The 56,519-nt window shown below is 74.6% G+C and carries 57 protein-coding genes (2 of these 57 running past the window's edge); 15 read left to right on the top strand and 42 right to left on the bottom strand.

The genetic code is table 11. From position 1 onward, the window contains the following. Positions 1-1,836, bottom strand: partial view of a hypothetical protein gene (locus AC3WT4_RS14300; RefSeq protein ID WP_492315741.1) — the 5' portion only. 624 nt of this gene lie to the left of the window's left edge; 1,836 of the gene's 2,460 nt are visible here — the first part of the coding sequence; its start codon is at positions 1,834-1,836; its stop codon lies off the left edge, out of view. A 207-nt stretch (positions 1,837-2,043) separates the two neighbouring features. Between AC3WT4_RS14300 and disA the strand changes: the two genes are divergently transcribed. Next, complete coding sequence (gene disA, locus AC3WT4_RS14295) at positions 2,044-3,129, top strand: DNA integrity scanning diadenylate cyclase DisA (protein WP_108048290.1); 1,086 nt, start codon at positions 2,044-2,046, stop codon at positions 3,127-3,129. Positions 3,130-3,166: 37 nt separating this feature from the next. Beyond that, entirely contained in the window at positions 3,167-3,889 is a 723-nt protein-coding gene (locus AC3WT4_RS14290; protein WP_108048288.1) for a class I SAM-dependent methyltransferase, read from the top strand. Between the two features lie 36 nt (positions 3,890-3,925). On the opposite strand, the gene AC3WT4_RS14285 is transcribed toward AC3WT4_RS14290, so the two are convergent. The 5 genes from AC3WT4_RS14285 to AC3WT4_RS14265 form a co-directional block, all read right to left on the bottom strand. Further along, a complete protein-coding gene (locus tag AC3WT4_RS14285; RefSeq protein ID WP_108048286.1) occupies positions 3,926-4,690 on the bottom strand; it encodes an iron ABC transporter ATP-binding protein in 765 nt (254 codons plus the stop codon). Then, complete coding sequence (locus AC3WT4_RS14280; RefSeq protein ID WP_286185812.1) at positions 4,687-5,733, bottom strand: iron chelate uptake ABC transporter family permease subunit; 1,047 nt, start codon at positions 5,731-5,733, stop codon at positions 4,687-4,689. Before AC3WT4_RS14280 ends, AC3WT4_RS14285 begins: the two co-directional genes overlap by 4 nt. After that, the gene (locus AC3WT4_RS14275) at positions 5,726-6,733 is read right to left on the bottom strand and encodes an ABC transporter permease (RefSeq protein WP_492315740.1); all 1,008 of its coding nucleotides are present in this window, start codon (positions 6,731-6,733) and stop codon (positions 5,726-5,728) included. Before AC3WT4_RS14275 ends, AC3WT4_RS14280 begins: the two co-directional genes overlap by 8 nt. 16 nt (positions 6,734-6,749) lie before the next feature. After that, positions 6,750-7,763: a siderophore ABC transporter substrate-binding protein gene (locus AC3WT4_RS14270; protein ID WP_492315739.1), complete on the bottom strand. Its 1,014-nt coding sequence runs from the start codon at positions 7,761-7,763 to the stop codon at positions 6,750-6,752. Between the two features lie 255 nt (positions 7,764-8,018). Then, a complete protein-coding gene (locus AC3WT4_RS14265; protein ID WP_492315738.1) occupies positions 8,019-8,864 on the bottom strand; it encodes a hypothetical protein in 846 nt (281 codons plus the stop codon). A gap of 143 nt (positions 8,865-9,007) precedes the next feature. Here AC3WT4_RS14265 and AC3WT4_RS14260 point away from each other — a divergent pair, with 143 nt between their 5' ends. Next, entirely contained in the window at positions 9,008-9,967 is a 960-nt protein-coding gene (locus AC3WT4_RS14260; protein ID WP_108049119.1) for an HhH-GPD family protein, read from the top strand. A 16-nt stretch (positions 9,968-9,983) separates the two neighbouring features. Here the strand turns inward: AC3WT4_RS14260 and AC3WT4_RS14255 are convergent, their stop codons facing one another. Continuing rightward, positions 9,984-10,574 carry an amino-acid N-acetyltransferase gene (locus AC3WT4_RS14255; RefSeq protein ID WP_108049121.1) on the bottom strand — a complete coding sequence of 197 codons (591 nt, stop codon included), beginning with the start codon at positions 10,572-10,574 and terminating at the stop codon, positions 9,984-9,986. Positions 10,575-10,645: 71 nt separating this feature from the next. Then, complete coding sequence (locus AC3WT4_RS14250) at positions 10,646-11,596, bottom strand: sugar-binding transcriptional regulator (protein ID WP_074808708.1); 951 nt, start codon at positions 11,594-11,596, stop codon at positions 10,646-10,648. 230 nt (positions 11,597-11,826) lie between these two features. Here AC3WT4_RS14250 and AC3WT4_RS14245 point away from each other — a divergent pair, with 230 nt between their 5' ends. The 5 genes from AC3WT4_RS14245 to AC3WT4_RS14225 all read left to right on the top strand — a co-directional run bounded on the left by AC3WT4_RS14245 (position 11,827) and on the right by AC3WT4_RS14225 (position 18,191). Then, entirely contained in the window at positions 11,827-13,575 is a 1,749-nt protein-coding gene (locus tag AC3WT4_RS14245) for a glycerol-3-phosphate dehydrogenase/oxidase (protein WP_074808706.1), read from the top strand. A gap of 191 nt (positions 13,576-13,766) precedes the next feature. Further along, entirely contained in the window at positions 13,767-14,513 is a 747-nt protein-coding gene (locus AC3WT4_RS14240; protein WP_400110987.1) for an MIP/aquaporin family protein, read from the top strand. Between the two features lie 135 nt (positions 14,514-14,648). Continuing rightward, the gene (gene glpK / locus AC3WT4_RS14235; protein WP_108049123.1) at positions 14,649-16,166 is read left to right on the top strand and encodes a glycerol kinase GlpK; all 1,518 of its coding nucleotides are present in this window, start codon (positions 14,649-14,651) and stop codon (positions 16,164-16,166) included. Between the two features lie 154 nt (positions 16,167-16,320). Continuing rightward, the gene (locus tag AC3WT4_RS14230; RefSeq protein ID WP_074808698.1) at positions 16,321-16,830 is read left to right on the top strand and encodes a pyridoxamine 5'-phosphate oxidase family protein; all 510 of its coding nucleotides are present in this window, start codon (positions 16,321-16,323) and stop codon (positions 16,828-16,830) included. Positions 16,831-16,883: 53 nt separating this feature from the next. Further along, positions 16,884-18,191: an alpha/beta fold hydrolase gene (locus tag AC3WT4_RS14225; protein ID WP_492315737.1), complete on the top strand. Its 1,308-nt coding sequence runs from the start codon at positions 16,884-16,886 to the stop codon at positions 18,189-18,191. 12 nt (positions 18,192-18,203) lie between these two features. Here the strand turns inward: AC3WT4_RS14225 and AC3WT4_RS14220 are convergent, their stop codons facing one another. Next, a complete protein-coding gene (locus AC3WT4_RS14220) occupies positions 18,204-19,745 on the bottom strand; it encodes a hypothetical protein (protein WP_492315736.1) in 1,542 nt (513 codons plus the stop codon). A 300-nt stretch (positions 19,746-20,045) separates the two neighbouring features. Between AC3WT4_RS14220 and AC3WT4_RS14215 the strand changes: the two genes are divergently transcribed. Then, positions 20,046-22,673 (top strand): LuxR C-terminal-related transcriptional regulator, encoded by a 2,628-nt coding sequence (locus tag AC3WT4_RS14215; RefSeq protein ID WP_400110993.1) that lies wholly within the window; start codon positions 20,046-20,048, stop codon positions 22,671-22,673. A 12-nt stretch (positions 22,674-22,685) separates the two neighbouring features. Here the strand turns inward: AC3WT4_RS14215 and AC3WT4_RS14210 are convergent, their stop codons facing one another. Next, positions 22,686-23,300: a hypothetical protein gene (locus AC3WT4_RS14210; RefSeq protein ID WP_074808686.1), complete on the bottom strand. Its 615-nt coding sequence runs from the start codon at positions 23,298-23,300 to the stop codon at positions 22,686-22,688. Positions 23,301-23,583: 283 nt separating this feature from the next. Between AC3WT4_RS14210 and AC3WT4_RS14205 the strand changes: the two genes are divergently transcribed. Together AC3WT4_RS14205 and AC3WT4_RS14200 are read left to right on the top strand one after the other, a co-directional pair. Next, positions 23,584-24,534: a hypothetical protein gene (locus AC3WT4_RS14205; protein WP_257416684.1), complete on the top strand. Its 951-nt coding sequence runs from the start codon at positions 23,584-23,586 to the stop codon at positions 24,532-24,534. A 235-nt stretch (positions 24,535-24,769) separates the two neighbouring features. Beyond that, positions 24,770-26,044: a hypothetical protein gene (locus AC3WT4_RS14200; RefSeq protein WP_492315735.1), complete on the top strand. Its 1,275-nt coding sequence runs from the start codon at positions 24,770-24,772 to the stop codon at positions 26,042-26,044. Between the two features lie 94 nt (positions 26,045-26,138). Here the strand turns inward: AC3WT4_RS14200 and csrA are convergent, their stop codons facing one another. The 32 genes from csrA to AC3WT4_RS14040 all read right to left on the bottom strand — a co-directional run bounded on the left by csrA (position 26,139) and on the right by AC3WT4_RS14040 (position 53,432). Continuing rightward, on the bottom strand, positions 26,139-26,378 hold the full coding sequence (csrA, locus tag AC3WT4_RS14195; RefSeq protein ID WP_074808677.1) for a carbon storage regulator CsrA: 240 nt from the start codon (positions 26,376-26,378) through the stop codon (positions 26,139-26,141). Between the two features lie 68 nt (positions 26,379-26,446). Continuing rightward, positions 26,447-27,298 carry a hypothetical protein gene (locus AC3WT4_RS14190; RefSeq protein ID WP_492315734.1) on the bottom strand — a complete coding sequence of 284 codons (852 nt, stop codon included), beginning with the start codon at positions 27,296-27,298 and terminating at the stop codon, positions 26,447-26,449. Continuing rightward, positions 27,270-29,315: a flagellar biosynthesis protein FlhA gene (locus AC3WT4_RS14185; RefSeq protein ID WP_400111092.1), complete on the bottom strand. Its 2,046-nt coding sequence runs from the start codon at positions 29,313-29,315 to the stop codon at positions 27,270-27,272. Before AC3WT4_RS14185 ends, AC3WT4_RS14190 begins: the two co-directional genes overlap by 29 nt. A gap of 127 nt (positions 29,316-29,442) precedes the next feature. Beyond that, the gene (locus AC3WT4_RS14180) at positions 29,443-30,576 is read right to left on the bottom strand and encodes an EscU/YscU/HrcU family type III secretion system export apparatus switch protein (protein WP_257418827.1); all 1,134 of its coding nucleotides are present in this window, start codon (positions 30,574-30,576) and stop codon (positions 29,443-29,445) included. Continuing rightward, positions 30,576-31,328, bottom strand: coding sequence for a flagellar biosynthetic protein FliR (locus AC3WT4_RS14175; protein ID WP_074808668.1), 753 nt, complete (start codon positions 31,326-31,328; stop codon positions 30,576-30,578). Before AC3WT4_RS14175 ends, AC3WT4_RS14180 begins: the two co-directional genes overlap by 1 nt. 6 nt (positions 31,329-31,334) lie before the next feature. After that, positions 31,335-31,610 carry a flagellar biosynthesis protein FliQ gene (fliQ, locus tag AC3WT4_RS14170; protein ID WP_021482560.1) on the bottom strand — a complete coding sequence of 92 codons (276 nt, stop codon included), beginning with the start codon at positions 31,608-31,610 and terminating at the stop codon, positions 31,335-31,337. Between the two features lie 2 nt (positions 31,611-31,612). Beyond that, positions 31,613-32,455: a flagellar type III secretion system pore protein FliP gene (fliP, locus tag AC3WT4_RS14165; RefSeq protein WP_074808666.1), complete on the bottom strand. Its 843-nt coding sequence runs from the start codon at positions 32,453-32,455 to the stop codon at positions 31,613-31,615. Beyond that, positions 32,452-33,072 (bottom strand): FliO/MopB family protein, encoded by a 621-nt coding sequence (locus AC3WT4_RS14160; protein ID WP_492315733.1) that lies wholly within the window; start codon positions 33,070-33,072, stop codon positions 32,452-32,454. The genes fliP and AC3WT4_RS14160 overlap by 4 nt, the downstream gene beginning before the upstream one ends. 5 nt (positions 33,073-33,077) lie before the next feature. Beyond that, positions 33,078-33,782, bottom strand: coding sequence for a flagellar motor switch protein FliN (gene fliN / locus AC3WT4_RS14155; protein WP_108049141.1), 705 nt, complete (start codon positions 33,780-33,782; stop codon positions 33,078-33,080). Between the two features lie 3 nt (positions 33,783-33,785). Continuing rightward, positions 33,786-34,685 (bottom strand): flagellar motor switch protein FliM, encoded by a 900-nt coding sequence (locus AC3WT4_RS14150; protein ID WP_074808657.1) that lies wholly within the window; start codon positions 34,683-34,685, stop codon positions 33,786-33,788. Positions 34,686-34,751: 66 nt separating this feature from the next. Next, positions 34,752-35,648, bottom strand: coding sequence for an OmpA/MotB family protein (locus tag AC3WT4_RS14145; protein ID WP_492315732.1), 897 nt, complete (start codon positions 35,646-35,648; stop codon positions 34,752-34,754). Next, positions 35,648-36,421, bottom strand: coding sequence for a motility protein A (locus AC3WT4_RS14140; protein WP_074808651.1), 774 nt, complete (start codon positions 36,419-36,421; stop codon positions 35,648-35,650). The genes AC3WT4_RS14145 and AC3WT4_RS14140 overlap by 1 nt, the downstream gene beginning before the upstream one ends. A gap of 3 nt (positions 36,422-36,424) precedes the next feature. Then, on the bottom strand, positions 36,425-36,736 hold the full coding sequence (locus AC3WT4_RS14135; RefSeq protein WP_074808648.1) for a flagellar FlbD family protein: 312 nt from the start codon (positions 36,734-36,736) through the stop codon (positions 36,425-36,427). 152 nt (positions 36,737-36,888) lie between these two features. Further along, complete coding sequence (locus AC3WT4_RS14130; protein ID WP_108049143.1) at positions 36,889-38,070, bottom strand: flagellar hook protein FlgE; 1,182 nt, start codon at positions 38,068-38,070, stop codon at positions 36,889-36,891. A 15-nt stretch (positions 38,071-38,085) separates the two neighbouring features. Further along, positions 38,086-38,574, bottom strand: a complete 489-nt coding sequence (locus AC3WT4_RS14125) for a flagellar hook capping FlgD N-terminal domain-containing protein (protein ID WP_074808642.1) — start codon at positions 38,572-38,574, stop codon at positions 38,086-38,088. Between the two features lie 13 nt (positions 38,575-38,587). Beyond that, positions 38,588-40,084, bottom strand: a complete 1,497-nt coding sequence (locus AC3WT4_RS14120; protein WP_492315731.1) for a flagellar hook-length control protein FliK — start codon at positions 40,082-40,084, stop codon at positions 38,588-38,590. A gap of 11 nt (positions 40,085-40,095) precedes the next feature. Further along, positions 40,096-40,815, bottom strand: coding sequence for a C40 family peptidase (locus AC3WT4_RS14115; protein WP_400111094.1), 720 nt, complete (start codon positions 40,813-40,815; stop codon positions 40,096-40,098). Positions 40,816-40,817: 2 nt separating this feature from the next. Then, on the bottom strand, positions 40,818-41,252 hold the full coding sequence (locus tag AC3WT4_RS14110) for a flagellar FliJ family protein (protein WP_257418832.1): 435 nt from the start codon (positions 41,250-41,252) through the stop codon (positions 40,818-40,820). Next, positions 41,252-42,535: a FliI/YscN family ATPase gene (locus AC3WT4_RS14105; RefSeq protein ID WP_492315746.1), complete on the bottom strand. Its 1,284-nt coding sequence runs from the start codon at positions 42,533-42,535 to the stop codon at positions 41,252-41,254. Before AC3WT4_RS14105 ends, AC3WT4_RS14110 begins: the two co-directional genes overlap by 1 nt. Positions 42,536-42,630: 95 nt before the next feature. After that, positions 42,631-43,269 carry a FliH/SctL family protein gene (locus AC3WT4_RS14100; protein ID WP_143031180.1) on the bottom strand — a complete coding sequence of 213 codons (639 nt, stop codon included), beginning with the start codon at positions 43,267-43,269 and terminating at the stop codon, positions 42,631-42,633. After that, a complete protein-coding gene (gene fliG / locus AC3WT4_RS14095; protein WP_492315730.1) occupies positions 43,259-44,380 on the bottom strand; it encodes a flagellar motor switch protein FliG in 1,122 nt (373 codons plus the stop codon). The genes AC3WT4_RS14100 and fliG overlap by 11 nt, the downstream gene beginning before the upstream one ends. Beyond that, positions 44,377-46,005 (bottom strand): flagellar basal-body MS-ring/collar protein FliF, encoded by a 1,629-nt coding sequence (fliF, locus tag AC3WT4_RS14090; RefSeq protein ID WP_492315729.1) that lies wholly within the window; start codon positions 46,003-46,005, stop codon positions 44,377-44,379. The genes fliG and fliF overlap by 4 nt, the downstream gene beginning before the upstream one ends. A gap of 2 nt (positions 46,006-46,007) precedes the next feature. Next, complete coding sequence (gene fliE / locus AC3WT4_RS14085) at positions 46,008-46,337, bottom strand: flagellar hook-basal body complex protein FliE (protein ID WP_492315728.1); 330 nt, start codon at positions 46,335-46,337, stop codon at positions 46,008-46,010. Positions 46,338-46,342: 5 nt separating this feature from the next. Then, complete coding sequence (locus AC3WT4_RS14080; RefSeq protein WP_074808623.1) at positions 46,343-46,735, bottom strand: flagellar basal body rod protein FlgC; 393 nt, start codon at positions 46,733-46,735, stop codon at positions 46,343-46,345. Position 46,736: 1 nt separating this feature from the next. Further along, a complete protein-coding gene (locus AC3WT4_RS14075) occupies positions 46,737-47,081 on the bottom strand; it encodes a flagellar basal body rod protein FlgB (protein ID WP_074808619.1) in 345 nt (114 codons plus the stop codon). A gap of 228 nt (positions 47,082-47,309) precedes the next feature. Next, entirely contained in the window at positions 47,310-47,612 is a 303-nt protein-coding gene (locus tag AC3WT4_RS14070) for a hypothetical protein (RefSeq protein ID WP_108049154.1), read from the bottom strand. A 4-nt stretch (positions 47,613-47,616) separates the two neighbouring features. Continuing rightward, positions 47,617-48,039, bottom strand: coding sequence for a flagellar export chaperone FliS (fliS, locus tag AC3WT4_RS14065; protein ID WP_074808613.1), 423 nt, complete (start codon positions 48,037-48,039; stop codon positions 47,617-47,619). Positions 48,040-48,065: 26 nt separating this feature from the next. Further along, positions 48,066-49,442, bottom strand: coding sequence for a flagellar filament capping protein FliD (gene fliD, locus AC3WT4_RS14060; protein ID WP_492315727.1), 1,377 nt, complete (start codon positions 49,440-49,442; stop codon positions 48,066-48,068). Positions 49,443-49,553: 111 nt separating this feature from the next. Beyond that, positions 49,554-50,408, bottom strand: coding sequence for a flagellin N-terminal helical domain-containing protein (locus AC3WT4_RS14055; protein ID WP_400111017.1), 855 nt, complete (start codon positions 50,406-50,408; stop codon positions 49,554-49,556). Between the two features lie 232 nt (positions 50,409-50,640). Then, positions 50,641-51,498: a flagellin N-terminal helical domain-containing protein gene (locus tag AC3WT4_RS14050; RefSeq protein WP_400111019.1), complete on the bottom strand. Its 858-nt coding sequence runs from the start codon at positions 51,496-51,498 to the stop codon at positions 50,641-50,643. A gap of 122 nt (positions 51,499-51,620) precedes the next feature. After that, positions 51,621-52,484 (bottom strand): flagellin N-terminal helical domain-containing protein, encoded by an 864-nt coding sequence (locus AC3WT4_RS14045; RefSeq protein WP_492315726.1) that lies wholly within the window; start codon positions 52,482-52,484, stop codon positions 51,621-51,623. A 147-nt stretch (positions 52,485-52,631) separates the two neighbouring features. Beyond that, positions 52,632-53,432, bottom strand: coding sequence for a sigma-70 family RNA polymerase sigma factor (locus tag AC3WT4_RS14040; protein WP_492315725.1), 801 nt, complete (start codon positions 53,430-53,432; stop codon positions 52,632-52,634). 206 nt (positions 53,433-53,638) lie between these two features. Here AC3WT4_RS14040 and AC3WT4_RS14035 point away from each other — a divergent pair, with 206 nt between their 5' ends. The 4 genes in view from AC3WT4_RS14035 to fliW are tightly spaced (at most 29 nt apart) and all read left to right on the top strand, a layout consistent with a single transcriptional unit that may run on beyond the window. Continuing rightward, positions 53,639-54,127 (top strand): flagellar protein FlgN, encoded by a 489-nt coding sequence (locus AC3WT4_RS14035; protein ID WP_021483253.1) that lies wholly within the window; start codon positions 53,639-53,641, stop codon positions 54,125-54,127. 12 nt (positions 54,128-54,139) lie between these two features. Continuing rightward, positions 54,140-55,561 carry a flagellar hook-associated protein FlgK gene (gene flgK / locus AC3WT4_RS14030; RefSeq protein ID WP_492315724.1) on the top strand — a complete coding sequence of 474 codons (1,422 nt, stop codon included), beginning with the start codon at positions 54,140-54,142 and terminating at the stop codon, positions 55,559-55,561. 29 nt (positions 55,562-55,590) lie between these two features. After that, positions 55,591-56,466 (top strand): flagellar hook-associated protein FlgL, encoded by an 876-nt coding sequence (flgL, locus tag AC3WT4_RS14025; RefSeq protein ID WP_257416467.1) that lies wholly within the window; start codon positions 55,591-55,593, stop codon positions 56,464-56,466. Beyond that, positions 56,466-56,519, top strand: the 5' portion of a protein-coding gene (gene fliW / locus AC3WT4_RS14020) for a flagellar assembly protein FliW (protein WP_074808602.1). It continues 312 nt past the right edge of the window; only the first 54 of its 366 coding nucleotides appear in the window; the start codon lies at positions 56,466-56,468; the stop codon falls past the right edge of the window. The genes flgL and fliW overlap by 1 nt, the downstream gene beginning before the upstream one ends.

Here is a 56,519-nt window from a genome sequence, read left to right as displayed (position 1 = left end):
ACCGGTGAGGACGCAGCCCGCGGGGAGGGTCGTCGTCTCGTCCACGACGACCTCTTGCGCGCCCGCGTACCCTCCCCGCTCGGTGCCCCACGGCTGGGCGCTCGGCCCGGCTCCGTCGGGCCCGGTGAGCGTGAGCGCGGCCTCCAGGCCGTCCGGCTGCTCGCCCTCGGCGTAGACCTCGCCGCGCACGACCCACGTCTTGTCGACGACGACCGCGGACTGCGGCCGGTTGCGGATCGTGCAGCTCACGAACCCCGACGGCGGGAGGTCGACCGTGAAGCCGGTGGCCCCGGAGCTCTCGACCGCGACCGGCGCGTCCTGCGCGAGCTTGTCGACGCACACGGCGTTCGCGCCGGCGGCGGTGACGAGGTCGTAGCCGTCCTGCTGCGTCTCCGCGACGGTGAGCGACGCGGGCTGCGGCTCCGCCCCGTAGTCGACGTCGAACACGACGCTGCCGGTCCCGTCGTCGGGCGTCGTCTGCGTCGGCGGCGTGACCGTGACCCCGGCCGTCGCCGTGCCGGCCGAGATCCCCCACCCCGGTCCTGCGGGCACCGCGCCCGTGACGTCCTCGCCGAGGTTCTCCGCGGGGACGAGCTCCTTCGTCACGGTCAGCCGCGACGCGCAGCCCGAGAGGAGCACGTCCCGGAGCGCGGACCCCGCGGACTCGAAGTCGGCGAGGTCGAAGTAGTCGGCCGACTGCGGGTCGCCGCCCTCGTAGAACGTCTCACCGGAGAGCGCCCGCAGGTTCAGGCGCGTCACGTCGTCGATGCCGCTCCCGACCCCGAGCGCGAGGAGCCGGGACCCCCGTGCCTTGACGGCGTCGGCGGAGTAGATCCCGTTCTCGACGTCCCGGAAGTGCGTGGTACCACCGCTGCCGAGCAGCGGGTCGGCGCTGAACCGCGTCGGGTTGCCGTCGGTGAGCAGGACGACGACCTGGTAGTCCGGCGCGGCCTGCGCGACGGACCACAGGGCCTGGTCCCAGTTGGTCCCGGACCCCGTCGCCCACCCCGCGTACTGGGCCTTGAACGCGTCCGCGCCCGGCTGCGTCGACACGGGGACGAGCGCCGGGAAGTTCGCGCCGTTCGTCGCGGGCGACGTCCCGTCGAACGAGAAGACCGCCATGCGCGACGGGGTCCCGACGAGCGCGTCGGCGATCGAGTCGGTCGCGGCCTTGAGGTTCGTCACCTGGCTCCCGAGGGACGCCGAGAGGTCGAGGACGAGCGCGACGTCGACCCCGCACTGCGCGGCGAGGGCGGGGTTCGTGCGGGACTGCTGCCACACGCCCTCCGAGTCGGTCTCGGGTCGGCCGCTGCCCGCGCTCCCGAACATGAACGTCGGCGTCGCGGCGAGCGAGCTGACCGTCTGTCCCGCCGCGAGCGGCGGCGTGAGGAACTCGTACGGCCGCGCGACGGATCCCGACCCGCTCCCCGCCCCCGTCCGCAGGGTCGGGTTGGTGTACCAGCCGTCGGGTGCCGACACCTGCCGGACGACGAACCGGGCCCCCGCGTTGGCGCCGCCCTCCCCCGTGTCGGGCACGACGAAGGAGCAGTCACCGTCGGCGTCCGCCGTGCACAGGCCCCAGCCCGGGTCCACGGGCTCGGTCGCGGACGCGTCCGCGTACAGCCCGAGGACGACGCCCGGCAGCGGCGCGACCTCCCGGGTCGCGACCCGGTCGCCACCGACCCGCACCGTCACGACCGCCTCGCCCTCGCCGGGGACGGGGACGTCCGCGGTCGCGGGCGTCCCCGTCGCGAGCGCCGTCAGGGCGACGAGGACGAACGCGGCGGCTGCCGCGGCGGACCTGCGGACGCGCTCGGACGACCGACGACGTGGCATGGGCTTCTCCCGGGGACCGCTCGTGGACTGCTCGACCTCCACACTGTGACGGAGGCCACGACGTTCGGCCACCTCAGGCGGCCGCGGTCCGCGGGCGTCGCCGCCCGGGGCCTCGTCGCACGCACCGAGACCGGATCGTGACCGCTTTGTGGCGTGTCCCGGGGGTTTCCCGAGGGTGGCGATGGGCTCGCAGCGTAGGATTCGACCGTGGCCAACTCCCCCGCGCACCCCGACGAGCTGCTCCGGGAGACCCTCGCCGCCGTGGCACCGGGCACCGAGCTCCGTGACGGTCTCGAGCGCATCCTGCGCGGCCGGACCGGCGCGCTCATCGTGCTGGGCCTGGACAAGGTCGTCGAGGAGATGTGCTCGGGCGGCTTCCAGCTCGACGTCGGGTTCTCCGCGACGCGGCTGCGCGAGCTGTCGAAGATGGACGGCGCCGTCGTGCTCGACCGCGACGCCAACCGCATCCTGCGCGCCGCCGTCCAGCTCCTGCCGGACCCGACGATCGAGACGACCGAGTCCGGGACGCGGCACCGCACGGCCGAGCGCGTGGCGAAGCAGAGCGGCTTCCCCGTCATCTCGGTGAGCCAGTCGATGCGGATCGTCGCGCTGTACGTCGGCGGGCAGCGCCACGTCCTGGAGGACTCCGACACCATCCTGTCGCGCGCCAACCAGGCGCTCGCGACGCTCGAGCGCTACCGCGCGCGCCTCGACGAGGTGTCCGGCACGCTGTCCGCGCTCGAGATCGAGGACCTGGTCACGGTGCGCGACGTCTGCGCGGTGGTGCAGCGCCTCGAGATGGTCGCCCGCATCTCCGAGGAGATCGCCGGGTACGTCATCGAGCTCGGCACCGACGGCCGCCTCCTCGCCCTCCAGCTCGACGAGCTCATCGGGGGCATCGGCTCGGACCGCGAGTTCGTCATCCGCGACTACGTCGACCTGGGCCGCAAGGACCGCTCGCTCGCGGACGTGCAGAAGGCCCTCGGCGGCCTCGACTCCACGCAGCTGCTCGACCTCGGCCAGATCGGCCGCGTGCTCGACCTGCCGGGCGGCGGCGACGCGCTCGACGCCGCGGTCGCCCCGCACGGGTACCGCCTCCTGTCGAAGGTGCCGCGCCTGCCCGCGACGATCATCGACCGGCTCGTGGCGCACTTCGGCGGCCTGCAGAAGCTCCTCGCGGCGAGCATCGACGACCTCATGACGGTCGACGGCGTCGGCGAGCAGCGGGCCCGCGCCGTGCGCGAGGGCCTGTCCCGGCTCGCGGAGTCGAGCATCCTCGAGCGCTACGTCTGACGCTCCGACCGTCCGCACGACGCACACGGAGGGGACCGTGGACCACGTCGACGAGTGGTCGGCACTGGCCGACGCCTGGGCGCGCTGGTGGGCGCCCGCCGCCGAGCCCGCGCAGCGGGCGATCCTCGACGCCGCGGGCGTCGGGCCGGGCTCCCGCGTGCTCGACGTCGGGTGCGGCACGGGCGAGCTCGTCGCCCTGGCCGTCGCCCGCGGGGCCGACGCGGCCGGGTGCGACGCTGCCGCGGGGATGGTCGACGCCGCCCGGCGCCGCAGCCCGGACGCGGACCTGCGGGTCGCGCAGGCGGAGCGCCTCCCCTGGCCCGACGACTCCTTCGACCTCGTGACGCTCGTCAACGCGCTCGCCTTCACCGACGTCGCGAGGACGCTCAGCGAGTGCCGCCGCGTCGGCGAGCTGGTCGCCGTCGCGACGTGGGCCGAGGACGCGCTGAACGACCTCACCGTCCTCGAGCGTGCGGTCGCGGGCGAGGACCACGAGGCGAGCGACGAGAGCCGCGAGGAGGGGCACCTCGGCGCGCTCCTCGCCGAGCACGGCTTCACCCCGGTCGCGGAAGGGGTCGCGGACGCGCCGATGGTGCTCGCCGACGCGGACGAGGTCGTCGCCGCGATCATGTTCGGCGAGTCGGACGAGCTGCGCGCCGAGCTCCGCCCCGACGTGCTCCGCGCCGCGCGGCCCTTCCGTCGTCCCGACGGCTCCTACCTGCTGCGCAACGCGTTCCGCTGGGCCCTGGCCCGCCGCTGACGTCCGCCGCGCTCGCCACGACCCTGGGCGCAGCGCTCACCCCGGTCGGTAGTAGACCGCGAGCGGGTGGCCCGGACCGTCGACGACCGTCACCGGCGTCGCGAACACCTCCGTGAGGATCTCGCTCGTCATGATCTCCTCGGGGCTGCCGACGTGGCGGATCGTCCCGTCGGTCATCGCGACGATCCGGTCCGCGTAGGCCGCCGCGAAGTTGACGTCGTGGACCACGAGGACGACGGTCTTGCCGAGCTCGTCCGCGGCCCGGCGCAGACGCGCCATCATCGACACGGCGTGCTGCATGTCGAGGTTGTTGAGCGGCTCGTCGAGGAGCACGTACTCCGTCTCCTGGGCCAGCACCATCGCGACGTAGGCGCGCTGACGCTGGCCGCCCGAGAGCTCGTCGAGGAACCGGTCCTGGAGGCCGACGAGGTCGAGGAAGCCGAGCGCCGTGTCCACCGCGACCTCGTCGTCCCGGGTGATGCGGCCCTGCGTGTGCGGGAACCGGCCGAGGCGCACCAGCTGGCGGACGGTGAGCCGTGCGACGAAGTGGTTCTCCTGGCGCAGGATCGCGAGCCGCCGGGCGAGCGCCCGCGGGTGGGCCGTCACCACGTCGAGACCGCCGACGGTGACCCGCCCGGCGTCGGCCGACAGCAGCCGGCCGACGATCGTGAGCATCGTGGACTTCCCGGCACCGTTCGGGCCGACCAGCGCCGTGACCCCGCCGGTCGGGATCTCGAGGTCGACCGGCCCGAGGGCGTGGACGTCGCCGTAGGTCTTGGTGACGTCGTCGAGGGTGATCACCGCAGGCCCTTCCTGAGGAGGTAGACGAGGAACACGAGCCCGCCACCGAGCTCGATGATGACGGACACGAGCCCCGCCGCGTAGAAGACGTGCCGCAGCACGAAGTAGGCGAGCAGGAGGGTCGCGCACGCGACGGCGACGACCATGGGCAGCGTGCGGGAGTGCCGGCTCGTGCCGACGACCTGGTAGGTGAGCATCGCGACGACGAACCCGAAGAACGTCATCGGTCCGACGAGGGAGGTCGACACCGAGACGAGCACCGCGACGAGGAACAGCGCCAGCATGACCTCACGCTGGTGGCGCACGCCGAGGCTCGTGGCGGTCTCCCGGCCGAGCGAGACGACGTCGAGCACGTGACGGCGGCGCCAGAGCACCGCGCCGACCACGACGCAGACGAGCGCGCCCCAGGGGAGGTAGGACGCGTCCGAGGCGCTGATGTTGCCGAACAGCCGCGCCGAGAGGATGTCGAACTCGCTGGGGGTGAGGAGACGCTGCATGAACGTGGAGAGCGCCCCGAACCCCATGCCGAGGACGACCCCGACGAGGAGCAGCAGGTGGAGGTTCGCCCGGGTCCCGGTGAAGAGCCAGCCGTAGAGGAGCGACGCGAAACCGACCATGAGGAGGCTCTGGAGCGCGATCTTGGGCAGGCCGTCCGTCGCGGCGAGGCTTCCCGCGCCGAAGAAGAACACCAGACCGGTCTGGACGACCCGGTACAGCGCGTCGAACCCGAGGATCGACGGGGTGAGGATCCGGTTGTTCGTCACCGCGTGGAAGACGACGGTCGCCACGCCCTGGCAGAACGCGACCACGAGGATCGTCCCCACCGACGCGAGGCGGCTGCCGACGATGACCCAGAACCCCGACGAGCCGGGCGCGGCCGGGTTGCCGTAGGCGAGGATCCCCGCCGCGGCGGCGAGCGCGACGGCGACGACGACGCCGAGCCGGAACCCGTACGAACGGACGACCGTGCGCCACGGCCGCTCCACCCGTGCGGGGGCGGTCCCGGGCCGGACACGTCGCGACGCGGTCGTCAGCTCAACCACGGCGCTGCACCCGCAGGACCAGGGCCACGAACGCCGCCGCACCGACGACCCCGAGGATCATCGCGACGGGGATCTCGAAGGGCATCCGGACCACGCGACCGACGATGTCGCAGGCCGTGACGAGCCCGACGCCTCCCAGGCACACCCAGGGCAGGTTCGAGCGCAGGTCGTCCCCGCGCAGCATCGAGACGACGTTGGGCACGATCAGCCCGAGGAACGGGAGGAACCCGACGACGACGGTCGTGACGCCGGAGGCGACCGAGACGAGCGCCGTCCCCAGGAGGACGACCCGCTCGTAGCCCAGACCGAGGTTCGTCGCGACGTCGCGGCCGAGGCCGGCGACCGTGAGCCGGTCGGACAGGACGAAGATCGCCGCGCACACCGCAGCGACGATCCACAGCACCTCGTACTGCCCCCGGACGACGCTCGTGAAGCTGCCCATGAACCACGTCCCGAGCAGCTGGAGGTAGTTCGTCGAGATCGCCAGGAGCGTCGTCACCGCGCTGACCACCGCGCCGAGCATGATGCCGACGACGGGCACGACGAGCGTGCTCCGCACCTGCACGCGACGCAGGATCGCCATGAAGACCATGGTCCCGGCGAACGCGGCGACGCTCGCGAGCACCATGCGGGTCGCGAGGCCGGCGGTCGGCAGGAGGATGACGGAGAGGAGCAGGCCGAGCGCGGCCCACTCGCTCGTCCCGCTCGTGGTCGGCTCGACGAACCGGTTCTGCGTGAGCTGCTGGAGCACCAGGCCGCTCACGGCCATCGCGCTGCCGGCCAGCACGAGGGCGAGCGTCCGCGGGAGCCTCGTGACGAGGAACATCTCGCCGCCGCCCTCGGCGCCCAGGTCGTACACCCCGACGAAGAGGGACGTCACGACGAGGGCCAGCGTCACGAGGACGGCGACGAGCAGGCCGGGCGACGCCCGCCGCCCCGGCCGCGGTGAGCCGGGGGCGACGGGCGGCCTGGCCCGCGTCGCGGAGGCGTTGCGGTTCACGAGACGGCCGGGCCGGTCACGCGGCGCCGGAGAACGCCTGGGCGATCTGCTCGTACAGCGCGGTGTACGCCTGGATGTCCTCGGTGAGGTAGAAGTCCGGGTCGAGGTAGACCACCTGGTCCTTCGCGACCGCCGTCACCCCCGCGAGGGCCTCCGAGCCTCCGACGAGCTCGGCAGCCGGGCGGTACTCCCCCTCGCCGACGCCCGCGCCGTCGCGGTCCAGCACGACGATCCAGTCCGGGTTCGCGGCAGCGATCGCCTCGACGCTGATGTCGTCACCGTGCGAGGTGTCCTCGGCGGCCTGCTCGATCGCCGGCTCGAGCCCGAGGGTCGGGAAGAGGGTGCCGATGCTGCGGCCGGTCACCGGCGCGCTGTAGGAGATCTCGCCGCCCGACGTGATGAGGCCGACGACCGTGCTCTCGCCGTCGTAGGCCTCCTTCGCGTCGGCCACGGCTGCCTCGTAGTCGGCGACGATCGCGTCGGCCTCGTCCTCGCGGTCGAAGATCTGGCCGAGGATCTCGATCTGCCGGACCAGCTCCGACGACTGGTCCTCGCCGTCGCGCGGGGCGAGCTCGACGACCACCGCGTCGGGGTTCTGGGCCTTGATGTCGTCGTAGCTGTCCGAGAACCGGTACCCGCCGATGATCAGGTCGGGCTCGGCCGCGACGATGGACTCGAGGTTCGGCTCGCGGTGCATCCCCACGTCGAGCACGGCGTCGTCCTCGGTGTACTCGGGCCACAGCCCGTCGCCCATGATGCCCTTGGGCGCGGCGACGAGCGGGACCTCCCACGCGGAGAGCGTCTCGAAGACGTGGTTGTCGAGCGCGACGACCCGCTCCGGGTTCACCGGCACCTCGACGGTCCCGTGGTTGTCCTCGATCGTGACGGTCGACGGAGCCGCGGACGTGGCGGTCTCCCCGGCACCTCCCGCACCGCTCTCGTCGCCGGAGCCGCACGCAGCCAGGGCGAGAGCGAGCGGGCCGGCCGCGAGGACGGCGACGAGGCGTCGGGTCGTGGGGCGCGAGGGCATGACGAGGTCTCCCGGAAGGTCGAAGGATGCGGTCGACGTGACCGTTAGGAGAGCCTAACCTTATTTATCTGACAGGGTGCTGTGCCCTGCGCCACACGGCACGTCGCGGTCGTCGCCGAGCCGACACGACGGCGGCGGGTCTCCCCGCGTCCCCGGGCACGGCCGGCCCGGCGAGGCGCGGCAGCGGAAGCGGAAACCGACGGCAGGCCGGGGCGCTCGGGCCGGGTGGACGGCCGTCGAGCCCGGGCTCCGCCGCTACGCGCCGTCGGTCGTCGGCGCTGCCGGGGCCTGCGGCTCGGCGCCCTCCGCGGGCGCGGTCCCCTCGGCAGGAGCCGTCCCCTCCGGCGGCGGTGTCCCGTCCGCGGGGGCCGTCCCCTCGGCAGGAGCCGTCCCCTCCGGCGGGGTGGTCCCGTCGGCGGGGGCGGTGGGCTCGGCCGGGTCCGGCGTCGGCTCGGGCGGCGCGAGCAGCGTGAAGGTCACGGGCTCGCTCGTCGCGCCCTCGACGCCCGCGATGCTCAGCACCGCCGTGTAGGTCCCGGGGCCCACCTCCGGCTGGTCGGGCGCGCAGCCCTCGACCGAGCGGCGGCGGTCCCACCGCACGAGCCGCGACGGGTCCTCGTCTCCCGTGCTCATGAGGAGCAGGCGCTCGGTGGACCCGCAGTGGGCCGACGACCACACGAGCTCGTCGCCCGAGTAGACGAGCACCTGACGTCCCGCGTCGGAGCCGTCCACGAGGCACGGCCGCCCGCCGGACTGCCGGACGGTCACGTCGAGCTGCACGGCGCGCCCGGGCTCGTACTCGGCGGCGTTCGTCGTCACGGCGAGCTCGAGCGAGGTCGCCGTGCAGTCCCGGGGCGGCCCGGCGGCCTCGGGCGTGGGCGGCGGGGACTTGCCCTCCTGGGCGCTCGCGTCCCCGCTCAGCAGCGGCCCGACGGCGCGGACGGCCACCTGGCCGAGCAGCACCAGACCGACGACGAGCGCCACGAGCAGGAGGAGCGCGAGGAGCCGACGGCGCAGCAGGGCGGCGCGCGTGGGCGCGCCCCGCCCGGCGCTCGGGCGGGTGCTCGGCTTCGGGGTGCGGTCGGTCCGCGGCGTGCTCACGGGGTCCTCCGTCGTGCTCGTGCTGGTCGGGCCCACGCTAGCCGCGGGGCCGCCCCGCGGGGCCGGTGCCGCGCCGACGACGGTCGAGGTCGGGGCACAATGTGTCCCGACCCGACGGCCCCGACCCTCGCGAGGACCCACCCATGACCGGCCCTGCCCCGCGCCCGGCGCGCACCGGCGGCCCCGCCCGCCCGCTGCCGCGGACGGCCCCCGGGGACCCGCACGCGGGGCTGCGCGACGCCGTCGGGCGCTGGTTCGGCGCGACCGCCCGCGACCTGCCGTGGCGGGCCGCGGACCGCACCGCGTGGGGCGTGCTGGTGAGCGAGGTCATGCTGCAGCAGACGCCGGTCGTGCGCGTCGAGCCGGCCTGGCGGGCGTGGATGGAGCGCTGGCCCGAGCCGGCCGACCTCGCCGCCGCACCGACGGCGGACGTGCTGCGCGCGTGGGGCCGGCTGGGCTACCCGCGGCGCGCCCTGCGCCTGCAGGAGTGCGCGCGCGCGATCGTCGAGCGGCACGACGGCGAGGTGCCCCGCGGCGAGGAGGCGCTGCGCGCCCTGCCGGGGGTCGGCGAGTACACCGCCGCGGCGGTCACCGCGTTCGCGCACGGGCGCCGCGCGGTCGTCGTCGACACGAACGTGCGCCGCGTCCTGGCCCGGGCGGTCGGGGGTGTCGCGCTGCCCGCGCCGTCGTACACGGCCGGGGAGCGCGCGACCGCCGCCGCGGTCGCCCCGCCCGACGACGACGACGCGGTGCTGTGGGCGGCCGCGTCGATGGAGCTCGGCGCGCTCGTCTGCACGGCGCGCGCGCCCCGGTGCGGCGTCTGCCCCGTCCGCGACGTGTGCGCGTGGCGCCTGGCCGGGCACCCCGACGACGAGCACGCGGCCCGACGCCGCACGCAGGCCTGGGCCGGTACCGACCGGCAGGCGCGGGGCCGGGTCATGGCGGCGCTGCGCGACGCACCGGGCCCGGTGCCGCGCGGCGTCGTGGCCGAGGTGTGGCACGACGCCGCGCAGCTCGACCGGTGCGTCGCGAGCCTCGTCGAGGACGGTCTCGTCGAGCAGGAGGACGGGCCGGGCGGGGTGCTCTACCGGCTCCCCGCCTGACGCGGCCTGCGGATCGTCAGGCGCGCGCAGCGTCCGCGGCGCGGTCGCCGTCGGGGCCCGCGGGGCCGTCGAGGTCGAGCAGCATGCGCGTGTTGCCGAGCGTGTTGGGCTTCACGCGCGCGAGGTCGAGGAACTCGGCGACGCCGTCGTCGTGCGAGCGCAGGAGCTCGGCGTACACCTCGGGGGACACGGGCGTCCCCTCGATGGTGCGGAAGCCGTGGGCGCGGAAGAAGTCGACCTCGAACGTCAGGCAGAACACGCGCCGCAGGCCGAGCGCGCGGGCGCGCTCGACGAGCTCGACCACGAGCGCGTGCCCGACGCGGTGCCCGCGCCAGGCCGGGTCCACCGCGAGCGTGCGGATCTCCGCGAGGTCGTCCCACATGACGTGCAGCGCCCCGCACCCGACGACGCGCCGCGCGTCCTCGCCGTCCGCCGCGTCGGGGTCCGGCACCTCGGCGACGACGAACTCCTGGACCGCCTCGTAGTAGCCGACCATCTCCTTGGCGAGGAGGATGCGGGCCTCGGCGTAGGGCTCGACGAGCGCGCGCACCGCCCGGACGTCCGCGGGCAGGGCGGGACGGACACGGACGGCGGAGGTCGTGGGCACCGCGACACTGTACGCGCGGGAGCCACTCGGTGCATAGTCATGCACCGGGCCGCATACCTGCGCTCTGGTCCTCAGGAGCCCCCGACGAGGTGGGCCGCGGTGATCTCGTCGACGACGAGGTCGGTCACCACCCCCGCGCGCAGCGCCGCGCGCAGCGGTGCCACCTTGTTGTCCCCCGCGACGGCGCACACCCGCCGCGGCACGCGCCGCAGCTCCTCGGGCGCCGGCCCCGTCGCGCGCTCGTTGAGCGCGATGTCGCGGTAGGTCCCGTCCCCCCGGAGGAACACGGTGCAGACGTCGCCGACGACGCCCTCGGCGTCGAGGACGGCGACGTCGTCGGGGTCGAGGTACCCCGCGGAGTAGACGTGCGACGGCACGCCGCCCGCGACGGCGCCCACGGAGAACAGCGCGATGTCCGCACGGTGCTGCACGTCGAGCACGCGGCGCACGGACCGCTCGCGCCACATCGCGCGCTTCGTCTCCGCGTAGTCGAAGAACGCGGGCACTGGGAAATGGTGCACGTGGGCGTCGAACGCGCTGCCGAAGCCCGCGATGAGGTCGCCCGCGTAGTGCACCCCCGAGGTGCGCGTGTTCGCCGCCCCGTTGAGCTGCACGACGGCGCTCCCCCGGGTCGGCTTGCGGGGCAGGTGCCGGGAGACGGCGGAGAGGGTCGTGCCCCATGCGATCCCGAGGATCATGTCGGAGTCGAACCACGTCGACAGCAGGCGCGCGGTCGTCAGCGCGACCTGCTCGAGCCGCTCGACCTGCGGCGCCTGGTCCGGCACGGGGACCACGTAGGCGTCGATCCCCCACGTGCTCGCGAGGTGCTGCCCGAGCCCCGGCCCGCGGCTGCGCGCGGGGCGCAGCGAGATCTCCACCAGACCCGTGTCGCGCGCCCGCTTCACCAGCCGCGACACGGTGGACCGCGACGTGTGCAGGTGCTTGGCGATCGCCTCCATCTTCATGTCCTGGAGGTAGTACATCGACGCCGCGCGCAGGACGTCCTGCTCCCGATCGACCATCGCGGTCTCCTTCCCGTCACCCCCATTCTGCACGTTCGTGCACGACGGTTGCGCGGGCGTTCGGGGCGTGGTGGTCTGGAGCGTGTGCCTCCGCACCGGAGACCCCGGTGCACGCACGGCGGTTCCCGCTCGCGCACCCTGGTCGGGCGTGGGACCGTCGCTGTGAGCGCACCGTGGGCGCGATCGTCCCGCGGCGTGCCGCAGCACCGAGGGACGAGAGAGGAAGACGGATGGCATCCACGAGACTCACCGCGGACTCCCGGCGGCAGGCGCTCGCCGCGCTCGAGGCCAGCACCAGCGCGGACGCCGAGCTCGACGTCCTCGTGATCGGCGGCGGCGTCACCGGCGCCGGGATCGCGCTCGACGCGGTCACGCGCGGGCTCTCCACCGCGATCGTCGAGGCGCAGGACTGGTCGGCAGGGACGTCGAGCCGGTCGAGCAAGCTCGTGCACGGCGGCCTGCGCTACCTGCAGATGCTCGACTTCCACCTGGTCAAGGAGGCGCTCACCGAGCGCGACCTGCTGCTCAAGGAGATCGCGCCGCACCTCGTGCGCCCCGTCCCGTTCCTGTACCCCCTCGAGCACCGCGTGTGGGAGCGTGCCTACGTCGGTGCGGGCATCGCGCTCTACGACACGCTCGCGAGCGTCGCTCCCGGACGCCGCGCGATGCCGCTGCACCGGCACCTGTCGCGCAGCCGCATGGAGAAGAAGTTCCCCGACCTCGCGCACGACGCGGCCGTCGGCGCCGTCCAGTACTGGGACGCGTCCGTCGACGACGCCCGCCTCGTCTCGACGCTCGTCCGCACGGCCGCGTCGTACGGTGCGCACGCGGCCTCCCGCACGCAGGTCGTCTCGCTGACCAAGGGCCCGACCGGGGCCGTGAACGGCGCCGTGCTCATGGACCTCGAGACGGGCCGCGAGCTCACCGTCCGGGCGCGCGCCGTCATCAACGCGACCGGTGTCTGGACGGAGGACACCGAGGCGCTCGCCGGCACCGACGGCGGGCTGCGGGTCCTCGCGTCCAAGGGCATCCACATCGTCGTGCCGCGCGAGCGCATCAAGGGCCAGGTCGGCCTGATCCTGCAGACCGAGAAGTCGGTCCTGTTCGTCATCCCGTGGTCCCGCTACTGGGTGATCGGCACGACCGACACCCCGTGGGAGCAGGAGCTCCAGCACCCCGTCGCGACGGCGGCCGACATCGACTACGTGCTCGAGCACGCGAACGCCGTGCTCGCCCACCCCCTGACGCGCGACGACATCATCGGCACGTGGGCGGGCCTGCGACCGCTGCTCCAGCCGGGCACCAAGGAGGGCACCAGCTCCGCGAAGGTCTCGCGCGAGCACACGGTGGCCTCCCCGACCCCGGGCCTCACCGTGATCGCCGGCGGCAAGCTCACCACCTACCGCGTCATGGCGAAGGACGCGGTGGACTTCGCGATCGGCCAGCGCGCGAGCGCCCTGCCGTCGATCACCCACAAGATCCCGCTGCTCGGCGCCGTCGGCCTCGACGCCGTGCGCCGCCAGGCGCGGCCCTGGGCGTCCCGGTACGGCTGGACCCCCGCCATGGTGGACCACCTCCTGCACCGGTACGGGTCGAACCTGCGCGAGCTCGTCGAGCTGTGCGAGGCGCAGCCGGACCTCGCCCGCCCGCTGGAGCACGCGCCGGCCTACCTGCGCGCGGAGATCGCGTACGGCGTCTCGCACGAGGGTGCGCTGCACCTCGAGGACCTGCTGCTGCACCGGACCCGCCTCAACTACGAGGTGCCCGACCGCGGCCTCGCCGCGCTGCCCGAGATCGCCGCCGTCGCCGGCGAGATCCTCGGGTGGGACGACGCGACGCGCGACGCCGAGATCGCGAGCTACACCGCGCGCGCGGAGGCCGAGGCCGCCGCCGAGCAGGAGCCCGACGACGCGTCCGCCGAGCGCACCCGGCTGGAGGCACCCGACGTGTCCCCGCTCCAGCCGCTCCGCACGACCTGACAGCTGCACATCGCCGCGAGCGAGCCCCGGGGCTGCCGACCGTCGGGTCGGCCCCCGGGGCCCCGCACACCGACCCCACGGGGCGCCACGCCGACGGCGGACCGACCCGAGGACCCGGCGCTCAGGTGCGCCGGGACGGTTGAGACAGAGAAGTCCACCACGAAAGAGAGAGCACGATGGATCAACTCCTCATGAACGCCTTCTGGTCCGAGATACTCGGCACGGCGACACTGATCCTCCTCGGCGCGGGCGTCGTCGCGAACGTCGTCCTCCCGAGGACCAAGGGCTTCAACGGCGGCTGGCTCCTCATCAACTTCGGATGGGGCCTCGCGGTCTTCGCCGGCGTGTACGTGGCCTACAAGTCGGGTGCGCACCTCAACCCGGCCGTGACCATCGGCCTCTTCACCGCCCAGGAGCCGTTCTTCTCCGTGACCGGCCCCGAGGGGCTCGTGACGGCGACCATCGAGCCGACGGTCGGCAACATGTTCGTGTACTTCGGGGCCCAGATGATCGGTGCCTTCATCGGTGCCGTGCTGGCGTTCCTGGCGTACAAGAAGCACTTCGACGAGGACGCGCCCGGCGCGACCAAGCTCGCGGTGTTCTCCACCGGCCCCGAGATCCGCTCCTACGCGTGGAACTTCGTCACGGAGGTCATCGCGACGTTCGTGCTCGTGTTCTTCGTCGTGGCGTCCGGCAAGACCCCGTCCGGCCTGGGGCCGCTCGCGGTCGCGCTCATCGTGGTCGGTATCGGCGCGAGCCTCGGTGGTCCCACCGGCTACGCCATCAACCCTGCCCGTGACCTCGGTCCCCGCATCGCGCACGCGGTGCTGCCGATCCGGGGCAAGGGCTCGAGCGACTGGGCCTACGCCTGGGTCCCGGTCGCCGGTCCGCTGGTCGGCGGCGTCCTCGCCGGCCTGCTCGGGGCCGCCTGGGTCTGACCGACCCGGACGACCGGACCTCTCCCCCGCGTGACCGGGGAGCCGGGGGCCTCCCCGGTCACGCGACCCGCGCCGTCGGGCGCCGGGCACTACGCCGCAACCACACCCACACCGACGTGAAGGACTGAACGCACCATGGCCGACTACGTTCTCGCCATCGACCAGGGGACCACGAGCTCCCGGGCCATCGTCTTCAACCACTCCGGGGAGATCTACTCCACCGGGCAGCTCGAGCACGACCAGATCTTCCCGCGCGCGGGCTGGGTCGAGCACAACCCCGAGCAGATCTGGAACAACGTGCGCGAGGTCGTCGGTCTCGCCCTCACCCGAGGCAACCTCACGCACGAGGACATCGCGGCCGTCGGCATCACGAACCAGCGCGAGACGGCCGTCGTCTGGGACAAGACCACGGGCAAGCCCGTCTACAACGCCATCGTCTGGCAGGACACGCGCACCCAGAAGATCGTCGACGAGCTCGGCGGCGACGAGGGCGCCGAGAAGTACAAGTCGATCGTCGGCCTGCCGCTCGCCACCTACTTCTCCGGCCCGAAGATCAAGTGGATCCTCGACAACGTCGAGGGTGCGCGCGAGAAGGCCGAGAAGGGCGACCTGCTGTTCGGCAACACCGACACGTGGGTGCTGTGGAACATGACGGGCGGCACCGAGGGCGGCGTGCACGTCACCGACGTGACCAACGCGTCGCGCACGATGCTCATGGACCTCGACACGCTCTCCTGGCGCGAGGACATCGCCGCCGACATGGGCATCCCGCTGTCGATGCTCCCCGAGATCCGGTCGTCGTCCGAGGTCTACGGCCACGGGCGCCCGCGCGGCCTCGTCCCCGGCGTCCCGATCGCCGGCATCCTCGGCGACCAGCAGGCAGCCACGTTCGGCCAGGCGTGCTTCGAGGTCGGCCAGGCCAAGAACACCTACGGCACCGGCAACTTCCTGCTGCTCAACACGGGCACGGAGAAGGTCATGAGCAAGAACGGCCTGCTCACGACGGTCTGCTACAAGATCGGCGACGCGCCCGCGGTGTACGCGCTCGAGGGCTCGATCGCCGTGACCGGCTCGCTCGTGCAGTGGCTGCGCGACAACCTGGGCATGTTCGAGGACGCGCCCGACGTCGAGTGGCTCGCGGGCAAGGTCCAGGACAACGGCGGCGCCTACTTCGTGCCGGCGTTCTCCGGCCTGTTCGCGCCCTACTGGCGGCCCGACGCGCGCGGCGCGCTCGTCGGCCTCACGCGGTACGTCAACCGCAACCACATCGCGCGCGCCGCGCTCGAGGCGACGGCGTTCCAGAGCCGCGAGGTCGTCGACGCGATGAACGCCGACTCGGGCGTCGACCTCACCGAGCTGCGCGTCGACGGCGGCATGGTCGCCAACGAGCTCCTCATGCAGTTCCAGGCCGACCAGCTCGGCGTCGACGTCGTGCGGCCCAAGGTCGCCGAGACGACGGCGCTCGGTGCCGCGTACGCCGCGGGCATCGCCGTCGGCTTCTGGAAGGGCGAGCAGGACGTCATCGACAACTGGGCCGAGGACAAGCGCTGGAGCCCGTCGATGGAGTCCGGCGAGCGCGAGCGGCTGTACCGCAACTGGAAGAAGGCCGTGACGAAGACGATGGAGTGGGTCGACGAGGACGTGGAGCAGTAGCCCGTCCCGGGACCACCCGTCGAGGGGGTGGGGTGTGCGACGTCGCGGCGTCGGGCACCCCACCCCCTCGTCGTGCTCCCACGGGGCGAGTCGCGCGCGTCGTGCCTAGCGTCGGGAGGGTGCCGCGACCCGCGGCCCGACGACGGGAGACGACATGACCGACACGCACCACGAGCAGCCCCACGCGAGCTCCGACGAGGTCGCGAAGGTCCGTGAGCTGGTCAAGGACGAGAAGATCGCCATGCTGACCACCGTCGCGACCGACGGGAGCCTCGTCAGCCGGCCGATGGGCGTCCAGGCCGTCGACTTCGACGGCGACCTGTGGTTCTTCGCCGCCGCCGACTCGCACAAGGTGGCCGAGATCGCACGCGACTCGGCGGCGAACGCGGCCTTCTCGGGCTCGACGTCGTGGGTGTCCGTGTCCGGGCGCGCCTCGCTCGTCCGCGACCGCGACACGATCCGCGAGCTGTGGAACACGGTCGCCGACGCCTGGTTCCCCGACGGCCCGGACACGCCCGGGGTGGTCCTCATCCGGCTGCACGCCGACTCCGCGGAGTACTGGGACTCCCCCGGCGGCCGCGTCGCGACGCTCTTCAGCCTGGTCAAGGCGAAGGTCACCGGGTCGCGCTACGACGGCGGGGAGAACGAGACCGTCGAGCTGTGACGCGTGCCGTCGGACGCCGCGGGGCCCGCGGGCCCCGCGGCTAGGGTGGCCGGGTGAGCGTCACCCGCGAGACCACGTACACCCTGCCCGGCATCCACGTCACCGACCGCGAGCTCGAGGTGCCGCTCGTCTGGGACGACGACGCGGACCCGCGCCGCCTCACGCTGTTCGTGCGCGAGCTCGTCGACCCGGTGCGGCGCCACGACGACCTCCCGCTGCTCGTGTTCCTCCAGGGCGGCCCGGGCGGCAAGGGGCCCCGGCCGACCGGGCCGGACGGCTGGGTCGGCACCGCGCTCGCGACGCACCGGGTGGTGCTGCTCGACCAGCGCGGCACGGGCCGGTCCTCGGCGGTGCGGGGGGCGGCGCTCGCCGCGCGCGGCCCGGGCGCCGTCCAGGCCGAGTACCTCTCCCGCTTCCGGGCGGACGCGATCGTCGCCGACGCCGAGCACGTGCGGCGGACGGTGTACGGCGGCCGGAGGTGGACGTCGCTCGGCCAGTCCTACGGCGGCTTCCTCACGATGACCTACCTGTCGCGGGCGCCCGACGCGCTCGCGGCCTGCTACGTGACGGGTGGCCTGCCCGGCCTGACGGCCGACGCGCGCGAGGTCTACCGCCGCACGCAGCCGCGCGTCGTCGCGAAGAACGCCGCCTACCGCGAGCGCTACCCGGACGACGCGGCCCGCCTCGCGCGCGTCGCGGACCTCCTCGAGGCCGACGACGTGCGCCTGCCCGACGGCGACCGGCTCACCGTGCGCCGGCTCCAGTCGCTCGGCACGGACCTCGGCATGAAGCCCGGCCCGGAGCGCATCCACTGGCTCGTGGACGAGGCGTTCGACCCCGACGCGCCGGACACCCTGACGGACACGTTCCTCGCGGACGTCGCGGCCGCGACGTCGTTCCGCACCAACCCCCTGTACGCCGTGCTCCACGAGTCGATCTACGCGCAGTCGGGCGACGGCCCGACGGCCTGGGCCGCCGAGTCCGTCCGGGCGCAGGACCCGGCCTTCGACCCGTCGGCCCGGCCGCTGCTCCTCACGGGCGAGATGATCTATCCCTGGATGTTCGAGGAGGTCGCCGCGCTCCGGCCGTTCCGCGCGGCGGCGGAGGCGCTCGCCGCGCGGGAGGACTGGCCCGACCTGTACGACCTCGACGTCCTCGCGCGCAACGAGGTGCCGGTCGAGGCGGCGGTGTACTTCGACGACATGTTCGTGGACGCCGGGCTCTCGCTCGAGACGGCCGAGCGCGTGGGGAACGTCCGCACGTGGGTGACGAACGAGCTCGAGCACGACGGCCTGCGCACGGGCGACGTGCTCGCGCGCCTCGTCGAGCGGCTCGCCGCCCGCGGCGGCCCGCGCGCCTGACGGGGTGGCGCGTCAGGCTGTCTGGTCGCGGCGCGCGCGCAGCACCCACGCCCCGGACACCAGCGCCCCGCCCAGCAGCAGCGTGAGCAGGTCGAACCCGGTGTCGCCGCGCGGCGGGCCCGGTGGGACCGCGACGGGCGCGCCGCCCGCGGCCACGAGGACGGCGCCGGACGGGTCCGCCGTGCCGACCACCGGCTCCAGGTCGAGCGCGGGCCCGTCCGGCGTCGTCGGCCCGGACGCGCTCGGGGTCTCGGCGGGCGCCGGGTCCGGGGCGGTCGGAGCCGGCGACGCGGGCGGGGCGGAGGGCGTCTCGGGGACGGCAGGCCCGTCGAGCGTGAGCTCCCAGGACGTCTCGCCGACGAGGACGTAGCCGTCGAGCGCGCGCGCCGTCACGGTCACCGTGCCCCGGGCGGGATGGCGGCCCGGGGCGAGGACGCGCTCGTCGAGGAGGTGCTCCACGCCGTCGGCACGCGGCACCTCGACCTCGGCCGCCGCGCCCGGGCGCGCGGCGACGACCACGGGGGCCGGTGCGCGAACCTCGGTGAGACCGGAGAACACGAGCTCGACGGCGCGCGACCCGTCCGACCCCGGCAGCACCGGCTCCGCCGCGCCCACCGCCGCGAGCCGCAGGCCCGCGGCCGGGGAGAGCGTCAGGACGACGCGCGCCACGTGGTCGACGTACCCCTCGACGGCGTGCGTGCTGCCGGGCGGGAGCACCGCGCCGGTCGCGTCGCGGACGACGAGGCCCTCGGTGTCGGGCACGGTGTACGTGTCCGCCTCGCCCGGGCCGTCCTGCACGTCGGGGAGCACCGCCGTGACGACGGGGAGCAGCTCGGTGACCGCCTCGCCGACGGTCTGCCCGTCCGGGAGCTGCAGCACGTGGCCGTCCTCGGCCGTCGCCGCCGCCCGCAGGACGCCACCGTCCCGCGGCGCCTCGACGGTCCGGTACCCGTCGACGACGACCACGGTGCACACCACCGGCTCGCCGCCCAGGGACCAGCGCGCGCCCTCGACCACCGGCACGAGGTAGACCGCGCCCTCGGCGTCCGCGCGGACGAGGACCGGCGGCAGCACGACCACGCGGGGCGCGGGCTCGTCGTCGGGCACGGCGGGGTCCGGGCCGGGTGGCGGCTCGCTCTCGTCCGGAGCCGTCGGGCCGAGACCGGGGCCGGAGGGCAACGCGCCCGCCTCCGAAGTGGGCGGGCCCTCCTCGGGAGGCTCCGGACCGTCCGGCACGGGAGCGACCGACGCGCCGTCCGGGGCCGCGCCATCGTCCGGCGCCTCGTCCGCTCCGTGGCCCGGGCCTTCGTCCGCGTCGAGGACCAGGTCCTGGTCCGCACCCGCCCCCGGGACCGCGTCCGTGGCGCCGACGTCGGTCCGGCCGCTGCTCTCCAGGACCCGCACGAACGTCTCCCCCGCCACGGGCACGACCTCCGGACCGGTCGCGGTGCGCGTGACCGGCGCGGCGTGGGCCGTGGCGGTCGTGCCGACCAGGACGGCGCTCACCAGCACCGCGGCGAGCGTGGTCCTCGGGCGAGCCCGGTGCGCGGACATGGGCGTGCGGCTCCTCTCCGGTCGCGTCCGCTTCTGGACGCGCCCGAGGCCCCTATGCACGCGGCGGGCCGCGCTGTCCGCATCGTCCTCGCGCGTCCCGTTTCGTCCGGGCCGGCGGGGCCCGGGACGAACCGGTTCGAGCGCTTCACCCGGCTTCCCCGAGAACCGGCGCACCTCCTCGCCTAGGGTGAGAGCGGATCACGGCGCGGTGCCGGCTCTGGGGGGCGGAGCCGTGGCCGGACGCGGTTCGCCGCCCGTCCGCCCGCCCGCCCGTGGAGCGGGGGAAGCACGGAGGGCAGCATGTCGGTGACGGACACGACGACGTTCCGTCTGTACGGGGCGCCGCGCCCGCCGCACACCGAGCTCGTCCGCGAACGCCTGCTCGACCGGCTCGAGGTCGACGCGGCGCTCCGCGTCGTCCGGGGCCCCGCGGGGGCGGGCAAGACCTCCCTCCTCGCCGAGTGGTCCCGGCGCCGGGCCACGCCGGGCCTCTGGCTCTCCGTCATCCCCGAGATGACCCGGACGGACCTCTGGCGCGCGGTCGCGCGGCGTGCGGCGCGGGCCGGGCTCGAGGCGTTCGAGGCGGCGCTGGGGACCGCGGAGCTCACCGCCGAGGACGTGCCCGACCGGCTGGCCGACGCGTTCCTCGCGGTGCCCGGGGAGGTCGTGGTCGTCATCGACGACTACCAGGACGTCGCGGACGCCGCGGTCCACGACGACGTGCTCGCACTCCTGCGCCTGTGCCCGAACCTCTCCGTCGCCGTGGCCACGAGCACGGTCTCTCCCCTGGAAGCCGCCTCGATCGGGCTCGAGCTGGACCGCACGGTCATCACGGCCGACCAGCTGCCGCTGACCCAGGACGAGACGGCGCGCATGCTGCGCCAGGCCGGCGTGGACCTCGACCCCGCGGAGGCGCACGTCCTCACCGGGGGGCAGCCGCTGTACCTGCGCGTCGCGATGCTCGCCGCGGAGATGGCCGGGTCGCACGGGACCCCGGCACACGTCCAGGTCGCCGACGAGCTGCTGCGGGCCGCCCTCGAGAAGCAGCTCGAGGGCGCCGAGCGCCCTCGGCTCGAGCAGGTCCTGCGGCGGTGCGCGGTCGCGGACGTCCTCACCGCCGACCTCGCCGTGGCGCTGACCCGGGAGCCCGCGGCCCCGCAGCTGCTGTGGATGCTCGAGGAGCGCGGGCTGGGCGCGTGGGAGCGACGCCCCGCAGGCCGGGTGTTCGTCCTGTTCCCCGTGGTGCGCACGTTCGTGGCGGAGCGCGTCCGCGAGGAGCACCCGGACGAGTGGGGGCGCGCCGAGCTCGCGGCCGCGCGCTGGTACCTGACGAACGGCTATCCCGTCGAGGCGGTGCGGCACGCGGTCGGCGCGGGCGACCTCGCGCTCGCCTCCTCGGCCGTCTCGCGGCACTGGGGCGAGCTGCTCGAGCCGCAGGCGCTGGTCCGCCTCGACGTCCTCAAGAGCCTCCCGCAGTCCGAGCTCCGGCGGTGGCCGCTGCTCGCCGGGGCGCTCGCGATCCATCACGACAGCGTCCCGGGGGAGCGCGCCGAGGCGATCGAGATGTACCACCTGACGCTGGCCGCCCTGCGTCCCCGGGCGAGGACGGCCTCGACGGCGGAGCGCGTCGTGCTGGACGTGCTGGAGAGCGTCGCGCTGCGCTCCACGAACGCGACGCAGCGCGCCCTCGACCCGGCGCGCCGGGCACGTCGGACACTGGACGAGCTGGGCGTGGACGAGCGCCGGGAGCTCGTCCGCGAGCTCCCCCGGCTCCGGGCCGAGGTCGCGATGTCGTTCGCGCGGGCGGGCGCTGACGACGAGGCGCTCGCCACGCTCGAGGACCTCGGCGGCTCCCCCGCCGTGGACCCGCGCGCGCTCTACGGCCTGTCGCTGCGCGCGCTCGTGCTCGCGGTCCGCGGCGACCTGCCGGAGGCCGTGCGGGACCTCGAGGTCATCGAGGCGTCGCCCCACGCCGAGGTCCGCGCGGGGCGCGACGACCACCTGTACCGCATCGCGCGCGCGATCGTGTGCCTCGAGCGCTTCGACACGCGCGGCGCCCAGGCCCACCTCGACGTCCTGCGCCCGCACCTCGCGACGCTCGAGACCCGCCCGGTCGTCGCCACGGTACAGGCCTACGTCGACCTGGTGTCGTTCGAGCCGGCCCTCGGCATCGAGCGGCTCCGCCGCTACATCGAGTCCGAGCGCGGGCGCCGGCGCATCTCCGCGCGCGACATCGACCACCTCGACTACGTCAGCGGGCTGCTCGGGCTCGCGCGCGGCCAGGTCGGCGCGGTGCACTCGTGGCTCAAGGTCGCGCCGGCGACGTCGTCGCTCACCTGGCTGCTGCGGGCCCACGTGGCCCTGCTCACCGGCCGGTGGAGCACCGCACGGGACGTGCTCGTCGCGCGCACGCCGCCGCGGACGGCCGCACCCCGCCTGCGGGCCGCGCACGCCGTCCTGCTCGCCGCCGCCCTGACGCACGCCGAGGAGGAGACGCAGGCGCGCGACGCCCTGGACAAGCTCGCCGGCGTCGCCGAGGACCGGCGGCTGCGGTTCGCGCTCGCGCTCCCCGCCCGGCACGACCTCCTCGCGCTCGCGGAGCTGGCGGCACGGAGCAAGGACCAGACGGCGCAGCGCCTCATCGGGGACGCGGAACCCGTCCCGGAGCTCTTCGCCGCGACGGCCGACCTCCCGCAGCCCTTGTCCGACCGGGAGGTCGTCGTCCTCGACACCCTCATGCGGCACGCGACCGCGGTCGACATCTCCCGGAGCCTCACCGTGTCCGTGAACACGGTCAAGAGCCAGCTCCGCTCGATCTACCGGAAGCTCGGCGTGCGCCGGCGCGAGGACGCCCTCGCCCGCGGGATCGAGCTGGGGCTCCTCCCCGCCCACCGTCCGCTGCCCGCGAGCGGCACGGACGGGGCCTGAGGCTCGGGCCGGTCAGACGAGGTCGTCGACGATCTTGGCCGACGCGCGCATCTCGGCGCGGGCGAGGTCGTCGTCGATCTCGCGACCCGCCGCGATGAGCGCCGCGCGCGGCAGCCACGAGAAGACGACGAGGACGGGGTAGCTGTCCTCGCCCACGTACACGCGGCGACGCCAGGCGGCCCACGCCACGGCGCGCGTGAGCACGCGCACGGGGTCGTCGAGCTCGTTCGCCGCGTGCGCGGCGTTCTCCCACCCGTGCTGCGCCTCGCTCATGACGCGCGCGCCGCCGTGCCCGAGCGGCCGGGCGAGCGCCGCGAGGCCGATGTCCTCGGCGATCACGACGGCCTCCGACGGGACCAGGTCCAGGCCGTCCCGGTACGTGCCGAACGTCGCGGGGTCCAGGTGGCGCCACGGGTCGTCGTCGGGCAACGAGTCCAGGAGGTCGGTGAGGGCGCCGGCGAGGAGCGTCACGGCGCGCAGCGGGTGCGCCTTCGCCTGGGCGCGCATCGCGGCCATGGTCGCGAGCCGGTCGTCGGGGTCGATGAGCGGCTCCACGAGGCCCACGGCCCAGATGGCCCACGTCGTGTCGTCCCACGGCGCGCCGGCGCCGTCCTCCTCCGGGGTCACCGCGACACCACCCCGCCCGGGGCGTCGGCGGCCCGGCACGGCGACGCCGTCGAAGCGCAGGACGCTGCGTGCACCCGGTCCACCTCCTGATCTCGTCCTGCCCTGTCCGTCCGGCGAGCCCGTCGCCGAGGACAGCATCCCACCGAGGCGACGTCCGCGAAACACCCGCGGCGGGCGAAGCGTGCGGAGATCACCCGCTGCCCGGGGTGCCCGAGGGTGAAGTCCGGTGTGAAAGACGGTGTCCGGCGCGCCAGGAGCCCCTCCGGGTCCGCATGCTTGGACCGTGACCGACCGGACCCTGCTCGACCCGCGCCCGCACCGGGCGCGCGACGCGCGTCCCGTGCGCGCCGTCGACGAGGGCCCGCAGGACGACGACGACCCCGGAGCGCTCCGGGACGAGGTCGCCCGCGTCGTCGCGATCGAGGACGACGCCCGGTACCGCGCCGAGGTCTCGTCCCTCCTCGCCGCCCACGCGACGCAGTGGCGCCGGATCGCGGCGCGCCTGTGCCGCACCAACTCGGTGCCCGCGGCGCAGCACCTCGACGACGTCGCGGCGATCGTCGTGGAGACCGCCTGGGAGATGCTCGAGCGCTCCCGGCGCGACCCCGCGTACCTGCGCAGCATGCGCTCGTTCCTCGCGATCGTCGTCTACACGGCTCGCCCGCGCGTGCGCTCGTTCCTCGACCACGCGACCGCCCCGGCGTCGGGCATGGTGGCCGCGCAGCGTCGGCGCCGCGAGCTCGCGCGCACCCGCTCGGAGCTCGCCGCGCTGCGCGGCGCGGCCCCCTCGGTCGAGGAGGCCGTGCGCGCCACCAACGAGCGCCTCGGCGCCCACCGGGCCGACGTCGTCCGGCAGGGCATGGTCGTGACGGAGGCGGACGAGCTCGTGCTGCGCGGCGCGCTGTCGTTCGACGAGGCCCTCGACTCCGCGCGCACGACCGACGCGCACGCGGACTGCGTGCTGCACGCGGTCGAGGTCCCGGCGCTCGTCCGGTCCGTGGTCGACGCGGCGCACGCGCAGGACCCGGTCCGCGGACGCGTCGCGGCGCTCTGGATGTCCGAGGCGTACGGGGGCGGCGGACCGCTCCCGGGTCATGACACGGTCGTGTGGATCGCCCGGACCCTGGGACTCCCCCGCCACCGGACCGTCGATCACATCGAGCGGGTCCGGGAGCTGGCGGCGCGGCACCTGCGGGACGTCGGCATCGTCCTCGACGCCGTGGAGACCGGGTGAGCGCGCACGTCGCTCCACGACCCGCACCTGCCGGGAGGCCCGCGGCGCAGCGCCGCGGCGAGCAGGAGAACCGCACCGTGGCGAGCACGGGGACCAGGGGGCGGCCGCAGGGCGGGCGCAGGAGCACAGGGGGCAGCAGGACATGTCTGACGCGGGACCCGGGCCTCGACGCTCGGTCGTCGAGGATGCGCTCGTCGTCGCTGCGACGGTGCCGGAGAGCGAGCACGATCGTGCGGTGGCGGGCCTCGTCGCCGCGCACGCCGTCGGGCTCGCGCGCGACGCCCGGCGGCACGTGCGGGCCTCGGGCGTCACGGGGACGGACCGGGCCGCCGCGCTGCGCGCGGTGACCGACGCGCAGCGCGCCGTCCTGGACGACCTCGTCACCGGTCGCCGCCCGCTCGACGGCCGCGCCTGGGCACCCACCGTGCGCTTCGAGGCCGTCCGCGCCGTGCGCGCGCTGGCGGCGGACGGCACCGTCGTCGTGCCGCCGTACCGCCACCGCCTCGCGGCCGACCGGGTCGCCCTGCTCGTGCTCCGTGAGTCCGCCGCCGTCGTCGACGTCTCTGCGCCCCGAGAGGTCGTCCGCACGGGGGCCGTCGCGGCGGGGATCCCGGCCGCACCGCACGCGGTCGGCGACGCCACCGCCCTGTGCGAGCTCCCGGCCGCCCGGCCGGCGCCGGCGGTCGTACCGGCGCGCTCAACCGCCCGCCGGGGACGCCGTGCGCTCGTGGCGCGGGGACGCGCGCGCTCCACCGTCCAGGGTCGTTCCGTGCGCTGGGGTGCCGCCGCCGTGCTCTCCGCGGCGACGCTCGTCTTCGGGGTCGCGGTCGCGCCCGCGGCGGACGAGGTCGGTCCCGGCCCCGGCGTCTCGGCACGCCCCGAGCAGGTGCTCCTGGGCACGGCCCCGGGGACCGGCTCGACCGGGTGGGCACCGCTCGACGGTGCCGGCGCCGCGGCCGTCCGCCTCGACCTGTCCGCCCCGGTGCTGACGGGCCTGGCGCCGTCGACCTCGCCCGCCGTCGAGCTCGTCGACGAGCCGGCCGACGAGTCGGTCGGCGAGTCCGTCGGCACGGGGGTGGTGGGGGACGCCGCCGACGAGCCCGTCGACGCGCCGCTGTCGGTGGTCGTGCCGGCCCCGCCGGGACCGGCCGACCGCGAGACGACCCCGCCGGCTCCCGCACCGGCCCCGGCCCCGGCACCGCCGCCTGCTCCTGCGGCCGCACCGAAGCCCACGCCGGCCGCGCCGACGCCGTCGTCGAAGCCCACGCCGAAGCCGGCGCCGGCCACTCGCCCCGCACCGACGCCCGTGCCCGCGCGACCGGCGCCGCCGGTCACGCGCCCGGCGCCGCCGAAGCCCGACCGCCCCGCGCCGCGGCCGGACGACGCACGCGGCTCCTCCCGGCCGGGGACGGCGAAGCCGCAGCCCCAGACCCACGACGACCGGCGCACCGACAAGGACGCGGGCCGGCAGGACCGGGGCCACGGCGGCGGGCGCGGGGGCCGCGGGTAGCGCTCGACGGCAGACCTCCAGGCAGCACGAGCCCTCCCGACGGTCCACGCGCTCTCGTCGGCGACGGGGGCCGGCGCGTCCCCGTGCGGCGGCGTCAGGGCCGCGCGTCGAGCCCCAGCAGCGCGCGGGCGCGCGCCTCGCCGCCGGGCGCGACGAGGGCGGCGGCGCGGTTGTCCGCGGCGACCTGGTCGACGATCTCGGCACGGTGGACCCGCACCTCGCGGGGCGCGTCGATCCCGACGCGCACCCCGTCACGGCCCACCGACACGACCGTGACCACGACGTCGTCGCCGACGAGGATCCGTTCTCCCACCTTGCGTCCCAGCACCAGCATCGCACGTCCTCCTGACGTCCCGCGTGTCATCCTGACCGTTCGGGAGACCTATGCGGGCGCGGCCCGGGTCAGCCTGCGTGCCGGAGCTCGGGGAGCCCGAGCGCGAGGACGGAGTCCGGGGTCGTCGTCAGCCCGCGTCCGACCACGACCATGGCGCGGACCAGCACGAGGCGCTGCACCTCGGCGACCCAGCGCTCGGTGTCGGCGGGCTTGCGCGAGGCGTCGACCACGACCGCGACCTGCTCGGCGCCCAGCTCGTCGAGGACCCGCGCCGCACCGACCGTGTCCACGCGCACCCCGACGGCCACGACCGTGGCGCGAGCCGCGCGGACCCCGCGGGCGCGAGCCTCGGTCGCCGCGCGGCGGTCGTCGACGCGCACCGTGTCACCGTCCGTCGCCGCGCCCGCGCAGGCCGTGAGCAGGCCCTCCCGCTGCGCCATCGCACGGGCCGCCGGGACGACGTCCGCGGCCAGCCCGACGAGCGCCACGAGGTCCCCCGGCGCCGCGCGCAGCACCGGCGCGGCGGGTGGCGACGAGGCGGGGACGGGCGCGGGCGGCGGCTCCGCCGTCTCGGCCACGAGCTCGTCGAGCAGGGCGGCGAAGTCGTCGCCCCGGGTCGAGACCTCGACCGCGGCCGTCGGCGCCGGGCGCAGCGCGTCCCCCTCGTCGGCGTCGTCGAGCAGCGCCGCGATGCCCGCGCGGCGGGCCGCGGGGAACCGGACCGGCCCGACGGCGGTCCGGGGCGGCGCGTCGCTCACCTCGACCACCGCCTCGTAGTGCTGTCGCCCGAAGAGGCCCTTGAAGCCGCCCGTGATGACCCGCTCGGCGGAGACGATCCGCGCGTCCGGGCCGTGCAGCCGCCGTGCCTGCGCGAGCACGGCGTCGAGGGACTCACCCTCGAGCCGCAATCGCCGGGGCATCGTTCACCACCCCGACCGTCTCGATGAGCGCGTTGCCCGCCGTCACCTCGGTGTACGACAGCACGGCGAGGTCGGGCACCTGCGTCGCGACGAGGCGCCGGACCGCCGACCGCAGCGACGGCGCGCACACGAGGACGACGTCCTCGCCGGTGGCCCGGGCCGCCTGCACGCGCTCGCCCACGGACGACCGGAACGCGTCGAGGCGCGCCGGGTCCACGACGATCGCCGTGCCCTGCTCGCCGCCGGGCTGGCGGCCCGCGAGCATCGCCTGCTCGAGGGCGGGGGCGATCGTCACGACCCGGACCGTGCCGGCGACCGTGTGCCGGGCCGGGATCGCGGGGCCGAGCGCGGCGCGTGCCGCCTCGACGAGGTGCTCGGGGTCGGTCGAGCGCTTCGCCGCGAGCGCGAGCGCCTCGTAGATCCGGGGCAGGTCGTTGACGGCGACCTGCTCCTCGAGCAGGCCCTGCAGGACACGCTGGACCTCCGCGAGCGACAGCAGGGCCGGCGTGAGCTCGTCGACGGCCGACGGGTTGGTCCGCTTGACCTCGTCGGTGAGCACGCGCACGTCCTCGCGGGACAGCAGCCGTGCCGCGTTCGCGGCGATGAGGGCCGACAGGTGGGTGACGAGCACGGAGACCCGGTCGATGACCGTCGCGCCGGCCATCTCGGCGCTGTGCCGCATCTCCACCGGGACCCACTTGCCGTCCATGCCGAACACCGGGTCGACGGTCGCCAGCCCGGGCAGCGCGGCGAGGTCGTCGCCGAGCGCGAGGACCTTGCCGGCCGGCGCCTGGCCGCGACCGGCCTCGACGCCGGCGATCCGCACCGCGTAGGTCGACGCCGGGAGCTCGATCGAGTCGCGCGTGCGGACGGGCGGCACGACGACCCCGAGGTCCGTCGCGATCTTGCGTCGCAGGGCGCGGACCCGTCCGAGCAGGTCGTCGTGCGCGCCGGTGACCAGGTCGACGAGGTCGGGCGCGAGGAGGATCTCGAGCGCGTGCACGCGCATCTGCTCGAGGAGGTCCTCCGTGCCGTCGCTGCGCGTGCTCTCCTTCTCGATCTGCTCGGCCGCGGCGCGCGCGACCTCGGCACGCCGCTGGCGGGCCTTGATCTGCTGGGACGCGACGATCAGGCCGACCCCGAGCACGAGGAACGGCAGCTTGGGCATGCCCTCGATGAGCGCCATGGCGAACGCCGCGACGCCCGCGATGGCGAGCGCCTGCCGGGACTGGACGAGCTGGCTCGACGCCTGCGAGCCGACGTCGCCCTCGCCCGAGTTCGAGCGCGTGACGATCATGCCCGTGGCGACCGCCATGAGCAGCGCGGGGACCTGGGTGACCAGCCCGTCGCCCACCGTGAGGATGGAGTACGTGTCGACGGCCTCCATGGCCGGCATGCCGTGCATGACCACGCCGATCACGATGCCGCCGAGCAGGTTGATGAGCGTGATGACGATGCCCGCGATGGCGTCGCCCTTGACGAACTTCGACGCGCCGTCCATCGCCCCGTAGAAGTCCGACTCCGCGGAGATCTCGGCGCGGCGGGCCCGCGCGTCCTGCTCGCTGATGAGCCCCGCGTTGAGGTCCGCGTCGATCGCCATCTGCTTGCCGGGCATCGCGTCGAGCGTGAACCGCGCCCCGACCTCGGCCACGCGCTCGGCGCCCTTGGTGATCACGAGGAACTGGATGACGACGAGGATGAGGAACACGACCATGCCGATGACGAGGTTCCCGTCGACGACGATGTGGCCGAACGCGCCGATGACCTCGCCCGCGTAGCCGTCGCCGAGCACGAGCCGCGTCGAGGCGACGTTGAGGCCCAGGCGGAACAGCGTCGCGACGAGCAGCAGCGACGGGAACACCGAGAAGTCGAGCGGCTTCTTGACGAACATCGACGTCAGGAGGATCACGAGCGACAGCAGGATGTTGACGATGATGAGCACGTCGAGCAGCGCCGCGGGGATCGGCACGACGAGCAGCAGGACGATGCCGACGACGCCGAGCGGTACGGCGATCATGGCGAGGGATCGGTTCTTCACGCGGAACGCTGGTCCTTCCGGGTCCGGGGCGTCGGCGGCTGCTGACGCGAGGTCCTATGCAGGTCGCGGACGCCGCAGCGCGCGCCGACGGGTGGGCCGGGGCGGGTCATGCGGCCTGCGCGTCGTCGGCGGCGGGCCACTCGCCCGGCGCGATCGCCGGGCGGGCCATGCGGTGCGGGACCGACGAGGCCGCCGCGCCGCGGCGCGTGAGCGCCATGACGAACGCGAGGACCCGCGCGACGGCCATGTAGAGCTCGACGGGGACCTCCTGCCCGACGTCGCACGCCCGGTGCAGGGCGCGCGCGAGCGGGACGTCGCGCACCATCGGCACCCGCGACTCCTCGGCCTTCTCGCGGATGCGGGCGGCGACGTGGTCGGCCCCCTTCGCGACGACGCGCGGCGCGGAGCGCCCGGGCTCGTACCGCAGCGCGACGGCGACGTGGGTCGGGTTGACGACGACGACGTCCGCGTCGGCCACGGCGGCGATCATGCGGTTGCGCGTCATCGAGCGCGCCATCGACCGGCGCTGCGACTTCACGAGCGGGTCGCCGTCGGTGCTCTTGTTCTCGTCCTTGAGCTCCTTCTTGGTCATGCGCGTCTTCTTGCGGTTGCGCCGGGCCACGACGAGCAGGTCGAACAGCGCGAGGGTGAGGCCCGCCGCCGTCGCCCAGACCAGCAGCGAGCGCACGCCGGAGCCCGCCGCCTCGAGCAGCGACGCGATCGGCAGGCCGCCCGCGGCCAGGAGGACCGGCATGAGCGACTGGACGACCGCGTAGAGCACGACGCCGACGACCGTCGTCTTGAGCAGGGCCTTGGCGCCGTTCCACAGCGCCTGCGCGCCGAACATCCGCTTGAGCCCGCTCATCGGGTTGAACTGGTCGGCCTCGGGGCGCAGCCGCTTCAGGTGCAGGCCGCCCTGCGCGACCGACGCGAGCAGCACGGCGACGGCGATCGCCCCGAGGAGCGGCAGCATGGTCGGCACGACGGTGCCGAGTGCGTCCTGCGCGAGCTCGAGCGCGACCGCGGGCTCGGGGTTCTCGATCACGGTGCGCAGCGACAGCACCTGGTCGGTCGCGGCCCGCGCCGCGCCGCTCACGGTCAGCGGGATCACCGCGCCGGCGATCCCGACCCCGACCCACGCCGTGAGGTCCTGCGACTTGCCGAGCTGGCCCTTGGACCGGACCTCCTTCATCTTCCGGTCGGAGGCCTGCTCGGTCTTCTCCTCGGTGGAGTCGGCCATCAGCCCACCCCGCCCATGCGTTCCACGGCCTCGGCCGTGAGCACCGAGACCACGTGCGGCAGCGCCACGAGCACGGTCCCGACGAGCGCGAGCGTGAGGAAGATCTTCAGCGGGAAGCCCATCGCGAACGCGTTGAGCGCGGGGGCGACCCGGTTGACGAGGCCCAGCCCGGCGTCGGCCAGGAAGAGCACGACGACGATGGGCCCGGCGATCTGCAGCCCCGCCACGAACGAGCCGGTGAGGGCCTCGACGAACGACGCCGCGGGGACGCCGGCCAGGCCGCCCACCGGGACGGCGTCGTACGAGCGGGCGAGGCCGAGCACGACCAGCTGGTACGCGTCGGACGCGAACATGAGCACGACCGCGAGGAGCGCGAAGAGGCGCGTGAACTGCGACCCGTTGACGTTCGTCTGGGGGTCGTACGCCATGCCGAGCGAGAACCCGCCGAACAGGTCGAGGTGGGCGCCCGCGGCGGTGATCGCCGAGAAGACGACCATGACGAGGGTCCCGAGCATCGCCCCCGTGACCGCCTCGGCGACGAGGTGGCCGAGGAACGTCGCGGTGCCGGTCGCCTCGTACCCGGGGGCGGCGCGCCCCGAGACGACGAGCCCGAGCGAGACGGCGAGGATCGCGCGCACCTGCCGCGGGATGGCGTGGTGCGAGAACGGCGGCGCGATGGTCATGAACGCGGCCATCCGCACGCCCGCGAGCATCGTCGCCTGGAGCCAGGCGAGGTCGATCTCGAGCTCCACGGGACGTCAGCCCCCGTTCAGCAGCGACGGGATGAGGTCGAACATCTCGTGCGTGAACGTCACCATCTCGCCGATCATCCAGTTGCCGCACACGACGAGCGCGACGGCGACCGCGAGCGCCTTGGGGACGAACGAGAGCGTGATCTCCTGGATCTGCGTGACGGACTGCACGATCGAGATGGCGAGCCCCACGACGAGCGACGTGACGAGCACGGGGGCCGCGAGCTTGGCGGCGAGGACGAGCGCCTGCGTGGCGACGTCGAGGACGGCAGCGGTCTCCACGGTCAACCCATCCCGTACGAGCCGATGAGCGACGTCGTGATGAGACCCCACCCGTCGACGAGGACGAAGAGCAGCAGCTTGAACGGCAGCGAGATCATCGTGGGCGGCAGCATCATCATGCCCATGCTCATGAGGGCCGCGGCGACGACGAGGTCGATGACGAGGAACGGCACGAAGACGACGAACCCGATGATGAACGCGGCGCGGAGCTCCGAGATGACGAACGCGGGGACGAGCGTCGTGAGGGGGACGTCGACGGGGGTCGCCGGGTTCTCGAGGTCGGCGGCGCGCGTCATGAGCGCGAGGTCCTCCTCGCGCGTGTGGGCGAGCATGAACTCGCGCAGCGGCACGGCGCCCGCGTCGAGCGCCTGGCTGAAGGTCGTGGTGCCGTCGAGGTAGGGCTGCACCGCGGCGTCGTTGATCTCGCCGAACACCGGCCACATGACGAACAGCGAGAGGAACAGCGCGAGCCCGGCGAGGACCATGTTGGGCGGCACCGTGGCGGTGCCCAGCGCGTTCCGGGTCAGGGCGAGGACGACGAAGATCTTGGTGAACGACGTCATCATGAGCAGCAGCGTCGGCGCGAGCGACAGCAGCGTGATGCCGACCAGCGTGACGAGGGACGACGACGGCTCGCCGTTCGGCCCGTTGATCTCCACCGAGAGCGTCGACCCCCCGTCCTGCGGGTCGAGCGGCTGGGTGGGTGGTGCCGGGTCGGTCGGGTCGACGACCGCCGCGCCCGCGTGGGGCGCGAGCAGGACGGTCGCGACCGCCACGAGGAGCAGGACCGCCCCGACGAGCACCGCGACGCGCAGCGTGCGGCGCGACGGGAGAGCGCGTGTCACCGGGCACCTCCTCGGACGACGCGCGCGGCCTTGCGCCACGTGTCGGGCGCGAGGAACGTGCGCAGGGCGCTCGTCGGCGCGGGGTGCGGGACGACGACGGTCGTCGCGGTCCCCGCCCGGGGTCCCGGGACGTCCGGGGGCACGGTGGCGGGCGTGAGGGCGGGCACCGAGCCGGGCTCGCCGTCCCACGCCGGGGCGTCCCCGTTCGCGGGCGGCTGCGCGAGCCACAGGCGGGCCGCGGTGACGGCGTCGTCGAACGAGGGCTCGGCCGAGGTCGGGGCGTCCGCGGGCGTCGCGTCCGTGGTCGGGACGACGGCGGGCGTCGCGTCCGCGGTGGTGCCGGGCGCGGGCGGGGCGACGGACGGCACCGGGGACGGGCCGTCGATGACGGTCACGGACGACTCCGTCACGCCGAGCAGGTACCGGCGGCCCCCGGCCTCGAGCAGGACCGCGGCGCTCTTCTGCGACAGCCCCTGGCGGGCGACCACGGTCAGCTGCTCGTGGCGTCCGCGCGGCGCGGAGCGCGAGGTCTTGCTCGCGACCCGGTACGAGACCCACAGGAGCCCGAGCACGACCGCCAGCGAGAAGGCGACGCGCAGCACGGTGGTGACGTCCATGCCGGTCAGTCGTCCGCGTCGAGGATCTTGGTGATGCGCACCCCGTAGTCGCCGCCGTCGACGACGACGACCTCGCCCTTGGCGATCGTGCGGCCGTTGAGCTGCACGTCCGCCGGCGCCCCGGCGGACCGGTCGAGCTCGACGACGGCGCCCGGCTCGAGGTTGAGCACGTCCCGCACCGGCATGCGCGTGCGGCCCACGATCACCGAGAGGCGCATCTCGACGTTGGAGATGCGCGCGAGCCGGGCGCCGGTCACGGCCTCGTCGGGCAGGCCCTGCAGCGCGCGGCGGGTCCGCACGACGAACCAGCCCGCCGTCGGGCCGTCGTCCGTGGCGAGCTCGAACACCACGGCCTCCGGGTCCTCGAAGAGCGCGGTCGCGTCGGCGACCCGCACCTCGCCGAGGACGCCGACGCCGGTGGTCGCCCCCGCGGCCTCCAGCGCGGGACGCAGGACGTCGGTGACGTCGAGCGCCGCCTCCTGGGAGGCGTCGGCGAGCGCGTCCTGGTCGATGAGGGCGAGCGCGAGGTCGGAGCCGGAGCTCCCCACGTACGACGCGACGACCGCCCGCGCGGCCTGCGGGCCGACGGGGGCCCCGCCGCGCAGGGCCGCACGCAGCGGGGTGCTGGTCGGGACGAGCGCGACGAGCGCGTGGGCGGCGGCGGACGCGGCCTCGACGACGGACTGCTCGACCGGGGTGGCGGTGCTCATGGGTCAGTTCTCCTCGGTGGTGACGATGCGGCAGGCGAGGCGGGAGCCGGACGAGCCGACGGCTCCGCGGGCCATGACGTGGCCGTCGACGATGACGTCGAGCGGGCGGGACTGGGTGTGCGGGACGCGCACGACGTCGCCGACCGCGAGGTCCAGCACCTCGGCCGGGGTCATGGTCGCGGCGGACAGCTCGACGGTGACGTCGACGAGGGAGCGGGCGACGTGCTGGCGCGTGCGCCGGGTCGCGTCGGCGGGGTCGTCCGCCGGGTTGGCCTCGCCGAGGTGCGGGAGGAGCGCGACCGACGGCACAGCGAGGGTGGCCCGGCACGCGCGCTCCCCGACGCGGAGGTCGAGCTCGGCGACGATCATGAGCTCGGCGGTGGGGGCGGCCTGGGCGAACTGCGAGTTGTGCTGGATCGACGAGATCCGCAGCGGGCTCTCGAGCAGCCGGCCCATCGAGTGGCGCAGGTCCCGCAGGGTCTCGGTGAGCAGCGACGTGACCAGCGTGCGCTCGACGTCGGTGAACTTGCGGTCGACCACCGGGATGGTCGGTCCGGCGCCGAGCATGTGGGCGATCCACGTGAGGGCGTCCGTGTGCGGGAACTGCAGGACGGCGCGCGGGCCGATCCCGTCGAGCTCGCAAACGACGAACGTCGTCGTCACGGGCAGTTCGGCGACGTAGTCGTCGTAGGTGCGCATCGAGACCGCGGCGAGGCCGACCTGGCTGACGACCCGCACGCGGGCCGTGAGCTGCGTGCCCCACTGGCGCGCGAAGCTCTCGAACGCCATCTCGAGGATGCGGTGGTGCTCGCGGACGAGCGTGGTCGGTCGGCGGAAGTCGTAGACCTCGACCTTGCGGCTCGGGGCGGGCTGCGGGACCCGGTCGGTTGTCGTCGTGCTCACGACCGCTCCTATGCGGGCGCGCACGACGCGAGCCTGCGCGACGGCGCGCAGGCTCGACGGGCCGCGTCACTCCCCCGGAGCGGCCGCCTCTCCCGCCGTCTCGGCGGCCCGCGCGAGAGCCCGCGCGTCCGCCTCCGCGGCCGGGACGTCCGCCGCGGTGAGCTGCCCCGCGAGCACCTGCGGGATGAGCGCGCGCACGGCCTCCGGCGCGGAGGAGAGCACCATGATGTCGACGCGCCGGTTCATCGCGAGCGCCTCGGGGCTCGTGCCCTCGGCGAGGGGCCGCGCCGAGCCGAAGCCCACCGCGGCGATCCGGTGCTCGGCCAGGCCGTCCTGCTCGACGAGGTGGCGCAGCACGGCCGTGGCGCGCGACGCCGAGAGCTCCCAGTTCGACGGGAAGACCGACGTCACGGTCGAGGTGTAGTCGGCGTTGCCCTCGATGCGGATCTCGTGCGCGGTCGGCGCGAGCGTCGGCCCCACGACGTCGAGCACCCCGCGCGCCTCCTGCGTGAGCTCCGCGCTCCCCGGCGAGAAGAACGTGTCCGCGGACACGAGCCGGACCGTGAGCCCGCGCTCGTCGATGTCGAACCGCACCGTGTCGGACCGCCCCTGCGCGGCGAGGTCCCGCGCCATCGTGTCGCGCAGCGCCGCGAGGTCCGACACCTCCTGGAGCGCGCGCTCGAGGTCGGTCTCGACGTCGACCGGCTCCTCCGCCGGGTTCTCGACGACCTCCTCGACGACCGCGGCGTCCTCCACGTTGCCGAAGCCCTCCGCGAGCGAGGACTTGAGCTCCTGGTACTTGCCCTGGTCGACCGAGCTGATGGCGAACAGGACGATGAACAGGCACATGAGGACGGTCACCATGTCCATGTACGACACCATCCAGCGGCCGGAGCCGCCCGTGTCGTGCCCGCCGCCGCCACCGCCCCCGCCGCCGTGGCCGCCCCTGCGTCGCCGCGCCATCAGGCGGCCTTGTCCTCGGGCAACGACCACTCGGGGACCATCGTCTTGAGCCGCTCGTCGATGACGCGGGCGCGCGAGCCCGCCTGGATCGACATGTAGCCCTCGAGGAGGACGTGGAGCCGCTCGAGCTCGAGGTCCGACAGGCGCTTGAGCTTGGCACCGATGGGCAGCCAGATGAAGTTCGCGGAGAGGATGCCCCACAGGGTCGCGATGAACGCCGCGGCGATCATGTGCCCGAGCTTCTCGGGCTCGGACAGGTTCTCCAGCACGTGGGTCAGCGAGACGACGGTGCCGACGATGCCGATCGTGGGGGCGTAGCCGCCGATCGCGTTGAAGAAGTCGTACGCGACGGCGTCCTCGCGGGCCTTGGTCTCGATCCGCTCCTCGAGGAGGGTGCGCAGCTGCTCGGCGTCCGAGCCGTCGGCGAGCGACTGCAGCGCGCTGCGCTGAAACGGGTCGTCCGTCTTCTGGGACTCCGCCTCGAGGGCGAGCAGACCGCCCTCGTTCTGGACGATCTCCGCGGCCCGGACGACCTCCTCGATGGCCTCGGCGGGACGGGGCGCCTTGCCGGTGAACGCGCGCGGCAGCGTCTTGAAGGCCCGGACCGAGTCCTTGAGCGTCCCCGACGCGACGGCGGCGAAGATGCTCGCCCCGAAGACCAGGATGATCGGTGCCGGGAGCAGGATCGACGTGATCTGCGACCCCTCGAGGTACACCATCGCGACGAGCGAGCCGAACGCGACGAGGATGCCGATGATGGTTGCGGGGTCCATGGCCTACTTCGTCCTCGGGTCGGGCAGGGGGGCGAGGGCGACCGGGCGGTCGCCGGGGGCGGGGGCGTCGTCGGGTGCGGACCGGACGACCTCGAGCGGGGCGCGCTCGACGGCGGTGGGCAGGGAGCGCGCGAGCGCGAGCACGCGCGCCTTGTGCTCCTCGACGAGGCGGATCACGACCTCCATGGGCTCGGTGACGATGTAGCGCGAGCCGTCGATGAGCGTCACGCGCGTGTCCGGGTTGGTCTCCACGCGGGCCACCAGGTCCGCGTTGATCGCGATGCGCTCGGAGCTGAAGCGCGTGAGGACGATCACGGTTCCCCCTTCGGCTGGGACGGGTCCGGGTCAGGTGCGGACGGGATCGGGACGGAGGTGCGGGACACGAGGCGGGACGGCGCGACGCGGTGCCGGTGCCGGTGCGGTGCCTCCCGGTCGGCCCGGGGGGCACCGCACCGCCCGCGCCCGGGTCAGCGCTTGAGGTTGACGAGCTCGGTGAGCACCTCGTCGGACGTCGTGATCACGCGCGAGTTCGCCTGGAACCCGCGCTGGGACACGATGAGGTTGGTGAACTCCTGCGAGAGGTCGACGTTCGACATCTCGAGGGCGCCCGCCGTGATCGAGCCGAGGCCCGGGTCGCCGGCGGCACCGACGAGCAGCTCGCCCGAGTACTGCGTCGCGGAGAAGAGCGAGTCGCCCGCCTTCTCGAGCCCGCCGGCGTTGGTGAACGTCGCGAGCGCGACCTGACCGAGGACCTCGGTCCGGCCGTTCGAGTAGCGGCCGACGATCGAGCCGTCGCCGGAGATCGAGTACGACGTGAGCGACCCGGCGGCCCCGCCGTCCTTGCTCGCCACGGCGACGTTCGACAGCCCCGCGTACGAGGTGAGCGCGTCGAGACCGACCGTCACCCCGCCGACGGCGAGGGACCCGCCACCAGTCAGGGCACCCCCCGTGAACGTGAGGGCCTGCGGGCCCGCGAGCGTGGCGCCGGTCGCGCCGTCGCGGGCGCTCACGGACCAGCCGCCGGCGGCGGCCGTGAAGACGAGCGAGAGCTTGCTCGCCCGGCCAGCCGCGTCGAAGACCTCGACGTCGCGCACGAGCTCCGTGCCGTCGGCGGCGTCGGAGGGCAGGTTGCCCCCGAACGTCACGCCCGTGGTCGCGCGGGGCGGGATGACGTCCCCGACGGGGATCGTGAGGTTCCCCAGCGGGCTGCTCGTGTTCACCACGCCGTCGGTGGCGGTCCAGCCCTGGACGAGGTCGCCGCTCGCGTTGACGAGGCGGCCGGCGCCGTCGAACGTGAACCCGCCGTTGCGCGTGTAGTACGCCTGGCCGCCCCGCTCGACGACGAAGAACCCGTCGCCGTCGATCATGAGGTCGGTCGGGACGCCCGTGGTCTGGGCGGCGCCCTGCGTGAACTGCGTCGTGATGGCCGCCGTCGTGACGCCGAGGCCGATCTGCGCGGGGTTCGCGCCGCCGACCTGCTGGTCCGGCGCGACGCCCGCCGCGACGAGCTGGGAGAGCGTGTCCTGGAACTGGGTGCGCGACGCCTTGAAGCCCGTCGTGTTGACGTTCGCGATGTTGTTGCCCGTGACGTCCAGCATGTTCTGGTGGGCGCGCAGGCCGGAGATTCCGGTGTTGAGGGAGCGGAGCACGAGAGTCCTTTCGGGTCAGGCGGCGGAGCTGCCGTGGTCGTCGGTGGCGCCGTCCGTGGCTGCCGGGGTCCCGGTGGCATCCGTGCTGACCGAGGAGGTGACGGCGGAGACGTGGTCGAGCTCGACCGTCACCCCGCCGATCGTCACGGTGGGTACCGCGTCGTGGTACGACACCGCGGTCGCGATGCCCGTGTGCTCGACGCCGTCGGCGTCGAGGTAGGAGACCTGGTTGCCCAGGAGGTCGGCGGCCGACTGGCGCATCTGGAGCGCGAACGACTCCTCGACGAGACCGCTCATCCGGGTGAGCGCCTCCATCATGGCGAGCGACGTCGTCTGCGAGACGATCTCGCCGGTGTCCATGGAGCTGGACGGGTCCTGGTTGCGCAGCTGGGTCACGAGCAGCTCGAGGAAGAGCTCGCTGTCGTACTCCTGCTTGGGCGCGCGCGTGTTCTTCGTGGCATACATCGATGCCGGCACCGGCGCGCTCACGGGTTCGACGGGCACGGGGTTCCTCTCCTCAGACGAGGACGTCGAGGCGCCGGGCGGCGCCGTACGTCCTGCCGATCACTGTCGGCTCGGTCTCGGGCTCGGTGGCCCCTCGGTGCGGGCGGGCCGGTGCGCGGTCGTGCGCGCCGGGTTCCTGCGGGTCGCGGCGCGCGCCGGAGCCGTCCGCGGTGGCACCGCGGCCGTCCCGGCCGTCCCGACCGTCCACGGTCGCGCCGGGTGCTCCCGCGTCCGCGACGGTGACCGACGACGCCCCGCCCGCGATGCCCGCGAGGTCGCGCCGCAGCTCGGCCACGATCGCGCGCAGCGCCTCGCGGCCGGTGTCGTGCGGCGCGTAGAGCTCGATGCGCAGGTCACCGCCCGCGACGTGCGCACGGACCGTCACGGGCCCGAGGTTCTCGGGCGTCACGGAGAGGGTGAGCACGTGGTCGCCGTCGCCCGCCTCGGCGAGCGCGACGACGGGCCCGGCGACCTGGGCGTGCAGCGGCTGCGCCGGGTGCGAGGCCGCCGCCGGGGCGGTGACCGCGGGCGCGCCCGCGGCGGTCGGCGCGGCGGGGGCCGGGACGGGAGCGGTGACGAGGAGCTCCGCCGCGGCCCGGGGTGCGGCGTCCGGCGCCGGGGCCGCGCCCTCCACGCCGGTCGAGGTCGGTGCCGCCGCGCCGTCCGCCTCCACCGGCGCGGGCGCGCCGACGACGTCCGTCCCCCCGAGAGCGACGGGCGCACCCGGCGTGGTGGCCCCCGGCACGGGACCCGGCGCGGCGCTCGTGGCAGACCCTGCCCCCGGCCCGGCGGTCGACAGGGGTCCGGCCGTCCCGAGGGCCTCCCCCTCACCACCGCTCACCTGCGTCGCGACGGGCACGGTCACCGGGCTCGGCGCGTCGGCGGGCGCCGTCGCGACGGACGACCACGGCGTACCGGTCGGCGTCGCCACCTCGCCCGTACCCGCCGCCGGGACCGCGCCCGGTGCGCCCGGTCCGTCGGTCGCGGCCGGGGCGGACGCGGTCCCGTCCGGGACGGCCACCGCGTCGGCCGTCGACGCGCCACGGGTCGGGGCGTGCGTGTCGCCGACCTCGACGACCGCGGCATCCGGGGCCGCGGCAGACGCCGCGCCGTCCGCCGCCGCTGCGCCGGTGAGCGCGACGTCGAGCCCGGTGGGCGGCACGTCGGGACGTACCAGGCCCGGGAGACCCGGTGGCACGGGCTGCCCGGCGGGTGCGTCGTCCCCGGCGGCGGTGCCCTCCGCCGGGACGTCGTCGCCCGAGGTCCCGGTGGTCGGGCTCTCGGCGGTAGAGGTCCCGGGGGTGGGGGTGCCGTCGTCTGGCGCCCGGTCGGCAGGGCTGCCCCCGGGAGCGTCCGCCCGGGCGGGCTCCTGCCGGTCGCGGGCCGCTTCGCCGAGCGCCGCGTCGAAGGTGCGGCCGAACGCGTCGGCCGACGCTCCGGACGCGGCCCGGGGACGCGTCGGCGCGGCCGGCGCGGGAGCCGCGACCAGGGCCGTCGTGGTCAGGGTCATCGTGGTCCTCCTCAGCCGATCACGCGGCGGATGGTGGTCACGGAGGCGTCGGTGACGTCCGTGACCTCGACGGTGCGGCCGGGCTTGGGCGCGTGGATCATCTGCCCGTCGCCGACGTAGATGCCGATGTGCTTGCCACCGCGCTGCACCACGAGGTCCCCGGGGCGCGCCTCGGCGAGCGAGCCGACCTCGGTCCCCTGGCGCATCTGGTCGCGTGCGACGCGCGGGAGGTCGACGCCGTGCGCGGAGAACACGAGCTGGACGAGGCCCGAGCAGTCGAGGCCGCCCTCGCCGAGGCTCTCGCCGCCCCACACGTACGGCACGCCGAGGTACTGGCGGGCCGTCTCGACGACCGCCCGTCCCGCGTCGCCGCCCGGCACGGTCGCGGGGTCGGCGGGGGCTGCAGGAACCGCGGGAGCCGCGGGCACGACGGCGGCCGCGAGCCCCGTGGAGGCGCTCGTCGCCGCTCCCGACCCGAAGAGCGCGCTGCGCGCGAGCGCGTCGGTGCCCGTCGGCCCGGACAGCGCGCCGAGCAGGCGTCCGACGACGTCCGACCCGCCCGTTCCCGCCGCGCCCGACGGCGTCGCGAGCCCGGACAGCGCCGCGAGCGCGGACGCGAAGTCGGTCGCGCTCGTCGACGAGGCCGCGGACCGGTCGGGCGCGGTCGCGGGTTCCCGCAGCGAGGCGATCTCGGTACGGATCTCGCCCACGCGGGCGAGGGCCTGGGGCATGCTCACGGCGTCGTCGTCCCTCGCGTCGTGCGCAGCGCGGTCGAGGCGATCTCGTCGAGCGCGGCCTGGTCGGCACGCCCCTCCGCCCGGGCCGTCTCGGCGTCGTGCCGCTCCTCGAGCTTCTCGAGACCCAGCGAGGCGGCGCGGGCGCGCGCGAGCTCGGCGCGCGCCTCGTCCACGGCGTGCGCGCGCACGCGCTCCTCGGACTCGAGCACGGAGAACAGCGCGCTCGCCGCGGCGCGCGAGGCCGCGAGCCCGGACAGCGCCGCGCTCGTCGTCGGGCGCTCGGGCGACGCGTCGAGGTAGGCGGCGAGACCGCCCGCCTCCTCCACGGTGCGCGCGAGGTCGGCGTGCGCTCCCGCGAGCGCCGCCTTGGCGCCGTCCTCCTCGAGGCGACGCAGGCGTAGCACGCCCGCGAGCCGGAACTTCCCCGCCATCAGTCCTCCCCTCCGGCCAGCACCTGGGTGAGCCGCGTGAGGCGCGCCCACGACTCCTCGGCCGGCGTCCTGTCCGTCATGACCTGCTGCAGGAAGGCGTCGATCGCCCCCTGGTGCTCGAGGCTCGCGTCGACGAGGGGGTCGGTGCCCTTCTTGTACGCCCCGATGTCGAGGATGTCCTGCGCCTTGCGGCGCGCCGCGAGGACCCGGCGCAGCGTCAGGGCGACGGACCTCTGCTCGGGCGTCGTCACGCGCGACGCGACGCGCGAGACCGACGCGAGCGCGTCGACCGCCGGGTAGTGCCCCGACACGGCGATGGACCGGTCGAGCACCACGTGCCCGTCGAGGATCGAGCGCGCCTGGTCGGCGATCGGCTCGTTGTGGTCGTCGCCGTCGACCAGGACGGTGTAGATCCCGGTGACGGAGCCCGTCGCCGCGGTGCCCGCCCGCTCGAGCAGGTTCCCCATGAGGGAGAACGTCGACGGCGGGTAGCCGCGCGTCGCGGGGGGCTCCCCCACGGACAGCCCGATCTCGCGCTGGGCCATGGACACGCGCGTGAGGGAGTCCATCATGAGCACGACGTGCGACCCGGCCTCCCGGAACGACTCGGCGATCCGGGTGGCCGTGAACGCGGCGCGCTTGCGCATCATCGCGGGCTCGTCGGAGGTCGCGACGACGACGACCGACCGGGCCAGCCCCTCGGGGCCGAGGTCGTCCTCGAGGAACTCGCGCACCTCGCGCCCGCGCTCGCCGACGAGCGCGATGACCGACACCTCGGCGTCGGTCCCGCGAGCGACCATCGACAGCAGCGAGGACTTGCCGACGCCCGAGCCGGCGAACAGCCCGATGCGCTGCCCTCGGCCGAGCGTGGTGAGCGTGTCGAGGACCCGCACCCCGGTCTGGAGCGGCATGTCGATGCGGGCCCGCTCCATGGCGGCGGGCGCGTCCGCGTCCACGGGCACGCGGGGCCCGCGCGCGAGCGGGCCCCGCCCGTCCACGGGCCGGCCCAGCGCGTCGACCACGCGGCCGAACAGCCCGCGCCCGGTCGGCACGAGGACGCCGGTGCCGCGCGTGCGCACCGGGTCGCCCGCGCGGACCCCGGACAGCCGGCCGAGCGGCATGCAGCGCGCCCTCCCCTCGGCGGTGGCGACGACCTCCGCGTCGAGCCGGTGCGGCCCGTCGCCGACGTGGACGAGGTCGCCGATGCCGCAGCGCAGTCCCGCGACCTCGAGGCTCAGGCCGACGGCCGACGTCACGACGCCGACCCGCTCGGGGCGGGCCACGCCGAGGAGGGCGTCGAGCGCCGGAGGGCGGTGGAGCGATGGCGACGCGTCAACCCCCGCCCGGGTGCCCGGCGCGGCCGAGCCGACGGGGGCGCTCACGACGACGCTCCGGACGCGCCGTGCCCCGCCTCGGGCCCGACGTCGAGCAGCGCGAGCTCGGCCCGCGCGCGGTCGACGGCGGCCCGGACGCGCGCGTCGAGGAAGCCGTGCTCGAGGTCCGCGACGGCGTCGCCGCGGTCGAGCGACGCGTCCGCCACGAGGCGGACGTCGCCGGCCCCGGCCTCGGTCAGCAGGCTCACGTCGTCGGGGTGCAGCCGGACGGCGACGACCGCCCCGTCGGCGACGGCCGTCGCGCGCGCGAGGGCCGCGCGGGCGGCCCCCGTCCGGTCCGTGAGCTCGTACCCGAGGACCGACTCCGCGAGGTCGAGCGCGCCCCGGACCGTGGCGTCCTGCGCCGCGGCGACGACGGGGACCGTCCGCTCGCCGAGGGCCCGGGCCGCCTCGCGCAGGACGGCGACCGCGCGCGCGGTGCGCTCGTCGCGCTCGGCGGTGCGGCGCGCGTGGTCCGCCTCGAGCGCGGCGCGCAGTCGCTCCGCCTCCTCGCGGGCCGCGCGGGCCCCGGCCGCGTAGCCGGCGGCGTACCCGCGAGCCGACGCCGCCGCCTCGACCTCCGCGACCCGGTCGCTGCGCAGGACCGGCACGGCCTGCGGCACGAAGTAGGCGTCAGTAGACAAGCTCGTCCCCGTCCGTGCGGTGGATCGTGATCTTCTCGTCGGCCTCGAGGTTGCGGACGACGCGGACGATCTCCGCGCGGGCCTCCTCGACCTGGCTGATGCGCACCCCGCCCAGGCCCGCGACCTCCTCCTCCAGCAGCGCCCGGTTGCGCTCGGAGATGTTCTTCGTGATCGTCTCGACGACCTTGGCGGTCGTGCCCTTCATGGCGAGCGCGAGCACCGACATCTCGACGCCGCGCAGGATGATCTGCACGTCGCGCGCCTCGAACGAGGCGATGTCCTCGAACGTCAGCATGCGCGAGCGCACCTCCTCGGCGAGCTGCGGGTCCCGGGCCTCGAGCCCTTCGAGGACCGCCTTCTCGGTGGCGCCGTCGGAGCGGTTGATGATGTCGACGAGCGGCTGGACGCCGCCGAGGATCTCGACCGGCTGACGCGGGGTGATGCTCGCGCCCATGCGGGTGCGGAACTGCTCCGACACGAGCTTCACCGCGTCGGGCGACGCGGTGCCCATGGTCGCGAGCGCCTGCGCGACGTCGGTGCGGTAGTCGTCGGCCAGCTTGGCGAGCACCGCGGACGCGACGCCCGAGCTGAGGTGCGCGAGGACGAGCGCGACGGTCTGCGGGTGCTCGCCGTCGAGCAGGGACACGATCTGCCCCGGCTCGGTCCCGTCGAGGTACTCGAAGGCCTTGCCCTGCATGCTCGCGACGAGGCGCTCGACGACGTCGGCCGCCCGGTCGGCGCCCATCGACGCCTCGAGCAGCCCGACGGCGAAGTCCTTGCCCCCGCGCGGGCGCGGGGTGCCGGACAGCGCCATGTCGTAGAACTCGTCGAGGGCCGCGACGGCCAGGTCCTCGTCCACCACCTGGGTGCGCATGATCTCCGCGGCGACCTCGGAGGCCTCGTCCTCGGAGAGCAGCGACAGGACCGTCGCCGCCCGCTCCTGGCTCAGCTGCATGAGCACCAGGGCGACCTTCTGCACCCCGCTCATCGCGGCGACCTTCCGCGCGGCCTCGGTCGCGAGCGCCGCGGCGGCGGGGTCGAGGGCGGCCGCCAGGCCGGCGGCGCCGGTGCCCACAGGCGCCGTCTCGGGCGGTGCCGTCGTGACGCTCATCGCTGCGCCCCCGCCCGGTCCTCGGCGAGCAGCACCCGCAGGTACTCGGCCGTCTTGTCGGGGTCGGTCGCCGCGAGCGCGTCGATCTCGGCCCGACGCTGGTCGAGGCTCGTGAACCGCGGCGTCGGCGGCTGGATCTCCGGCCGCTCGGGCACGGGCTCGAGCTCGCCCTGACCGCCGCCCGACGGGAGCGCCGGGCGGTCGTCGTCGCGGTCGAGCTCGTGCAGGGTCGTCATCCGGAGGTCGTCCAGGTCGACCGTCTCGCGCCGCTCGCGGCGACGACGGGCGCGCCGCACGGCCACGAGCACGATCACCAGGGCGATGAGCACCCCCGCGACGACCGCCGCGGTGCGCAGCATCTGGGCCTGGCTCTCGGCCGCGGCCGCCTCCTCCGCCGCGGCGAGCGCGGCCTGCGCCGACTCGGCGGCGCCCGTGTCGAACGGCAGCACCGCGACCTCGACGGTGTCCCCGCGCTCGGCGTCGATGCCGGCGGCGGCGGAGACCATCGCGGTGATCGCGGCCGTGTCCATGCCCCGGGCCACCTCGGCGTCGAGCGCGACCGACACGGCCTGCCGGGTCAGCGCGCCGGCGGGCGTCGTCGTGGTCTCGGTGACCTTGTCGATCGCGTTGTTGCGCGTGGCGTCCTCGGACGTGTAGCTGCTGTCCGCGCCGGCGCCGCCCGGGACGGCGATGTTGTCCGGCCCCAGCACCCCGGCGACGCCGCCGCCCGCGCCCGTGTACTCCTCGGTCGTGGTGGACTCGTTGAGGACGGGCCCGCCCTCCGGCGTGCGGAACGTCTCCTCGAGACGCTCGGAGCTCGCGACGTCCATCTGCGCGGTCACCGCGACGGTCGAGTTCCCGGCACCCACGACGCGGTCGAGCATCGCCTGCACCTGCCCGGACACCTTCTCCTCGTACTGCCCGGCCTGCTCGCCCGACGACCGTGCGCCGACGCCGACCTCGGACAGCACCTCTCCCTGCGCGTCGACGACCGCGACGTCGGTGGGGGCCATGCCGTCGATCGACGCCGAGACGAGGTGGACCATCGCCTCGACCTGCTCGGTCGTGAGCTTCTGGCCCCGGGCGGGAGCGACGAAGACCGACGCGGTCGGGGTGCCCTGCTCCGCCGCGAAGACCGTCTCCTCGGGGATCGCGAGCTGGACGGTCGCCGTCTCGACGCCGTCCATCGCGGAGAGGGTCCGCGCGAGCTCGCCCTCGAGCGCGCGCTTGTACGTCACGTCCTGCTGGAACTCGCTCGACGTGACGCCCATCTCGTCGAGCAGCGAGTAGCCGCCCGTCGACTCGTCGGCGGGCAGGCCGGCGGTGGCGGCCGCGAGCCGCTGCTCGTAGACCTTCTCCTCGGGCACGAGCACCGTGCCGCCGCCGTCGGTCAGCTCGTAGGGCACGCCCTGCGAGCGAAGCTGGTCGACGATCGCGGCGGCGTCCGCGCTCGACATGCCGGAGAACAGGGGCGTGTAGGAGGGGCGCGACGCCCACGACACGAGCGCGACGATCGCGACCACGAGGATCGCGAGGGCGAGCAGCGCGAGCGTGCGCTGGGCGATGGTGAAGTCGCGGACGGCGCCGAACGCGCGGCCGAACGTCGACCTGATCTTCTCGGGCATCGTCAGGCCTGCATCCTCATGATCTCGTTGAACGCGTCGACCGCCTTGTTGCGCACGGCGGCGACGAGCTCGAGGGTCGTCTGGGCACGGGTGGAGGCGATCGTCGCCTCGTGGACGTTCTCGAGCTCGCCCGTCACGGCGGCGATCGTCAGCTCGTTCGCAGCACCCTGGAGCTGCTGCGTGCCGTCGACCACGCCGCCGAGCACCTCGGCGAAGGCGCTCGCGCCCGCGGCGCCGGTCGACCCGGCCCCGGCGGGGGCGAGGGTGGAGAGGCTCTCGACGCCGGAGAGGTACCCGGTGCCGGTCGTGGCCTCGACGGAGGGGATGGGCATGAGGATCACTTCCCGATCTGGAGTGCTGCTTCGTAGGCCGTCTTCGCGCGGTCGATCACGGCGGCGTTCGCCTGGTAGCCGCGCTGGGCGAGGATGAGGCTCCCCATCTGCTCGGACATGTCGATGTCCGGGTAGCGCACGTAGCCGTCCTCGTCCGCGAGCGGGTGGTCCGGCTCGTACGTGAGCCGCCCCTCCGCGCTCCCCCACGCCGCGCCCGCGACGTACGCGCCCGGGTTCTTCTCGCCGCCCTCGGTGGCGAGGACGTACCGGGCCTGGAACGCCGCGTCGTCGGTCGACGTGACGGTGTTGACGTTGGCGAGGTTGTCGGAGACCGCGTCGAGCCACTTGCGGTGCAGGGAGAGACCCGTGCCGGCGATGCCGAGAGCGTCGAAGGTCATGTCAGGCCGTCCGCATCGCCGCGCGCAGGGCGGCGGCCTCGCCGCCGACGGCCTGGGTCGCGAACTGGTAGCGCAGGACGGTGTCGACGTTCGAGACGGTCTCGGTGTCGAGGTTGACGTTCGAGCCGTCGAGCCGGGTCGGCTCGACCGAGCGGTCGACGGTGAAGGCGGTGCGCCGTGCGTCGCCGTCGGCGACGGAGGCCGCCAGCGCCTCCTCGAACTGCACCCGCTTCGCGGTGTAGCCCGGGGTGTTGATGTTGGCGACGTTCTCGGCGATGGCGCCCTGGCGGGCGGACAGCCCGTTCAGCGCGCTCTGGAGCGCTACGGAGGTGACGGAGTCGAACATGGTCGCGAGGTCCCCACGTCGTCGGTGTCGGCCGTCCGATGGCCTGCGGGGGGAGCGGTCCGTGCTCACCCTGAGCTGCCGACGACCGTGGGGCCGCCGCGCGTCGTGCCCGCGCCGCGAGGGCGCGTGCTGCGCAAGTGGTCGTGTGCTCACCCGACCCCTATGCAGGGTCGCGTCGCGTGAGCCGCACGTGCCCGGGAGCGCCGCCGGGCCGGGGTGTCGCGAGGGTCAGGCGCTCACGTCGAGGTACGCCGCCGCGGTCGAGTCGTGCGCGCGCGGCACGCACGTCAGGGCACGGGAGTGCCGCCGGTTCGCCACGAGGGCGGCGTGCAGGCGGTCCACCACGTCGGCCTGGCGGACCAGCACCTCGAGCGCGCGGTCCACGAGCTCGGCCGGGAGCCGCCCCAGCCCGGTCGGAGGCGTCCACGCGGCCAGGTGGGCGACGGCCGTCTCACCGGCGTGCTCGCCGGCGACCGACGCCATCGCGTCGAGCTCGTCGAGGGCACGGGTCCAGGCCGTGAGCGCGCCCACGCGGTCAGGCGACACCGGTCGCACCGCCGCCGTGCGCCGCGGCGCTCCCGTGCCCGGCGGGCAGCACCTCCGCGGCCTGGCGCCACGTCTCCTGGAGCGGCACGACGATCTCGAGGACCTCGTGCGTGCGCCCGATGTCGCGGTGGACGTTCGCGGCGACCAGCGCCTCGTGCACGTAGACGTAGAGGGCCATGAGGTCGTCGGCGCCGTCCCAGACCGTCGTGTCGAGCGAGCCCATGAGCTCGGCCACGATCGCCTGGGCGTGCAGGAGCTGCTCGGACGCGGCGGTCCACCGCTCCTCGCCCTGCGCGGCCTCGGCCCGGCGCAGGTCGAGGACGAGCCGGTCGTAGAGCAGGGTCAGCAGGCGCGCGGGGGACGCGGTGAGGATGGCGTCGCGCCCGTAGGCGCTCCGGGCGAGGTGGGTCACGGCGGTTCCTTCGCGGGAGGTGCGGCTCAGCGCTTCGAGGACGAGGAGGGCATGAGGGTCGCGAGCTGGCCCGTCAGCCACTGCTGCTGCGAGTCGAGCTTGGCGAGCTGGACCTCCATGACGGTGTACTGCGCGGTGAGGCGCTTGAAGCGCTGCTCGAGCCGCTGGTCCCACCGGGCGATCTGGTCGTCCAGGCGGGTGACCTGGGTCTCGCGGTTCTTCACGGACGTCGTCAGGAGGCCGTCGTACTTGTCGGACAGCATGTCGGCGGTCTTCTGGACCCGCGTCGCGACCTGCGTGAACGTGCTCATCGTCCGGTCGGGGTCGGCGGCGAGGGCCTCCGAGAGCTTCTCGGCGTCGAAGGTGATCTCGCCGTAGCGCGTGATCTCGATGCCGATCGACGACAACGACGTCCCGTCCACCGGGTCCGTGACGGCGCCGAGCAGCGACTGGCGGGCGTTGCGCACGATGGACTCGCCGGCGAGCGTCGCGCCGGAGGTCGAGCCGTCGGACCCGATGGTCACCTTGGTCTGCGTCCCGATGCGCGCGAGGATCGCGCTCACGGCGTCGACGAGGCTCCGGACCTTGTTCGCGCGCGCCTCGGGGTCCTCGCCGACGGTGACGGTCACGGGGTCGGCGGACGCCTTCGAGACGGTGACGTCGACGCCGGGCAGGAGGTCGGTGAACGTGGTCGACGCCGAGGTGACGGTCTGCTCGGCGGCGGTGCCGGCCCAGAGCCGCACCACGGAGTCGGCGGCCGCCGTGACGGTGGCCGCGCCGGGAGCCGCGAGCAGGTTCGTCGCGGTGCCGGCGTCCACCTCGGCGGCGGTCCCGGCGTGGAACGAGAACGCGCCCGACGCACCCGTCGCCGTGCCCGTGAGCTGGAGGCGGTAGAGCTTCTCCCCCGTCGCGGCGTCGGTGCCCGCGGCGACCTTGACCGCGGTGACGCCCGCGTCGGCACGGTTGATCGCCGTGACGACGTCGTCGAGCGACGTGGAGGCCGCGGTCAGCTCGGTGTGCTCGCCCTTGGCGTCCGTGAGGGTGAAGCGGGTGGTGGGAGCCGTCGAGAGGGTCGCGGTGACCGACTTCTGCGCCGTCGCGACGGCGTCGACGACGACGTCGACGCTCCCGGGCGAGGCGCCCGCGCGGGCGGCGACCGAGACCGCGTCGGACGACCCCTTCGCGGTGAAGAGCGCGAGCGCGTCGCCGGCGGTGAGCTCCTTGGCGAGCTTCGCGAGCGCGGCGACGCGCGTGTTGAGGTCCTGGAGCGCGCTGATCTCGGAGCGCTCGGTCTTGGCCTTGGCCTGGAGCTGCTGCTGCGGGATCGACTCGACGGCGATGAGCTGCTTGACGAGGTCTGCGGTGTTGAGACCGCTCGACAGCCCGGTGAAGGAGATGCCCACGCGGATCACCTCCGGGTGCGGGACGTGAGGCTTGCTGGGGACGAGGGAGGAAGAGGACCCGGCGGACGGCGCGGAGGGCGGTCCAGGCCGCCCGCCGGGTGGTCGTCAGGGTCAGCCGAGGAGCTGGAGCACTCCGGAGCTGGCCTGGTTCGCCTGGGCGAGCATCGCGGTGCCGGCCTGGGACAGGATGTTGGTGCGCGAGTAGTTCATCATCTCCTTGGCCATGTCGACGTCGCGGATGCGCGACTCCGCGGAGGTGAGGTTCTCCGTGGCGACGTTGATGTTGGAGATCGCGTACTCGAGGCGGTTCTGCGTCGCACCCAGGCCCGAGCGAGCCGTGGACACGGCCTTGAGCGCGGTGTCGATCGTCTCGATCGCGGCCTGCGCGTTCGCCGCCGTGTTCACCGTGAGGGAGCTGCCGCCCGCGGTGTTGTACACGCCCGCCTCGATGACCGTCTGGAGGTCGTTGGTGGTGAGGTCGATCGTGATGGTGTTGCCGTCGCCGGTGCCCTCGGCGCCGACCTGGACCGTGAGGTCCGTCGCGGTCGACTTGAGCAGGTCGATCCCGTTGAAGTTCGTCGAGTCGACGATCCGGTCGAGCTCGTCCGCGAGCTCGTCGAGCTCCGACTTGATGGCGGTGCGCGCGTCGGCGTTGTTGGTGTCGTTCACGGCCTGCACCGACAGGTCACGCATGCGCTGCAGGATCGACTGCGCCTCGCCGAGCGCACCTTCCGCCGTCTGCACGACGCTGATGCCGTCCTGCGCGTTGCGCGCCGCGACGCTGTAACCGTTCACCTGGGCCTTGAGACCCTCGGCGATCGACAGACCCGCGGCGTCGTCCGCCGCACGGTTGATCCGCAGACCCGACGACAGCTTCTCCAGCGACTTGCTCTGGCTGTTCTGGGTGCTCGTGAGGTTCCGGTACGTGTTGAGTGCCGAGACGTTCGTGTTGACGCTGAAGCCCATGATGAGTCCTCCGTGAGACGGGCGAGTGGATGATCCCCCAGCCCATCCATGGGCCGGTCACCGAGCACTCTCGGCACCCACCGCCACGTCGTGGGGGACGACTTTCGACGAGCTTCTCCCGCCCGGTGGGGGTGCCCGCGGTGCGCACAGCACGACGGCGCCGCACCGGGTGCTCCGGTGCGACGCCGTCGGTGGGGACGGCCGCGCGGGACCGGCCGCGCGGCCGTCAGGGTCAGCCGAGGAGCTGGAGCACTCCGGAGCTGGCCTGGTTCGCCTGGGCGAGCATCGCGGTGCCGGCCTGGGACAGGATGTTGGTGCGCGAGTAGTTCATCATCTCCTTGGCCATGTCGACGTCGCGGATGCGCGACTCCGCGGAGGTGAGGTTCTCCGTGGCGACGTTGATGTTGGAGATCGCGTACTCGAGGCGGTTCTGCGTCGCACCCAGGCCCGAGCGAGCCGTGGACACGGCCTTGAGCGCGGTGTCGATCGTCTCGATCGCCGCCTGCGCACCGGCGGCGGTCGCGACGTTGAGCGACGTCCCGCCGTTGGTGCCGTCGTAGACGCCGGCCTCGATGATGTCCTGCAGGTTGTTGGTGGTGAGGTCGATGGAGATGGTGTTGCCACCGCCCGCGCCCTCGGCGCCGACCTGGACCGTGAGGTCCGTCGCGGTCGACTTGAGCAGGTCGATCCCGTTGAAGTTCGTCGAGTCGACGATCCGGTCGAGCTCGTCCGCGAGCTCGCCCAGCTCCGAGCTGATGGCGGTGCGCGCGTCGGCGTTGTTGGTGTCGTTCACGGCCTGCACCGACAGGTCACGCATGCGCTGCAGGATCGACTGCGCCTCGCCGAGCGCACCTTCCGCCGTCTGCACGACGCTGATGCCGTCCTGCGCGTTGCGCGCCGCGACGCTGTAACCGTTCACCTGGGCCTTGAGACCCTCGGCGATCGACAGACCCGCGGCGTCGTCCGCCGCACGGTTGATCCGCAGACCCGACGACAGCTTCTCCAGCGACTTGCTCTGGCTGTTCTGGGTGCTCGTGAGGTTCCGGTACGTGTTGAGTGCCGAGACGTTCGTGTTGACGCTGAAGCCCATGATGAGTCCTCCGTGAGACGGGCGAGTGGATGATCCCCCAGCCCATCCGTGGGCCGGTCACCGAGCACTCTCGGCACCCGGGGGTGCATCGTGGTCAGTGATCTACGTCACATCGCGTCGCTTCAGCCGAGGAGCTGCAGCACCGACGACGGCGCCTGGTTCGCCTGCGCGAGCATGGCCGTCCCCGCCTGCGCGAGGACGTTCAGCCGGGCGCCGTCGCGCAGCTCCTGGGCGAGGTCGGCGTCCCGGATCCGCGACTCCGCGGCGCGCAGGTTCTCCCCCGTGCTGCCCGCGAGGCGCGCCGCGTGGTCGAGCCGGTTGATCGTGGCGCCCATGCGCGAGCGCTCCTCCGAGACGCGCGAGATCGCGCGGTCGATCGCCTCGACGGCCGCGCGCGAGGTGAGGTGCGCGAGGTCCGGGTAGCCCGCGCCGGTCAGGCTCACCCGCAGGTCGCCGTCGCCCGCGACGAGCGCCGACGACACCGCCCAGGTCACGCGCGGGAGCTGCACGGAGATCGTCGAGGCGGCGTCGCCGTCGGCCCCGACCTGGAACGTCACCGTGGGCTCGCTCGCGAGGAGGAGCTGGTCCCCGTACGCGGACTCGTTGTGGGTCCGGCTCACCTCGCGCGCGAGCGCCCCCAGCTCCTCCTCGAGCGCGGCGCGCGCGTCCGGCCCGTTGGTGTCGTTCGCCGCCTGGAGCGCGAGCTCCCGCATGCGCTGGAGCATGCTCTGGATGCCGCCGAGCGCGCCGTCCGCCGTCTCCAGCATCGCGACCGCGTCCGCCGCGTTGCGCTGCGCGACGGCGCTGCCGTTCGCCTGGGCGCGCAGCCCCTCGGCCGTCGTCAGCCCCGCCGAGTCGTCGGCGGCACCGGTGATCCGCAGCCCGGACGCGAGGCGCTCCGCCGACGCGCCCTGCTCGCGCTGCGTCGCCGCGAGCCGGCGGTACGTCGTCGTCGCCGCCACGTTCGTCATGATCGAGAGACCCATGCGTGCGCTCCTGTCCCGCGCGGCCCGGGCGGGCCGGCTCGTCCGGTTCCGGCCCGTCACCACGACCGGCCTCCTCCTGGGGACTGTCGGTCGCCACGGCCCGACCGTGGCCGACCGCGGTCGACGTGGCAGACGTCGTCGCGCGCGTCAGGACGCCGCGGGCACCGACCACGCGGACCGCTGGGTGGCTCCGCCCGCGACGCGCTCGCCGAGCTCGGCGAGGTAGTCGCGGCGGCGCGCCGTGAGCGGCACGGCCGGGCCCTTGGCCTCCCGCGCCGAGTAGTGGGCCTCCAGCCCCTCGCGGAGCAGGCGGACCGCCTCGATGCGCGCGTGCGAGACCGTCGAGTGGCTGATCCCCAGCTCGGCGGCGAGCTCGCCGACGCTGCGTCCCACGAAGTAGACCTGCTCGACGACGTGCCGCAGCTGGTCCGGAAGCGCCGCCACCGCCTCGCGCACCACGTGCCGCTCCTCGACGGACAGGACCTCCTCCTCCGGGGTCGGCGCCTCGAGCGCGACGTGGTCGTAGGTCGAGTCCTCCATCGCCACGACGGACCGCCCCGCGTCGTCCCGGGCCGAGCGCACCTCGGCGACCGCGACGCCCATGGCCTCCGCGACCTGAGCGTCGGTCGGCTCGCGGCCGAGGGACGCCGTGAGCGACGCCGTGACCGACGTCAGCTCCTTGATCCGCCGGCGCGCCGAGCGCGGGGCCCAGTCCTGCGAGCGCAGCTCGTCGGCCAGCGCCCCGATGATGCGGCGCCGCGCGTACGCGCCGAACGGCACGCCGCGGGCCGGGTCGAAGCTCGTGGCCGCCGTGGTGAGCGCGACGGCGCCGACCGACGCGAGGTCCTCGCGCGAGAGGTGGTCGGCCCGCGCGCACAGGTCGGAGACGAGGAAGCCGACGAGGGCAAGGTTGTCGACGACGAGAGCGTTGCGCTCGGAGAGGTTCACGCCGAAGCACCTTTCTGCTGGGGCGGGCCCGGTACGGCACCGGGAGACGCGGGTGAGGCGCGCGGCGGCGACCGCGTCCTGACCTCTCCCATGCAGCGGGCCCGGGGATCAGTCGCCACATGCGCACCGCGCGTGCCGACAGTGGGTCTCGAGCGGGCCCTGCCCGCCGCCCCGACCGACCACCGCGCACACAAGGGAGAGCCACGTTGGGCCCTCAGGAGCTGTCGACCCTGCTGTGGCGAGAGCGCGAGCTGCTCGAGATGCTGCTGTTCAAGCTCGAGGAGGAGCAGCTGCTCCTCACCGCCGGCCGCACCCGCTGGCTCGCCCACGCGAACCGCGAGGTCGAGACCGTCATGGAGAAGGTGCGCGAGGCGACCCTCGTGCGCACGGTCGCGTCCGAGACCGTGGCGGCGGAGTGGGGCCTGGCGCCCGACGCCACGCTGCGGGAGATCGCCGCGGCCGCCCCCGCCGCCGGGCCCTGGCGCGAGATCTTCGAGGGCCACCTCACGGGCCTCACGGAGCTGACGGTGCGGATCAAGACCGTCCGCGACACGAACACCCAGTTCGTCAACCACGCGTCGCGCTCCACGCAGGAGACGCTCGCGACGCTCGGCGGCGAGCCCCGCACCTACGACGCGACCGGCGCCACCACGGACCGGTCCGACGTCGCCCGCCTGTTCGACACGGTGCTGTAAGGAGCCCCTCCCATGAGCTCGTTCTCCATCCTCAACACGGCCTTCCGGGGCCTGAGCGCCGCCCAGGCAGGCATCGACGTCACCGGTCAGAACGTGGCCAACGTCAACACGCCGGGCTACACGCGCCAGCGCGTGCAGCAGTCGGCGACGGCCCCGCTCACCGAGATGGGCCTGGGGCGGCTCGCGCAGTCCGCGCGGTCCGGCCAGGGCGTGACGATCGACGGCGTCGCCCGTCTCGGGAACCTCTTCCTGGAGTCGCGCGTGCGCCAGACGGCGTCCGCCGACGGGTACGCGGGCGTGCGCGCCGCCGCGTTCACGGCCGTCGAGGACATCCACGGCGAGCCCTCGGACACCGGGCTGTCCGCCGCGCTGCAGTCGTTCTGGGGCGCCTGGCAGGACGCCGCGAACTCACCGGGCAAGGACGCCCAGGCCTGGGTCGTGGTCGAGGAGGCCGGCGCCGTCGTCGACCGGATCGTCGACGGCCGGGCCCGCGTGGAGACCGCGTGGGGCCAGGCCCGGACGAGCGCCGGGGCGCTCGTGGCCGAGATCAACACGGTCGCGGACAAGATCGCCGCGCTCAACACGCGCATCCTCGACGCCTCCGGCCAGAACGGCTCCGCCAACGAGCTCGTCGACCAGCGCAACCAGCTCGCCGCCGACCTGGCGCGCCTCGCGGGCGCCCAGACGAGCACGAACCCCGACGGCACCGTCAACGTGCTCCTGGGCGGGAACCTCCTCGTCGACGGCAACCACGTGAACGAGGTCCGGCTCGTCGGGGCCTCGACGCTCGACGGCGCGGCCGCCGACGCGGTGCGGCTCGAGTGGTCGCACCGTCCGGGTGCGGCCGTCGGGCTCGAGGGCGGCGAGCTCGCGGGGCACCTGTCGGCGCTCGCGCCGGTGTCCTCCGGCGGGGTCTACGCCCAGGCCGCGGCGGGCTACGACGCGCTCGCGTCGGCGCTCGTCACGCAGGTCAACGCGCTGCACACGACGGGCCTGACGCCGTCGGGCACCCCGGGCGGCGCGTTCTTCGCGATCGAGCCGGGCAGGTCCGCGGGCGCCGGCCTGCGGGTCGCGGTCACCGCGCCCGGCCAGGTCGCGACCGCCGCCGTCGGCGCGGGCAGCCTCGACGGGTCGGTCGCCGACCGCATCGCCGCGCTCGGCAGCGCCGCCGGCGGGCCCGACGCGGTGTGGTCGACGCACGTCACGCAGCTCGCCGTGAAGTCGAGCTCGGCCGGCTACGACGCGAAGCTCGCGACCACGGCGTCCACGGCGGCGTTCAGCGACCTGCTCTCGCACTCCGCGGTCTCCCTCGACGAGGAGACCGTGAACCTCATGCAGTACCAGCACGCCTACCAGGGCGCGGCCCGCGTGCTCACCGCCGTCGACGAGATGCTCGACCAGCTCATCAACCGCACCGGCCGCGTCGGGCTGTAGCCCGCGACCAGGTCCGCAAGGGGAGAACCGTGCGCATCACCAACCAGATGCAGGCCTCGTACGTCACGAGGAGCCTGCAGTCCAACCTCGCGAGGATCGCCGAGCTCCAGGAGCAGGGCACCTCGGGGCGCAAGATCACGCGCGCCTCGAGCGACCCGTCGTCCGCGGCGGACGCCCTCGCGATCCGTGGCCGCCTCGCGGCCGAGCAGCAGTACGACCGGAACATCGCGAACGGCGAGGGCTGGCTCGCGACGCTCGACTCGACGCTCGGCACCGTGACCGACATCGTCCAGCGCGTGCGCGACCTCGTCCTCCAGGGCGCGTCGGACACGACGTCGGCGGAGGGCCGGGAGGCCGTCGCCGCAGAGCTCGTGGAGCTGCGCGACGAGCTGCTGCGCCAGTCGAACTCCACGTACCTCGGGCGCACCGTCTTCGCCGGGACCTCGGACGAGGGCGTCGCCTTCCGCGACGACTACTCGTTCACGGGCGGCGGCGGAGCACCCGTCGAGCGTCGCATCGGCGTCGACTCGACGGTCCGTGTCGACGCGGACGGCGCGGCCGTCTTCGGCACCGGGTCCGGCTCCGTGTTCGCGCTGCTGGACTCCGTGGCGGCCGACCTGCGGGCCGGCAACGGGAGCGGGGGGCACCTCGCCGCCGTCGACGCGCGGCTCGACGCGGTGCTCACCCAGCACACGACGGTCGGTGCCCGGCAGAACCAGCTCGAGCGCGCCGCCGACACCAACCTCGGCAACCGCACCTCGCTCGAGACGCGCCGCGGCGCGATCGAGGACGCCGACCTCGCCGAGCTCGCGATCGACCTGCAGCTCAAGCAGGTCGCCTACCAGGCGACCCTGAGCATCGGCGCCTCCCTCCTGCAGCCCTCACTCCTGGACTACCTCCGCTGATGACCACGCTCACCTTCGTGACCCCGCCCCCCGGCCTCGCGGCCCGCCGGTTC

This window comes from Cellulosimicrobium sp. EB106-03-01-XG111, assembly GCF_058792115.1.
The sequence above is the reverse complement of the archived record's forward strand: the minus strand, read 5'-3'. Positions and strand labels throughout refer to the sequence as shown.

Bases quoted from the DNA above. Each gene is read 5' to 3' on its own strand.
- AC3WT4_RS14270 (WP_492315739.1), bottom strand. From the start codon at position 7,763: ATGCCCTCGCGCCCCACGACCCGACGCCTCGTCGCCGTCCTCGCGGCC.
- AC3WT4_RS14260 (WP_108049119.1), top strand. From the start codon at position 9,008: ATGACCGGCCCTGCCCCGCGCCCGGCGCGCACCGGCGGCCCCGCCCGC.
- AC3WT4_RS14250 (WP_074808708.1), bottom strand. From the start codon at position 11,596: ATGGTCGATCGGGAGCAGGACGTCCTGCGCGCGGCGTCGATGTACTAC.
- AC3WT4_RS14245 (WP_074808706.1), top strand. From the start codon at position 11,827: ATGGCATCCACGAGACTCACCGCGGACTCCCGGCGGCAGGCGCTCGCC.
- AC3WT4_RS14240 (WP_400110987.1), top strand. From the start codon at position 13,767: ATGAACGCCTTCTGGTCCGAGATACTCGGCACGGCGACACTGATCCTC.
- glpK (WP_108049123.1), top strand. From the start codon at position 14,649: ATGGCCGACTACGTTCTCGCCATCGACCAGGGGACCACGAGCTCCCGG.
- AC3WT4_RS14230 (WP_074808698.1), top strand. From the start codon at position 16,321: ATGACCGACACGCACCACGAGCAGCCCCACGCGAGCTCCGACGAGGTC.
- AC3WT4_RS14220 (WP_492315736.1), bottom strand. From the start codon at position 19,745: ATGTCCGCGCACCGGGCTCGCCCGAGGACCACGCTCGCCGCGGTGCTG.
- AC3WT4_RS14215 (WP_400110993.1), top strand. From the start codon at position 20,046: ATGTCGGTGACGGACACGACGACGTTCCGTCTGTACGGGGCGCCGCGC.
- csrA (WP_074808677.1), bottom strand. From the start codon at position 26,378: ATGCTGGTGCTGGGACGCAAGGTGGGAGAACGGATCCTCGTCGGCGAC.
- AC3WT4_RS14190 (WP_492315734.1), bottom strand. From the start codon at position 27,298: ATGCCCCGGCGATTGCGGCTCGAGGGTGAGTCCCTCGACGCCGTGCTC.
- AC3WT4_RS14185 (WP_400111092.1), bottom strand. From the start codon at position 29,315: ATGATCGCCGTACCGCTCGGCGTCGTCGGCATCGTCCTGCTGCTCGTC.
- AC3WT4_RS14180 (WP_257418827.1), bottom strand. From the start codon at position 30,576: ATGGCCGACTCCACCGAGGAGAAGACCGAGCAGGCCTCCGACCGGAAG.
- AC3WT4_RS14160 (WP_492315733.1), bottom strand. From the start codon at position 33,072: ATGGACGTCACCACCGTGCTGCGCGTCGCCTTCTCGCTGGCGGTCGTG.
- fliN (WP_108049141.1), bottom strand. From the start codon at position 33,782: ATGAGCACCGCCACCCCGGTCGAGCAGTCCGTCGTCGAGGCCGCGTCC.
- AC3WT4_RS14145 (WP_492315732.1), bottom strand. From the start codon at position 35,648: ATGGCGCGGCGACGCAGGGGCGGCCACGGCGGCGGGGGCGGTGGCGGC.
- AC3WT4_RS14140 (WP_074808651.1), bottom strand. From the start codon at position 36,421: ATGGACCCCGCAACCATCATCGGCATCCTCGTCGCGTTCGGCTCGCTC.
- AC3WT4_RS14120 (WP_492315731.1), bottom strand. From the start codon at position 40,084: ATGACCCTGACCACGACGGCCCTGGTCGCGGCTCCCGCGCCGGCCGCG.
- AC3WT4_RS14115 (WP_400111094.1), bottom strand. From the start codon at position 40,815: ATGCCCCAGGCCCTCGCCCGCGTGGGCGAGATCCGTACCGAGATCGCC.
- AC3WT4_RS14110 (WP_257418832.1), bottom strand. From the start codon at position 41,252: ATGGCGGGGAAGTTCCGGCTCGCGGGCGTGCTACGCCTGCGTCGCCTC.
- fliG (WP_492315730.1), bottom strand. From the start codon at position 44,380: ATGAGCGTCACGACGGCACCGCCCGAGACGGCGCCTGTGGGCACCGGC.
- fliF (WP_492315729.1), bottom strand. From the start codon at position 46,005: ATGCCCGAGAAGATCAGGTCGACGTTCGGCCGCGCGTTCGGCGCCGTC.
- fliE (WP_492315728.1), bottom strand. From the start codon at position 46,337: ATGCCCATCCCCTCCGTCGAGGCCACGACCGGCACCGGGTACCTCTCC.
- AC3WT4_RS14080 (WP_074808623.1), bottom strand. From the start codon at position 46,735: ATGACCTTCGACGCTCTCGGCATCGCCGGCACGGGTCTCTCCCTGCAC.
- AC3WT4_RS14075 (WP_074808619.1), bottom strand. From the start codon at position 47,081: ATGTTCGACTCCGTCACCTCCGTAGCGCTCCAGAGCGCGCTGAACGGG.
- AC3WT4_RS14055 (WP_400111017.1), bottom strand. From the start codon at position 50,408: ATGGGCTTCAGCGTCAACACGAACGTCTCGGCACTCAACACGTACCGG.
- AC3WT4_RS14050 (WP_400111019.1), bottom strand. From the start codon at position 51,498: ATGGGCTTCAGCGTCAACACGAACGTCTCGGCACTCAACACGTACCGG.
- AC3WT4_RS14045 (WP_492315726.1), bottom strand. From the start codon at position 52,484: ATGGGTCTCTCGATCATGACGAACGTGGCGGCGACGACGACGTACCGC.
- flgK (WP_492315724.1), top strand. From the start codon at position 54,140: ATGAGCTCGTTCTCCATCCTCAACACGGCCTTCCGGGGCCTGAGCGCC.